This window comes from Staphylococcus sp. AS1337, from assembly GCF_051408735.1.
In the GTDB taxonomy this organism is placed as follows: domain Bacteria; phylum Bacillota; class Bacilli; order Staphylococcales; family Staphylococcaceae; genus Staphylococcus; species Staphylococcus xylosus_B.
Genome location: NZ_JBOIHZ010000002.1, coordinates 288,358 through 346,028 on the forward strand (window position 1 = coordinate 288,358; position 57,671 = coordinate 346,028).

The following is a 57,671-nucleotide window of genomic DNA, read 5'->3' on the forward strand; positions in this document are numbered from 1 at the left end:
TAATTCTAGGTTCTGTTGCTTTTAGTATGTTAGGGCAAAGTGCGATTGTTTTAGGTCTAATTGTACTGTTTTTTATACCGTTAACAGTAGTATTTAAAGTGCAAGAAGGCGTTGTAACCAGTTGTGTCATTTTATTACACGTTTTCAATGCGTCAGTCATTGATTTACAATTGTTTTACAATGAGATTCTTCTTTTAATAGTAGGCCTGGGTATTGCATTCTTAATGAACGTTATTATGCCTAGTTTAGATAGTAATTTAAAACATTATAAACAAGAAATCGAACAACAATTCACTTATATTTTTGAACAGTTTAGCAATACATGTATAAAGCCAAATAATAATGTGAATATAGCTTTTGACGAATTAAAATATACAATTCGCAAAGCAAAATCTATCGCTTTTAGAGATGTTAAAAATCATTTTGTTAGAAATGAAAACTCTTATTACCATTATTTTGATATGCGTGAGGAACAATTAGAGCTTTTACGCCGTATGTCTGCAATCATTGAAAACATTGAGACCAAAGACTGTTTATTGTCTAAAATATCTAATTTGTTTGCAGAAGTAGCTACCAATGTAAATAGCAATGATTACACTGTGTTGCGTCTACACTCATTATATGAAATAAGGTTAGAATTAAACAAATTAGAATTGCCAACTTCGCATGAAGGATTTAGAACGCGTGCAAATCTATTTCAATTATTGAATGAATTAGAAGCATATTTAGCCGTTAAATCGCAATTTGGCTCATTACGTCTACACAGCGATCAAAAATCTGCAGCAACATAAAAAGCTCACACAATGTATGAGAGCGGTTTGAGTTTATATACTCAGCCTTGTACTCATACTATGTGTGAGCTTCGTTTATTTTAAGAGATTGATATACAACATTTAAACTTACATTTAATTAATGATTAATTCACTAGTGGAACGACACTTGTTAATATCAATGCAAGTACAACAGCTACTAACATTACTACGATAATAACTCTCAATACTTTATTATTGTTCAACGTATATTCCTCCAAATCATTGAAAATAGGATTAACCTGTATCTTTTCATTTATAACATTTAACCAACTAACTATATTCAAATTTAAATTAGTTTTATATTGTCATTATAGCATATGATCAGTCTGAGCACAGAGTCATATTAGTTTTACTACTACATATATTTCGTTAAACTGAACTAGGAGTCACATAAATATAAGAATGGGGAATTATAAATGATAAATAAACAACGTCTTATTGATACTTTCTTAGAATTAGTACAAATCAATTCTGAGAGTGGTAAGGAACAAGTGATACAACAATTCCTTAAATCCAAATTTGAAACTTTAGGCGTTATTGTAAAAGAAGATAACGCAAGCATTAATGAAAATTTGGGAGCTAATAATTTAGTTTGCACATTAAAAGCAACAGAAAATATGGATAATGTAGATAAAGTATATTTTACAAGTCACATGGACACAGTAACTCCAGGTGTAAATATTAAACCACAAATTAAAGATGATGGATACATATATTCTGATGGGACTACTATTCTAGGTGCTGATGATAAAGCTGGATTGGCATCTATCTTAGAACTTGTACAAACAATAAATGACAATAAATTATCACATGGTCAAATACAATTCGTTATAACAGTGGGTGAAGAATCTGGATTAGAGGGAGCAAAAGCTTTAGATCATACATTATTAGATGCTGATTACGGTTATGCAATTGATGCAAGTGTTGATGTGGGCAAGACAGTTACCCATGCTCCTACACAAATGAAAGTTAATGCAACAATATATGGTAAAACAGCACATGCAAGCACACCTAATAAGGGGATAAGTGCAATTAATATTGCAGCAAAAGCCGTAAGTGAAATGAAGTTAGGTCAAATTGATGAGTTTACAACTGCTAATATCGGCCGCTTTGAAGGGGGATCTGCTACAAATATCGTTGCAGATAAAGTTACTCTTAAAGCTGAAGTGCGATCACATTCTGAGTCAAGTATACAGGCTCAAGTGGAACATATGCAGTCTGTTTTTGAAGAAACAGCTCAAAAATACGGCTGTACTGCTGATGTTGAAATAATAAAAAGTTATCCTGGCTTTGAAATTGCAAATGATGCGCTAGTTACCAAAGTAGCTAAGTCAAGTGCTGTCGCTTTAGGATTAGCTCCTGAGGCTGTGATTGCTAGCGGTGGATCGGATGGAAACATCATCAATCAATTAGGTATACCAACTGTAATTTTAGGTGTAGGCTATGAAAATATCCATACTACTGATGAACGTATGCCTGTTAGTTCATTAAACCTGTTAGCAGAACAGTTAATTAAGATTGTTGAAATAATTAGTCAGAAATCTTAAAACTGATTAAGTGAATATTCTTACGTCTTTATGATACAATATACTAGAAAACTTTAATAAGAGAGGTTAGTAATATGACACAACAAATTGGTGTAGTAGGTTTAGCCGTAATGGGTAAAAACCTAGCTTGGAATATTGAATCACGTGGATACAGCGTTTCTGTTTTTAATCGCTCATCTGCAAAAACGGATGAAATGGTTACAGAATCTGAAGGTAAAAACATACATCCAACGTACTCTATAGAGGAATTTGTTAATTCTCTAGAAAAGCCCCGCAAAATTTTATTAATGGTTAAAGCTGGACCTGCAACAGATGCAACAATTGATAGCTTATTACCATTATTAGATAACGATGATATCTTAATTGATGGTGGTAATACGAACTATCAAGATACTATTAGACGTAATAAAGCACTTGCTGAGAGCGGTGTTAACTTTATCGGAATGGGCGTATCTGGTGGTGAAGTTGGTGCATTAACTGGTCCTTCATTAATGCCAGGCGGTCAAGAAGAAGCATTCGATAAAGTAAGTCATATTTTAGAATCAATCTCAGCCAAAGCTGATGACGGTGCTGCTTGTGTCGCTTATATTGGCCCTAACGGTGCTGGTCACTACGTAAAAATGGTACACAACGGCATTGAATATGCAGATATGCAATTAATTGCAGAAAGTTATGCAATGATGAAAGATTTACTAGGTATGTCTCATGAAGAAATTTCAAAAACTTTTAAAGATTGGAATGCTGGCGAATTATCAAGTTATCTAATCGAAATTACTGGTGATATCTTTACTAAATTAGATGAAGGTAAAGACGAAGCTTTAGTTGAACAAATTCTAGATACTGCCGGCCAAAAAGGCACAGGTAAATGGACATCAATCAACGCTTTAGAATTAGGTATTCCACTGACAATTATTACTGAGTCAGTATTTGCTCGTTTTATTTCTTCAATAAAAGAAGAGCGTGTTAATGCTTCTAAACAATTAAATGGTCCAAGTGCTAAATTCGAAGGAAGTAAAGATGAGTTCCTTGAAAAAATTCGTAAAGCATTATATATGAGTAAAATTTGTTCATATGCACAAGGTTTCGCTCAAATGAGAAAAGCTAGTGAAGATAACGAATGGAATTTAAAACTTGGCGAATTAGCTATGATTTGGCGTGAAGGTTGTATTATTCGTGCGCAATTCCTACAAAAAATCAAAGAAGCATATGATAATGATACTGAATTACAAAACTTATTATTAGACCCATACTTCAAAGATATTGTAACGAATTATCAAGATGCATTACGTGATGTAGTTGCAACTGGTGTTCAAAACGGTGTACCAACACCTGGTTTTTCTGCAAGTATTAACTATTATGATAGTTATCGCTCAGAAAACTTACCAGCTAACTTAATCCAAGCTCAACGTGATTATTTTGGCGCACATACTTATGAGCGTAAAGATCGTGATGGAGTATTCCATACACAATGGATTGAAGATTAAGATTAACTGTTGATTTAATTTTATAAAAATGAACTACCCGTAACTAGAGACATATGTCTTTAGTTATGGGTAGTTTTTGTATCTTGTAAAACTTGATAAATTAACATGTGCAAACGATTGCACATATTCTTTGACATGCTAAATAGCTTTAATTATTATAAGAGTTAGTAACATAAAGTTTGATTTTGAAACTAAATAAAGGATGACATTTATGGTAACAATTAAAGATATTGCACAAGCTGCAAATGTTTCAGCTTCAACTGTTTCAAGAGTCATTCGTGGTAATCCAAGAATTAGTATGCATACACGTGAAAAAGTAAAGGCAACTATGAAAGCTTTCAATTATAAACCAAATCAAGCGGCGAGAACGTTAGCAACAAAACAATCAAATACAATTGGTATTATACAAAAGTCTGCTTCTATTGAAGATAGTCAAAACCCATTTGTTATAGATGTACTTTCAGGTATTTTTAGTGAATGTAAAAACCATGGTTATTCCACAATTTCAACGACAAATAATGAGACTATAGGGATAGAACTAGAAGTGCAGGAAATGATTCATTATCATTCTGTTGATGGATTTATAGTACTTTATTCTAAAAAGGATGATCCTATAATTGATATATTAAAGGCACATGCTATGCCGTATGTGATTATTGGTAAGTCTTTAACAAATGATGGCATCATACATATAGACAATGACAATGTTAGTGCGTCACAATCATTAACACGTCTATTAATTGATAAAGGTCATAATAAATTTTTATTTGTAGCAGAAACTGGCGACTATGAAGTTGTAAAAGATAGGATAGCAGGCCATCTAAAAGCTATAGAACAAGCTGGCTCAGTTACGGAAATTGTATATTTTGATAAAAATCGCCAGCATATTAGGTCATTTTTTCAAGAGCTCATTAAATATCGTACATTACCTACTATCGTAATTACATCCGACACGTTACTGAATCACCTGATATTGAGTGTTTTTTATGAATTGAAATTGCATATTCCTACAGACATTCAAACAGCAACATTTAACGATTCTTATCTAAATGTATTTGCATCTCCACCACAAACAACGGTGAATATCTATCCAAAATCACTTGGTGAAGTAGCAGCTGAATCGGCTATAAACGTAATCCAAGGGCACGATATAGTAGATTTTAATAAATTAATACAAACAACAATTATTGAACGTGATTCAACAACAACAATTCAGGGGGTATAGTATGAACAAACAATGGTGGAAAGAAGCAGTAGCTTACCAAGTTTATCCGAGAAGTTTTAATGATTCTAATAATGACGGTATTGGCGATTTACCTGGTGTTATTGAAAAGTTAGATTACTTAAATGAATTAGGGATAGATGTGATATGGTTAAGCCCTATGTATAAATCCCCTAACGATGATAACGGTTATGACATTAGTGATTATACTGATATTATGGATGAATTTGGAACAATGGATGATTTTAATTCATTGCTTGAAGGTGTTCATCAACGTGGCATGAAATTGATTCTTGATCTAGTTGTTAATCATACTTCTGATGAACATCCATGGTTTATAGAATCCAAATCCAGTAAAGATAATCCTAAACGTGATTGGTATATATGGCAAGAACCAAAACCTCATGGATCAGAACCTAATAATTGGGAAAGCATATTTAATGGTTCTACATGGGAATATGATGAAATAACAGGTGAATATTACTTCCACTTATTTAGTAAAAAACAGCCAGACTTAAATTGGGACAATGCAGAGGTTCGTAATGCTATTTTTGAAATGATGAATTGGTGGTTTGAAAAAGGAATCGATGGTTTTAGAGTAGATGCTATCACTCATATTAAGAAATCGTTTGAAGCAGGAGATTTACCTGTACCAGAAGGCAAAATTTATGCCCCTGCATTTGATGTGGATATGAACCAACCTGGAATTCAAAGTTGGTTACAAGAAATGAAAGAAAAATCATTGAGTCAGTACGATGTTATGACAGTCGGTGAAGCAAATGGTGTAAATCCGGAAAATGCAGTGGAATGGGTAGGGGAAAACGAAGGAAAGTTCAATATGATATTCCAATTTGAGCATTTAGGTTTATGGAATACTGGTGATTCTAAATTTGATGTCAAAGCCTATAAAGATGTTCTTAATAGATGGCAGAAACAATTAGAGAATATAGGATGGAATGCATTATTTATAGAGAACCATGACCAACCTCGTCGCGTCTCTACATGGGGTGACGACCAAAGTTATTGGTATGAATCAGCTACAAGCCATGCTATTGTTTATTTCTTACAACAAGGCACACCATTTATTTACCAAGGACAAGAAATTGGTATGACAAACTATCCTTTTGAAAGTGTAGAAACCTTCAATGATGTTGCAGTAATTAACGAATATAATATTGTTAAATCACAAAATGGAGATGTTTCTGCATTATTGGAAAAACATAAAATGGAAAACAGGGATAATTCAAGAACACCAATGCAATGGAATGAGCAAACAAATGGTGGTTTTTCAGAACATACTCCTTGGTTTCCTGTAAACCCAAATTATAAAGAAATTAATGTTGCTAGTCAGCAACAAGATCCCAACTCAATATTAAACTTTTATAAATCATTAATTATTTTAAAAAAATCTGATGATGTATACACATATGGTACATTCGACTTAGTAGATAAGAATAATGAACAAGTATTTGCTTATACTAGAACATTAAATAACAAAAAAATACTAATTGTAGGTAATTTAACAAATCAAACTGCTACGTTTAAATATGATGGCCGAGTAAACAAGAATAATATTTTACTTCATAATTATAATGATGAAGCAATAGACATTAATGCTATAAAGCCTTTTGAAGCATTTGTTGTATCTATATAATAACTAACGTTTGAGAAATGAATAGACCGACAAATGAAAGAATTCTAATAAAAAAGTATAGGCTAACGACATCTAAATTTTACTAAGATATCGTCAACCTATACCAACAATAATATTTAATTATATTAAATACTGCTTCGGAATGTATTTTGAATTTAAAGTTTTACTAACTTTGAGAAACTACCAAAATATATTCATTTTTAATCTTACTGCCAGCAAAGCGTCTGCTTTTGTTGGTAGTTTTTCATTTATGCAATTTATGATTTGCATCAATACAACAAACTTATAATCGTTCTTCGCAACGACACTATTTAAAAATCATCTGTTACATATTGTTCTTGATCGACAGGCATCCATAATTGAACTTTAGTGAATGGATCGTCAAATGAAATATCGAAAGGATAAATTTCTACATAAAGACTATTATGTTCGTACGGCAAAGTCATCTGTAAGCTAGTTTCAATATAATACCATGCTTCATTTATTACGTAATCGAGTTCTCCTTGCAAATTAAATTTTGCATATTGTCTTTCTGGTAAAAAACGACTTTCTAGATGAGCAGGGTATCTTTCACTTGGAACACCAACAAATATTTCCATACCTTCATCTAATGGACAGTTAACGACAAACAATTCATGTGGGCTAATATCATTATACCGTTGAAGCTCAGTTATTTTCCCTTCATTTAGTAAATCGTCTAAAAAGTCTGGCACTTTAAATGGATTTTCTAAATGTTCTGAATCAACAAACTGAGCATAACCCACTAATGAAATACCTTGTGTATCCTCTAAACGATAAGCATATGGCGGTTTTTCTGTTGTTGTAAGCTTGATATAAAGTCGAGCTTGCATCTTTAATTCATCACGCTTTGTATTTACTTGTATAGGTGAGACACCATGAAAATCGCTAAAGTCATTTGCAAAATCATTTGTGTTAGCATAATTATACTTTTTTGCAACATCTACTAATCGACTTGATCCACTGATAATTTCTTTTGCTGCCAAAGTCATTCTACGAGCTCTAGCATATTCAGTGGGGGATTGACCAACTATCATTTTAAAAGATTGATCAAGATGATAAGGTGAAAGACCAACGTAATCACTGAGTGATTGCAAATGAAAAGGCTCTAGCAAATGATCCTCAATATAAACAATTGCCTGTTGTATTTGCTTGATAACGTCCAAAACTTTCACTCCTAATTTTCAATTAACTACTGTTCACTTTTCAAACCATTTTAATGCTATATCTATATGTTTTGTATATTTACTAATTAAGTATATTCTACATCATTTTCGTTCCACTTACATCTAAAAAATAATTAATAGGGTAAAATGTAAATAACTGGTTTTAGCCCACTGTTTTACTTCAACAAATTAAATAATAACACAAAAAAGAGATAAGAAAAAAGAGAGCGAGACTGAAATCAAATATTTATAATTGATTTCACATCATGCTCTCTTAATATAAATCTTTTAATAATCAATAAATGAGGTAGTTAATATAGGTCACTTAAGGCATCGAACCTTAATAGCTAGATAATTGTGGTTTTATAAAGCAACTTTATATTTAAACCACGTATTTTTCACTTTATAATTAATGAATATCGTCCCACCAATGGAAACCATCTCTACTTAGTAGTAAATCACTTTCCAACGGACCATTTGAACCTGATTCATAGTTAGGGAATTCTGGTTCGTTTTGATTCCATTCTTCTTGTATAGCATCTACAAATTTCCAAGTAGATTTTAATTCTTCCCAATGAGTAAAGTTTGTAGCATCTCCATTTAAACAATCAAATAATAAGTTTTCATATGCATCTACTGTATTCATCTTATCTTGTGCACTCATAGCATAAGATAATTGAACAGGTTCAGTTTCAATACCTTGGACATTTTTCTTCGCATTTAAATGTAGTGATACGCCTTCATTAGGTTGGATATTTATAACAAGTAAATTAGAATCTAATTTTTTATCTGTTTCATAATATAAATTCATAGGAACTTCCTTGAATTCAACGACTACTTGAATTGTTTTGCTCTTCATTCGTTTACCAGTTCTAATATAGAACGGTACGCCAGCCCATCTAAAGTTATCAATAGTTAATTTCCCTGATACAAATGTAGGCGTTGTAGAATCTTCAGCTACTCTATCTTCATCTCTATATTTAGGAACTTTTTTACCATCAATTGTGCCTTCGTCGTATTGTCCACGGACAAAGTTATGGCGTACTTCTTCTGGTTCAAGTTTACGTAATGACTTTAATGCTTTTACTTTTTCGGCTCTGATGTCTTCACTATTTAAGCTGATCGGCGCTTCCATAGCAAGTAGGGCAACCATTTGTAACATATGGTTTTGTACCATATCTTTTAGCGCACCACTAGATTCGTAATAACCACCTCTGTCTTCAACACCAAGCACTTCTGAAGATGTAACTTGAATATTAGAAATATATTTATTGTTCCATAGAGGTTCAAACATTGCATTGGCAAAACGTAATACTTCAATATTTTGTACCATATCTTTACCTAAGTAATGATCGATACGATAAATCTCTTCTTCTTTAAATGAACGACGCAATTGTTCATTTAATTTTTCAGCTGATGCTAAATCTGTACCAAATGGTTTTTCAATAACAAGGCGTTTGAAGCCTGTTGTATCTGTTAATCCAGATGATTTCAAATAATCTGAAATTACACCGAAGAATTTAGGTGCCATTGCTAAATAAAACAGTCTATTGCCATTTAGCTGGAATTCACTATCAAGCTTATTACTTACTTCTAGTAATGATTGATAACTCGCTTCATCACTAACATCATGCTTATGATAAAAAACGTGTTCCATAAATTTATCTAAATGTTTTGTATCTTTAACATGTTCTTGTATTGATGACTTCACTTGATTACGGAAATCATCATTTGTTAAGTCTCTTCTACCAATACCAATTATAGCAACTTGCTCATTTAAATTTTCTTGTTGATATAAATGGAACAATGATGGGAATAATTTTCTATGACTCAAATCCCCAGTTGCACCAAAAATTGTTATTAAGCATGGAATGTCTTTATTTTTAGTATTCAAGATCAAAACCTCAATTCTTTTTATAAATCTGTATTTATTATAGAACAATAATCAAACATGTTCCTACCATTTTGCTTGAAAGAATTTATTTTTAATATATTTTTTATTCTTTTCTGTGATAAAATGTGAACAAGAAGAGGAGGCATATGCATGGAAATCACATTTTTTGGTACGAGTGCTGGTCTACCAACAAAAGAACGTAACACACAAGCTATTGCTTTAAATTTGGAACCATACTCCAATAGTATCTGGTTATTTGATGTAGGTGAAGCTACACAACACCAAATCTTACATCACTCTATAAAATTAGGTAAAGTTGATCATATTTTTATTACGCATATGCATGGTGATCATATTTTTGGCTTACCCGGTTTATTAACAAGTAGATCTTTTCAAGGCGGCGAAGGAAAACTTTTAACTGTCGTTGGGCCAAAGGGTATAAAAGCATTTATAGAAACAACTTTGCAGTTGTCAGAATCGAAATTAAATTATCCAATTACATATATAGAAATAGAAGACCATTTATCATATCAAAATAATGGTTTTAATGTAGAAGGACATATGTTAAATCATGGTATACCGTCATTCGGTTATCGTATTGAAGCTCCTTATACATCTGGAAAAATTGATGTAGCTGCCCTAAAAGAGATAGGTCTCGAGCCAGGCCCTAAATATCAAGAAGTTAAAAATAATGAAACTTTTGAATATAATGGTCAAATTTATACTTCGAAAGACTTTAAAGGAGAAGCAACCAAAGGACCTGTTATCGCAATATTTGGTGATACTATGCCATGTAACAATGAAGCAATTATTGCAGATAAAGCAAATGTTATGGTTCATGAAAGTACATATATTGAAGGTGATAAATCTTTAGCAAATAATTATCATCACAGTCACATCGAAGACGTGTTTGACTTAATAGAAGCAGCACAAGTGGAATATAGTTTAATCACACATTTAAGCAATCGATATACTCTGGATGAAATAGAGGATATTAGTTTAGCACTTAAATCTAAACCTTCAACACCACCGTTTACTTTCGTTAAAGATTTTGATTCTTGGACATTTTAATTACTCACTTAAAATAAAAAATGTGGTTGAGACATTTATTCTGTCTCAACCACATTTTTTATAAATTATTAACCAACGCCAATTAAACTAAATCTGAATTATTCATCATCTTGGTTTGATAATTCAACACTTCGGTTGACCGCTGCTCTTAAACAATCTTCAAAGACACTTTCTAAGTCATGTTGACTTAATGCATTTAAGCCAGCTTGTGTTGTGCCTCCTTTAGAAGTTATGTTCTTTCTCAACTGTTCCATACTTAATTCTGAGCGTTCAATCATTTTACTTGTCCCAATAATTAAATTACGTATAGATTCTTCGACTTGAGCTTTTTCAAGACCTAGTCTAGTTCCAGCAGTTACATACTGTTCAAAAACATGATATAAAAATGCTGGTCCGCTTCCAGTAATAGCAGTCACTTGATGTAAATTATCTTCAGAGACTTCTATCGCTGAACCGAATGCATTAATTAAACTATCAACTTCTTCTTTTGATTTTGCCCCAAAGTTACTAGAGAAACTAATACCTGTTACAGAATGACCGACGTGTGCATTCGTATTTGGCATAATACGTGCAACTGGACTGTTAAAATCTAATTTTTCACGAATATAACTAATTGGTAAACCTGCCATAATTGATATAAATTTATTATTTTCAACAATATAAGGTTTGATTCTTTCTGCTAAATCATCAAAATCATATGGTTTTGTTCCTAAGAATACATAATCTGCATTCTTTAATAAAGCTTCATCATCATAACTATAATTGACGCCTAACTCATCAGCATATTCTTTTAAAGCAACTTCATTTGAACGATTTGTTAAATATATATCGTTAGAATCAATAACGTTTGAATTAACGATACCTGTAAAAATTGCATGTGCCATATTTCCGGCACCATAAAATACTAGTTTCATGTGAACATTTCACTTCCTCTAAGTTTTTATGTATCCATACTAACATAGTTTTAACATATGGCTAATATTTATAGATGACACATATAAATCTTTTCATTTATACTGGAATTAAATTAACAAAGGGTAGGGATGTCTATATGATTGGAAAACATTATGTGTTGACTGGAGGGACAAGCGGATTAGGTCAAGCTTTATTAGAAATATTACTAAACAAACAGGTACATGTAACTGTGCTAGCACGCAATCCACAAAAAATAGCAAATAAGTATGATACTTCATTATTAACAGTCTTAAAATGTGATTTACAGTCTCAAGAAAAAATTTTAAATCTCAAAAATCAATTTAATGGAAAAATAATTGATGGTATTATTTATAGTTCGGGGTTAGGTTACTTTAAATCTATAGAACAACATTCAACAGAGGAGATGCTTGAAACTTATAACTTAAATATAGTTAATTTCAATACATTATTAACTACATTACAACCATTTTTCAGTCACTTTCCTACAATCGTTGGTATTGGTAGTCAATCTGCATTTTTAACACAAGCTTATGCAGCACATTACGGGGCTAGTAAAGCAGCATTTAATCAAGTGCTAAATGCATTACGTATTGAAAAACCTAATTATCACATATTAACAGTCAACACTGGACCAATTGCCACGCCGTTTCACGAGAAAGCAGATCCGTCGTTAGCCTTTGAACAAAAATATAAAAGTATAATGCTTGATCCTGATGCATTAGCTCATAAAATCATAAAAGGGATGCTTAGCACTAAACAAGAAATCAATGAACCTAAATGGATGCACTTATTTTTACGAATATACCAAATAGCACCACGATTCATCGAAAAACATTTCACATTTCTATTTAAAAACAAAATGTAAAGAACCACTCTCAATTTATTGAGTTAGTGGTTCTTATGCATGAGCGAAGGCTCAGGTAATCATTTAAACCACTCTCAATTTATTGAGTTATAGTGGTTCTTATGCATGAGCGAAGGCTCAGGTAATCACTTAAACCACTCTCAATTTATTGAGTTAGTGGTTCTTATGCATGAGCGTTAATTCATGTGATTGACTTCTGAAAGTACGTCAACTCAAGTCATCATTGAAAATCACTTTCCTGAACTGAAAAATCACTCTAAAAAAGAGCCTGGAACATAAATAGATGTCTCAGGCTCTTTTTCAATTCTAGTCAACCTTGCCGAGGTGGGACTACGAAATCTATATTTGAAAATTTTATTTCTGTCCCACTCCCTTGATACACGAGTTTTAGCTCATTATTTCAAATGCTGGTTATACTCTAAGTTTTTAACTCTTTCACGAGCAGCTTTTAATTGTTCCAAACTAATATCTCTTGAAAGCTGATAGTTCTTCACATTCTCATCTAATTGATCCACGCTGCTTGCGCCAACTATAATTGACCCTAGGGCGTCATGCGAAGTAAGATAATTAAATGTTAAACCTGTTAAATTACTTTCTATTTCTTTAATAGAAGCAATCGTTTCTCCTAATTCTTGATAACTATAATCAAAAATACCTTCAGCAAACTTATCATCTAAAGCTTGGTTACTATTAGAAGTTAATAATCCTTTGAACACTGGTCCACGTGCAAGTACTTTCACCTTTTGTGCATGTATATCATCCAATAATGCTTCTGGTCTATTATCAATTAAGTTAAATTGTGACATTAACGTTTCTATATCACTATGCTTCAAATAATAATCAATTACATTTGGACGTATGGAGGAAATTCCATAAGCACGTACTAAGCCTTCTTGTTTTAACTCATCAAACGCACTAATCGTTTCATCTAACGGGTCATCAATAGTACCACCGTGCAATTGATATAAATCTAAATGGTTTAATCCTAAACGTTTTAGCGAGTCTTTCACAGCTTCTTTTATATAAGTTTTTGATGGATCCCAAAAAGTAGAACCGTCTTCAGCTAAATGATTACCAACTTTTGTACCTATAACGATATCATCTCTATCTTGATATTTCTTTAATGCCTTACCTACGATATCTTCATTAATACCTTTATCATAAATATCTGCTGTATCAAAATAAGTAATGCCATGTTCTATCGCACGTTCAATAATAGGTTCTGCTTCATTATAATCAGTACCTAAACTCATACAACCTAAACCTAATTCTGAAACCTCGATACCACTTCTTAATACATTTTTTTGCATGTAGTTTCTCCTTTCGATACACTTAAATCATAGGGTGTAAAAACAATATATGCAATATTACTTAATTTGATGCGTATATTAACTGTAATAGTTGCTCCCTACATACTACCTTGTATATCTTAACAATAACTCAAATCAAATAAAAGGAACGTGATTAAAATGAACCTATACGAAAAAACAATACATAAAACATCCATTTACCAGGGATCCATTATTGATTTAGAAGTACACGATGTTGAATTACCCGATGGTAAAACATCTAAACGTGAACTTGTTTATCACAATGGAGCTGTAGCAGTCTGTGCATTAACACCTGAGAATAAAGTGTTGCTTGTTAAACAATTTCGTAAGCCAGCTGAAAAACCACTATTAGAAATCCCGGCAGGTAAACTAGAAATAAATGAAGTGCGATCAGAAGCAGCTAAACGTGAACTAGAAGAAGAAACCGGCTATATTGCTGATAATTTAGAATTAATAACTGAGATGTATGGATCTCCTGGTTTTTCAAATGAAAAAATATCAATTTATTTAGCTAAAGACTTAAAAATAGGTCAAATGAATTTAGATGATGATGAATTTATTGAATTAGAACAGTATTCTCTATCAGAAGTCAAAGTCATGCTGAAAAACAAAGAACTTGAAGACGCTAAAACTATTATTGCGTTACAACACTTACTTCTTAATTATAATGATTATAAATAAATAACGCGTATACTTGCGTATTTTATCAATTACTGGTATTTTAAATATATAAATCATTATACAAATTAAAATGATTATAATTATTAGTAGGGGAGTGAGGCTTCCGTGGAAGAACGTCTAAATCGCGTGAAGCAACAATTACAACAATCTTCATATAAATTAACGCCACAACGTGAAGCGACGTTACGTGTATTAATTGAAAATGAGAAAGATCATTTAAGTGCTGAAGATGTATATTTAAAAGTAAAAGACAAAGCACCTGAAATAGGTCTAGCTACTGTGTATCGTACACTTGAGTTATTATCAGAACTTAAAGTAGTTGATAAAATCAATTTTGGAGATGGCGTTGCTCGATTTGATTTGCGTAAAGAAGGCGCAAAACATTTCCACCATCATCTCGTTTGTATGGAATGTGGTAAAGTTGAAGAAATTGAAGAAGATTTATTACCTCAAGTAGAAGAACGCGTTGAACAAGATTTTGATTTTAGAATCTTAGACCACCGTTTAACATTTCATGGCGTATGTTCAAATTGCCAAGCTCAAGGTAAATAATCTTGTACGAACAAAAACCTTTTATGAATAGAGGTGTTAAGCTTGGATGATATAATTGAAGAATACTTGAAATTTATACAATTAGAAAAAGGGTTGAGCACAAATACTATAGGTGCATATCGTAGAGATTTAAAAAAATACAAAGCTTTTATAGAACTTCAAAAAATCAGTCACATTGACTTTGTAGATAGACAAGCTGTACAACTATGCCTTGGTCACTTACATGATGATGGAGCATCCACAAAATCATTAGCGCGTTTTATATCAACGGTTAGGAGTTTTCACCAATTTGCTTTGAGAGAAAAATACGCAGCAAAAGACCCTACTGTGCTAATTGAAACACCTAAGTATGATCGTAAGTTGCCTGACGTATTAGAAATAAATGAAGTGCTAACATTATTAGAAACACCAGACCTTTCAAAAAATAACGGTTACAGAGACCGTACAATGTTAGAACTTCTATATGCTACAGGCATGCGCGTTTCTGAATTAATTCAAATTGAGCTTGAAGATATCAATTTAATTATGGGCTTTGTTAAAGTGTTCGGTAAAGGAAACAAGGAGCGTATAATTCCATTAGGAGATGCGGTTATCGATTATTTGACTACATATATAGATACAGTAAGGCCACAATTATTAAAAAGAACTGTAACTGATGTATTATTTTTAAACATGCATGGTAAACCTTTATCTAGACAGGCGATATGGAAAATGATCAAACAAAACGGTGTCAAAGCAAATATTAACAAATCTTTAACGCCACATACCCTAAGGCATTCATTTGCAACACATTTATTAGAAAATGGTGCAGACTTGCGAGCAGTTCAAGAAATGTTAGGACATTCCGACATTTCTACAACCCAACTGTATACACATGTATCAAAATCACAAATTCGTAAAATGTATAATGAATTCCATCCACGTGCATAAACACAGACCAGTTTATTCGTAGAATAACTAGCCTGTGTTTTTATATGTCTATTATTCAAAATAGAAAGTTCATTATTACATTTTGGCATTTCTTCTTTCACGAAGTGCTTGTAAACGTGCAGCTTGAACTTCTGACCGATCTCTTTCTATATGATGATTTACTATATAACTGTCCTCAATAGTATAATCAGTCATCGTAAAGTTAGGATAATCCTTTAGTATAGCTTGTTGCATGCTTGGTGTTAACGGTAGTTGTATTGGTAGAAAATTATCGTAATTTTTAGCAGCTTCTATTAATTCTAAAAGTATCGTTTTATAAGACTCTAATTCAATGCCTAATTCTGTGTCATTAGTATAACCTTCGATCACATTTAGCGCTTTATTAAATGATTTCATAGCACCTTTATGATTAGCTCGACGAAAATGATAACATCCTGTCGCTAATAAGATTAAACTTACGACTGCATCATCTTTACGAAAGTGTTCATTGTCTTTCCATGCTTCTTCTAATATGTCATGACATAAAAAGTAGTGTTGATTGGTGTGAAAGTGAAAATAAAAATCTTTCAATGCTTTTTCCATATTAAAATCGCTCCAAATTTAAATGTTTACTATAAACATGCTATAATATTTTAGTGAATTACGCACTTAACTTGCGATATGAGGTAGATAAAATGTATGAAGTAAAGTTAGATGCCTTTAATGGTCCACTAGACTTATTATTGCATCTTATTCAAAAAATTGAAATTGATATTTATGATATTCCTATGAAGGAATTAACTGAGCAGTATATGCAATATATTCATGCAATGAATCAATTAGAAATAAATATTGCAAGTGAATACTTAGTAATGGCTTCTGAATTACTTGTGATTAAAAGTAAGTTGCTATTACCACAAACAAATGAAGAAGAAACGTTAGATGACGACCCACGTGATGATTTAGTCGGTCGTTTAATAGAATATCAAAACTATAAAGAATATACAGAAATTCTAAATGAAAAAAAATCAGAACGCGCTTACTATTTTTCAAAACATCCAACCGATTTATCACATTTAGAATCAACAGAAACATGGGATTCAGAAAACACAATAGATTTAACAGAATTAATCATTGCCTATCAGAAAGTGAAAAACAGAGTAGAATTTAATACACCTAAAACTGTTGATATACACAAAGAAACATTTACTATTCAACAAGCTACAACACAAGTTTCTGAACGTTTAAAGCAGCATGAGTCTTTCAATTTCTTTAGTTTGTTTAATTTTACTGAACCCGTAGAAATGGTTGTAACACATTTTCTAGCAATACTTGAAATGTCCAAATCTGGTATTGTTAACATTGAACAACCCAAAAGTTTTGATGATATCAATATTTTAAGAGGGGTAAACTATGGCATTGAACGTTAAAGGAATTTTAGAATCACTATTATATACAGCTGGTGATGAAGGGCTAGACAAAAAACAATTACTTGAAATTTTAGAAATAGATGAGGCTACTTTATCAGAACTTGTAAATACATATCAATCTGATGGTTTAATGATTCAACACTTTGGACAAACTTATGTGTTAACAACTAAAAAAGAAGCTTCAGAATATATCGAGAAATTAATTGAACAAAAATCAAAAATGAAGTTATCACAAGCGGCAATGGAATCTTTATCCATTATTGCTTACAATCAACCTTTATCACGAAGCGATATAGAAATGATTAGAGGTATTAATTCTGATGGTGCTGTGAAAACTTTAATTGCTAGAGGACTTGTAGAAGCAAAAGAACAAGCTGATTCAAGAAGTCAACAACTCTATACAACCGAATTATTTTTAAATGTATTTGGTATTGAGCACTTGGACGATTTACCTACGACAGATGAAGAAGATGAAGAGATAGAAGCATTCTTCAGTAATTTAGTGAACCAAAAAGGAGAAAATAATGAATAAAGAGACAGAAAGATTACAAAAACGCATAGCCAATAGTGGTTACACATCACGCCGTAAAGCAGAAACGCTTATTACAGAAGGTAAGGTTAAAGTCAACGGTTCGGTTGTTACTGAATTAGGTACAAAAGTGAAAAATTCAGATAGTATAGAGGTTGAAGGTATTAAACTAGAACAAGAAGATAAGTTATACATTTTGTTTTATAAACCAGCACAAGTAATTACAAGTGTATCTGATGATAGAGGCAGAAAAGTCGTAACTGATTACTTCAAAGAAATTAAAACTAGAATCTATCCTGTTGGCCGTTTAGACTACGATACTTCGGGCTTACTTTTATTAACAAACGATGGAGAATTCACAAATTTAATGACGCATCCTAGCTATAAAATAAAGAAAAAGTATGTTGTTAAATTAAAAGGGTACCTAATGAGAGAAGAAGTTAAAGCATTAGAACAAGGCATAAAATTAGAAGACGGCGTCACACAACCAGCAATCGTTAAAGTGAAAAATCAAGATAAAGATAAAAATAATACACTTGTTGAAATTACAATTACAGAAGGTCGCAATCGTCAAGTTCGTCGTATGTTTGAACACTTCGGACACCAAGTTTCTAAACTTCAACGAATTGAATTCGGACCATTAGACTTAAAAGGATTGAATGCGGGTGAGGGCAGAGTTTTAACGCCCCATGAAGTTAAAACAATTCGTCACCTTGCAGAGCACGGTAAATAGATAGTAATTTCTCTTCATCTATGCTTATGAGAATTTTTTCACAAACTTTAAGTCACAGTCACTTTTAAAGACCAACCTATGATATAATATTGTTGAATATGAAAGTAGCAGTGTGGGAGGTATATATGCATGTCAAACGAAATACTTATCGTAGACGATGAAGATAGAATCAGAAGATTGTTAAAGTTATATCTTGAAAGAGAATCTTTTGAAATACACGAAGCAAGTGATGGTAATGAAGCATATAAAATGGCTGTAGAACATGATTATGCTTGTATCTTATTAGATTTAATGCTACCAGAAATGGATGGAATCACAGTAGCATCTCGATTAAGAGAACATAAAGAAACGCCAATTATTATGTTAACTGCTAAAGGTGAAGAAACAAACAGAGTAGAAGGTTTTGAGTCTGGTGCTGATGATTATATCGTTAAACCATTTTCACCACGTGAGGTTGTGTTACGTGTCAAAGCATTATTAAGACGTACTCAAGTTGCATCTGCTGAACAAAGTGAACCGCATGCAAGAGATTTAATTGAATTTGATCACTTAGTTATAGATAATGATGCACACAGAGTGTTAGCTGATGGCAATCAAGTGAACTTGACACCTAAAGAATATGAGCTATTAATCTTCTTAGCCAAAACACCAAATAAAGTATTTGATAGAGAACAATTATTAAAAGAAGTCTGGCATTATGAGTTCTATGGCGACTTGCGTACAGTAGACACGCACGTTAAACGTTTAAGAGAAAAGTTAAATCGAGTATCAGAAGATGCTGCTCATATGATACAAACTGTATGGGGTGTAGGATATAAATTTGAAGTCAAATCAAATAATGAACCTACTTAATAGTGTAGTTGTAAAACTGTGGTTAACTATAATATTTATAGTAACTACAGTTTTAATTCTATTAAGTGCAGCTCTTATAACGTTTATACAGTCTTATTTCACTCAAGAAACAGAAGATTCTTTATTAAAAGACGCCAAAAGGATAAGCCAACTTGTTGAAAGTTCTGACGATAGAGCTACTGCTATCGAACATAGTCGTAAATTAATTGAAGGCCCTGTTGGTCTAATCATAATGAATAATAAGCATAAAGATAACCACGACAATGATGTTACAAAAAATGAAATGTTCAAAGAAATTAAAAATAACAAAGATTATGATCGCGTCTTTGATAATGGCAAACAAATTTCAGAACATGTAACGGTCAACTTTAATGATAAACAACGAACATATGTATTAATTGGTTATCCAACGAAAAATATTGAAGCAGCAAATAGTCCGAATAGTAAATATAGTGGCGTGTTTATCTATCAAGACTTAAAGACAATAGAAGAAACCAATAATGTTATTACAGTAATTATCTTAATCATTGCTATCATCTTTTTAGCAATAACAACCGTATTTGCATTCTTCTTATCGTCACGTATAACAAAGCCACTACGTAATCTAAGAACGCAAGCACTAAAAGTTTCCAAAGGTGATTATGCTCAAGTTGTACCAGTTAACTCTAAAGATGAAATTGGTGAATTATCACGTACATTTAATACAATGAGTTCTGAAATTCAACAGCATATTGACGCATTGTCATCCTCTAAAAATATTCGTGATAGTCTAATTAACTCCATGGTTGAAGGCGTTTTAGGATTTAATGACAAAAAAGAAATTATTATCTCTAATAAATTAGCCAATACAATTTTACAAATGTTAGATGAATATGCGTTAGAGAAATTAGATGAACAAAATGAGCTTACATTTAGTAGCAAAAAAACGCAATTTGAAGTTTATGAAATCAATACACGTTATTTTGTAATTATTACTAGCTATATAGAGCAAATACAGCCTGATGGTAGAAGTGGTATCGTAGCCATAATTCGTGATATGACAAACGAGCATAATATGGATCAAATGAAAAAAGATTTCATTGCAAATGTCTCTCACGAATTACGTACGCCTATATCCTTATTACAAGGATACACTGAATCTATTGTTGATGGTATCGTAACTGAGCCTGATGAAATTCATGAATCATTATCTATCGTTTTAGATGAAACTAAAAGATTGAATAGGTTGGTCAATGAATTATTAAATGTAGCGCGAATGGATGCTGAAGGTTTAACTGTAGATAAAGTTATACAACCAATTGATCCATTACTCAACAAAATGCAACAAAAATATCAAAAGCATGCTAAAGATTTAGAATTAAATATGCGTTTAAATCCAGATACACAAAAACGTTTATGGTATTTTGATTCGGACAGAATTGAACAAGTGTTAACTAATTTAATAGATAATGCATCTAGATATACTGAACCTGGAGATACACTCAACATAGACGTAAGGGAAACTAATTCAGAACAAATACTATATATATCCGACACCGGTTCTGGTATCGCACCCGAACATTTACAACAAGTTTTTGATCGCTTTTACAAAGTAGATACTGCACGTAAGCGTGGCAAACAAGGAACTGGGTTAGGATTATTTATATGTCGTATGATTATTGATTCTCATGGTGGTACTATTGATGTAAAAAGCAAACTAGGGAAAGGGACTACTTTTATCATTTCCTTACCTAAACCAGAAATTGAAGACGACAATAGTTAAGTATCGTCGCTAGATCAATAAACAATTAACAATGATTACAAATAAGAATTGTAATTTGAAATAATAATCATATATTCTGTATATTTTTATATGCAATTTATTTATCTATATATAGCTTAAAAACTGCCGGCAAAGTTAAATACTTTGTTGGCAATTTTTATACCAGTTTCAACCATTTTATTTACATCGTTAATATATTTTAAGCAAGTCTATTGTTTTTACCTGAGCAATAAGCTATGATAAATTTATAAAATTTAAGAAATTCATCTTCGGGGTAGGGTGCAATTCCCAACCGGCAGTAATTTAAGCCTGCGACCCATTTTTCTGATTAATAGATTAATGGCTGATCTAGTGTGAATCTAGAGCCGACAGTATAGTCTGGATGGGAGAAGATGGAGGGTTTATTTGTTGTGAAATTATATCCTCCTATTCTAAAAAGATGAATGGAAGGAGATAATTTAATATGCAACAACAAACAAAACGCCTCATCACTATTAGTATGTTGAGTGCAGTAGCATTTATTTTAATGTTTATAAAGTTTCCGATACCATTTTTACCACCATATTTAACTTTAGATTTTGGTGATGTACCAGCTTTGTTAGCGACATTCACGCTAGGTCCTGTTGCCGGACTTATTGTAGAATTTATTAAAAACTTACTCAATTTTCTATTCAACGTTGGTGATCCAGTAGGTCCTGTAGCTAACTTTTTAGCGGCATCAAGCTTTTTATTAACAGCTTATTTCATCACTAAACATAAAGGTGCCCTCAAGTCTCAAATTATAGGACTTAGTGTGGCTACGTTAGTTATGACAATTGTTCTAAGTATACTAAACTACTTTATTTTATTACCTTTATATGGCATGATTATGAATCTATCTGATGTAGTAGAAAATATTAAAATAGTTATTGTATCAGGCGTTATACCTTTTAATATTATTAAAGGTGTCGTCATCTCAATTGTCTTTATTCTTTTATATAACCGATTAAAAAACGTTTTACCACGTTAAAATTGTAATATAACTTTTTATCTGAAATGATAAACGCCTTTCGAAGTACCACTGAACAAGTGAGAAATGAAGGGCGTTTTTATTTCAAATATAAATATTAAGGTTCCTTTGGTGAATTTATAGGTGGAATTGTAAATAATTCAAAAGTGAGTAGCCAGAATCCAATCATTTTTACAATATGAATTCATTGGAGTAATACAACTTTATAGAATAACTGGATACAAAAAATCCGAGACAGTTATTTATGTCCCGGATTTAAATTCAATTACATCTAAGTCGTTAAATGATGCAATTGGAATAGTAGGTAGCCACTTGTTTACACTTAAATATAATGCATTTCTATTCAAATTTTAACGCATCACCATCAAATGATTCTTCTTCAATTTTAATAGAATCAGTAGGGCATCCGTCTATTGCATCTTCCATATCTTCATATAATTCTTCTGGTACCTCTGCAGTACCTTGGTTATCATCTAGTATTACATAAGCGATACCTTCGTCATCATAGTCATATATATCAGGGGCAGCGGCACCGCAAGCGCCACATGCTATGCATGTGTCCATATCAACAATTGTATATTTAGCCAATTTCTTCGCCTCCTTTGACAAAAATGCTACAATAATTACACAAATATTATTGTAATCACTGTTTATCATTTTTTCAAATGTTTTCGATTTATAAAAGTGAGGGAGCATCCATGTATAATTTAATTCTTTTTGCATACACGAAGTCACATAATTACAAAACCGAAAAAAGTATATTTAATATTATCACAGGTAAAAAATCGCATCAAACCTTTTTTGATGCCTGTAGTCAACAACTCTTATCATTGTATCATAGTATGCCTAAACTAAAATATCCTTTATTCGAACAATATTCTAGTAATTCTAACATCAACGAACAACAAATTCAAAATATCATTAGCCATCCACGGCATACATATGACAGCTTATTAAACACTTTCAATGCGCTACAATTATTAACACAAACGTTGTCTAATATCCAACATGACAATTATCAATTTGTACCTATTACACAACATAGAACAGTTCATCAAAAGGTTAAACACTTATATAAAAAAATTTCTGACGAACAATTAGAAAAATCGTTTATAACAGAACTCACATCACTTTTTCAATCTTTAACTAACCATAATAATGACATATACATTCATTATTATTTGCAAGGTTTCGAAGAAAGTATGTATACAAGACAACAAGTTAGTTTAATAGAAGCAATATCGCAGGAAATGCTTTTTGAATTAGAAATGAGGGATTTAGTAACTTTAATGTATGAAATAGAGAATGAAGAAAAGTATCCATTATTACATAGCTTGATTATTCTTCCAACATTATTAAACAAAACCGAAAAAACTTATTTAGGAATACAAAATGGATTAAACTTCAAACAACTTGCTGCCCAGCAAAATGTTAAACCTAATACAATCGATGATCATATTTTAGAATTATTTATCAAAGGATACTTAACCGATTACGATAGTTATTTAAATCATGTAGAATACAAACCATTTATGACTTATTATATAGCTAATCGCAGTGAAAGACTGCGTAGCTATAAGGACAATTTCTCTGAACTCAGTTACTTTGAAATTAAATTAATTATTGTTGGTGTCGAAAGAGGTGAACTAAATGTTACATGATGACTTGAAAAAATGGTTTGGATTTGAGTCATTTAAGCCTGGCCAAGAGGAAATTATTAATAATGTACTTAATAATATTGATACCTTAGGAATCTTACCTACTGGTAGTGGTAAAAGCCTATGTTACCAATTACCAACCTACATAAAACAAAAGCCAACTTTAGTTATCTCTCCGTTAATTTCACTGATGGATGACCAAGTTATGCAACTCAAGTTACAAGGAGAAAAAAATGTGTGCTGTATACATTCAGGCATGGATGAAAATGAAAAGCAACAAAACATTAACTACTTAAAGCAAAGTAAATTTATTTTTTTAAGCCCAGAGTTTATATTACAAAAACACAATTTCAAATTAATTAAAAGTTTAAATATCGGTATGATTGTCTTAGATGAAGCACACTGCTTATCAGAGTGGGGGTATGATTTTAGGCCGCACTATGCACTTGTAGGTAAAATCGTAAATCATTTCAATGGAGCCACCGTATTAGCATTGACTGCAACAGCACCGTCTTATTTAACTTTTGATTTAGAGCAAATATTAAGTAAATCATTTTCAGTCATAAAAAATAGTATGAATAGAGATAACATTTCACTAGCACATAAAAATTTTGCTGATGATGATGAAAAATTAAACTGGCTTTTACCTACATTAGAGCAATCAGGACCGACAATTATTTATGTATCATCTAAAAAAATGTGTCTATCATTAGCTCAAAGTATTTATAACTATGGTTTTTTAACTGGCATTTACCATGGTGATCTGTCATACCAAGAAAGACATACAGTACAACATCAATTTATTAATAATGAAATACCTATTATCGTTGCTACAAGTGCTTTTGGAATGGGTATTAACAAAAAAGATATTAGAACAATTATTCATTTCCATTTATCTACAAGTCCATCTAGTTATATGCAAGAAATAGGCAGAGCAGGCCGTGACGGTAATCAAAGCCAAGCAATAAGTCTTTATCAACCCGATGATAGCTTTCTTTTAGAGACTTTATTATTTACAGACATAATTAACATTGAGGATGTAAATGCGTATGAATTATCTCAATTTCTACCACCTGAAAAGTCAGACATACTTGATGTACTCAGTACACAGTATACTTTTGAACAATTACGCAATATCTTTGATATGGCTTATAAACGTAAAAAATTAGGTTATATACGTATGCTAGGTTATAAAAATCTTGATCAATGCAGAAGATCTTATTTAGTTGAATTTTTTGATGAAATTTTGATAGAAAAGCCAAAATTATGTTGCGATAATGATTGTGAATTAAATTTAATAAATAGAATAAATAGAAAAAAAGTAAAAAGAAAAATGGAATTTAATGAAAAAATACAAAATTTGTTTAAAAAATAGACAATTACTTTACTTCATATTTTCAATCAAGCTATAATACGACATATACGCTTATTTAACAGTATTTTTTCTTAAAAAATTATACATATTTACGTTCTGTTAGGGTAAAACAGTATATACTTAAATAAAAAAGGAAGGATGATGACTTTGTCTAAAAACAATTTTAAAGATGATTTTGAAAAAAATCGTCAATCCATTGATCCAAAAGAACATCAAGATAATGCAAAGGATTCAGTTAACAATTCAGTTGACAATGTGAAAGAGGAAGTTTCTGATAAAACAGACGAACAATTCCCTCCAAGAAATGCTCAACGAAGACAACGTAGAAGAGATACTGCTACAAATCAAGGTGAAGATGAACAGACTAATCAAACAGATCAACAAGAACATAGCGAGGATGAAGCATTTGATAGTGAACAGTACAACGAAGACAATTCAACATCTGACTTAACATCAGAACGCAATACTGATGATCCTTCGCAAAATAACAATTTAAGTCATGAGCCTACTAATGATAAAACAAATGCTAATGATCATAAGTACAGCGAAGACAATGATGGTTTAGAGGACGATAACAGTTCTAAGAAAAAAGGCGCTGCTGTAGCAGGCGGAGCGGCAGCTACTGGTGCTGGCGCTTATGCTGCTAGTAAACATAAGGATAAAGATAATTCAGATGCAAATCAAGACGAGTCAAAAAATGACAATCAACATCATGCAGATGAACAAGATGTTGATGAAAATCAACCAGATAACCAATCAAATCAAGACCAAAACGAATCACAGCAAGATGACTCTAAAAGTGGCTCTAAGAAAAAAGGCGCTGCTGTAGCCGGTGGAGCCGCGGCTGCTGGAGCTGGTGCATATGCAGCGGGTAAACATAAAGGTGAAAATGATAAAAACGCTAGTCATGATGATGATACATCAGAAAATGAAAAAAATGACAAAAACGACAACAAGGATCAACAAAATAACGCGAAAAGCAGTAACAAGAAAAAAGGTGCTGCTGTAGCAGGTGGAGCGGCAGCTGCTGGAACTGGTGCTGCTGCTAGCCATTCAAAATCAAGCGGTGGTAATGGTGGTAACGGTAACGGCAGTAATGGTGGTAATAACAATAATGACGATGACGACAACAAGAAGAAAAAAGGTGGTTTATTAGGTAAATTACTACCTATTCTTGCTGCTATCTTAATCTTAGCTGCTATTGCTATATTCGCCGGTATGGCACTAACTGGAAACAACGACGATAGTAACAACAACGATGATAAAAAAGTCGCTGATAATAAAGATAAAGATGCTGATAAAGACTCTGACAAAGATAAAAAATCAAATGACGATAAAGCTAACAAAGATGATGACAAAAATGCTTCTTCTGACTCAGATGACAACAGTAATGCTTCTTCTGACTCAGATGACAACAGTAATGCTTCAGATGGTGCTAATAGCGATTCAGACCAATCAGATTCTGACTCTCAAGACCAAGCAAATAGTGATCAAAATCAAAATAATCAAGATCAAGCTAATCAAAGCGATCAATCACAACAAAATCAACAAGATAGTCAATCAGAACAAAATGATCAAGCCAATACACAAAATGGTTCAACTGAACAATCTCAAAGTTCATCAAATAATAACCAACAGAATGACCAAGCTACAACTAATAATTCTGGACAACAAACACATGTTGTAAATGGCCAAAATCTTTATAGAATTGCCATCCAATATTACGGCGAAGGTTCTCCAGAAAATGTAGAAAAAATTAGAGAGGCGAATAACTTACAAGGTAATGACATCCATAATGGGCAACGTTTAGTTATTCCTCAATAAAGAAAATAAGTATTTAATTCATAATTCAAAATGGATTCTAGCAATAATCCATTCATAAAAAAGATCTCACTATGAGTTTGTATTTATAGTGAGATCTTTTTTATTTTCTCAATATATTTATAGACACAAACAATTTTGTAATAAAATTTTCAATTTCTTTCATTTGGTTTTTTTAAAACTATTGGTATAATATATGGGTGGTAAAAGGAGGACGAAGGAAGAATGCAAACAGTTGAAAGTATAATTATAGGTGGCGGCCCTTGTGGACTTAGCGCTGCTATTGAACAAAAAAGAAAAGGTATAGATACATTAGTTATAGAAAAAGGGAACGTTGTAGATGCAATTTATAATTACCCAACACATCAAACGTTTTTTTCTTCAAGTGATAAATTAAGTATAGGGGACGTTCCGTTTATAGTGGAAGAAAGTAAACCACATCGTAATCAAGCGTTGGTTTACTATAGAGCTGTTGTAAAACATCACCAACTTCGTATTAATGCTTTTGAAGAAGTCCTCACAGTAAAAAAAATAAATAACCGTTTTACAATAACAACTACTAAAGACGTATATCAATGTAGATTTCTTACTGTAGCTACAGGTTATTACGGACATCATAATCAACTTGAAGTTGAAGGGGCTGAACTTCCTAAAGTTATGCATTACTTTAAAGAAGCGCATCCTTATTTTGATCAAAATGTAGTGATTATTGGCGGTAAAAATTCTGCTGTTGATGCGGCATTAGAATTAGAAAAAGCAGGTGCAAACGTTACAGTAATTTATCGAGGTAGCGATTATCCTAAAGCGATTAAACCTTGGATATTACCGAATTTTGAATCTCTCGTCCGTCACGAAAAAATTAATATGGCGTTTGAATCAAATGTGACTAAAATAACAGAAGATAGTGTTATTTATGAACAAAATGGGCAAACATTTGAAATAGCTAATGACTATGTTTTCGCGATGATAGGATACCACCCAGATTATGAATTTTTACAATCTATAGGCATTGAAATTAACGAGAATGAATATGGCACCGCACCAATCTATAATAAAGAAACATATGAGACAAATGTAGAAAATTGTTATATCGCAGGTGTTATTGCTGCAGGTAATGATGCAAACACAATATTTATTGAGAATGGTAAATATCATGGTGGTATTATAACTCAAAGTATTTTATCTAAAAAACAAACTCCACTTGAATCTTAAAATGATAATGTTTTAATCACATTCTTAGCAAGTATTTATAATTATTCTTTAATAATCAAAATCAAAAATCACAACCACTTATACTAGGTTATAAATGGTTGTGCTTTTTATTTACATATATTTTCATTATAACTGTGATTCAAAATATTGTTTCAACTGTTCTGATGACAATTGATTACTTAACCCTACAAGAAGTTTTAAACGCGCTTTAGGGCCATTTAAACCATTTGAGAAAATAACACCTTGCTCGGCTAAAGTTGCGCCGCCACCTTCATAAGCGTAAATTGGCCCAACAATACCATTGAATGACCTAGAAACTAGAACTATTGGTATATGTTTACGTAAACAATCATCCAAACCTTCCAAACTAGTTGGCGGTAAATTACCTTGACCAAGTCCTTCAATAATAATACCATCTACATTGTTTTGGCTATAAAAAGTCAAGACATCACTGTTCATTCCCATATAAGCCTTAACTAAAGGAATGTTTAAATTGTTATCTATTTCATCAAGGATTAGATGCTCAAAAGGTTTATGATGAAATTGAACACTGTTTTTAGTTACTACACCTAAAGGTCCATGGTTTGGACTTTGAAATGTATTTGTATTAGAAGTATGTGTTTTTGTTACATTGCGAGCAGTATGTATCTCATCATTGAAGACAACCATAACACCCATATCTATAGCTTCATCACTTGTTGCAACTCTAATAGCTGATATGAAATTATACAAACCATCCGAGCCAATTTCATTTGAGGAACGCATTGCACCTGTAATTGCTATAGGTTTAGAAATAGCCATTGTTAAATCTAGCAAGTATGCAGTTTCTTCCAATGTATCTGTACCATGTGTGATAACAAATGCATCATAGCTTTCATTTTGAGCTGCATTTTCAATTAATTCTTTTAATTTTTCAACATATTTAATGTCCATATGTGGTGAGGGAACATTAAATGGTGTAATTTCAGTTACATCAGCATATCTTTCTATTACTTCCTTGTGATTAGATATAGGGTTATCTGTATTTGTAACTACTTTATTAGCTTCATCTTGTGACATGCTAATGGTGCCACCGGTATGAATAACAAGAACTTTTTTCATGCGGGCATTCCTCCTATTTATAAAGTACATATTTATGATAAAATATTATTCATAAAACAACAAGGAAGGGTTACTAAAATGAAATTATTAAATATCGCACTTGACGGACCTGCAGCAGCAGGAAAAAGTACAATTGCTAAGCTTGTTGCTGGTGAATTATCTATGATCTATGTAGATACTGGTGCAATGTATCGTGCAATTACTTATAAATACTTACAACAAAATAAAACTGAAGACTTTAATGAATTAATCGATACGACAGAATTATCACTCACATATGATGAAGTTAAAGGCCAAAGAGTCATTTTAGATAATCAAGATGTCACTGACTACTTAAGAGAAAATAATGTAACTAGTCATGTATCATATGTGGCTTCAAAAGAACCCGTTCGTACATTTGCAGTAAAAAAACAACAAGAATTAGCAGCTAAAAAGGGTATTGTTATGGACGGTAGAGACATCGGAACTGTCGTATTACCAAATGCTGATTTAAAAGTCTATATGGTAGCTTCAGTGGAAGAACGTGCGTTACGTAGACAGAAAGATAATGAAGAAAGAGGTATTGAATCAAATATAGAGCAATTAAAAAAGGAGATTGCAGACAGAGATCATTATGATATGAACCGTGAAATTTCTCCTTTAATGAAGGCTGACGATGCAATTACTGTAGACACAACTGGTAAGAGCATAGAAACTGTAACATCAGAAATATTAACTTTAGTAAAATCATTAGATTAACCATAGATGCCTCAAATTTAATATGAATATTTTCATATAGTGTAAAAAGGTTATACACTGAAAAAAGTGGGTATATAATACACGTGTATTATTATACTAATCAGAATTAATATACTATATAAAAATGTAAAGTTTAGGTAATGTTTTTGTTCTTTTTGTTAGATCAAAAAAACCTGTTTTACAAAACATTAACAATTTAAAATTGATTTTCTCGAATAAAGGGGAATTTCTTGACAATTCTGTCAGTTTATAAGATGTTATAATTATGTAGTGTAATAAGGAGGCAGACAAGATGACTGAAGAGTTCAACGAATCAATGATTAACGAGATTAAAGAAGGGGATAAGGTTACTGGTGAAGTTCAAGAAATTGAAGAGAAACAAGTAATCATCCATGTCAATGGCGGTAAATTTAATGGCATCATCCCTATTAGTCAACTTTCAACGCATCATATTGACAACCCAAGTGATGCAGTAAAAGTTGGTGATGAAATCGGTGCATATGTTACGAAAGTAGAATATGACGAAGAAAATGAAACGGGTGCATATATCCTTTCAAAACGCCAACTAGAAACTGAAAAATCATATGAATTTTTACAAGAACAGTTAGATAATAACCAAACTATCGAAGCTAAAGTCACAGAAGTAGTTAAAGGTGGTTTAGTTGTAGATGTTGGCCAAAGAGGATTTGTACCAGCCTCATTAATTTCTACAGATTTCATTGAAGATTTCTCTGGTTTTGAAGGACAAATTTTAAAACTTAAAGTTGAAGAATTAGATCCTGCAAATAATCGTGTCATTCTTAGTCGAAAAGCAGTAGAGGCACTAGAAAACGCAGAGAAAAAAGATAAATTACTGGAGTCACTTAACGAAGGTGACGTTATCGAAGGTAAAGTAGCGCGTTTAACTAATTTCGGTGCTTTTGTTGATATTGGAGGCGTGGACGGTCTTGTACACGTTTCGGAATTATCACACGAACATGTTAAATCACCTGAAGATATTGTAGCTATTGGAGATAGCGTGAAAGTTAAAATCAAATCAGTAGACAAAGATTCTGAACGTATTTCACTGTCTATCAAAGATACATTACCAAGTCCTTTTGAAGCAATTAAAGGTGAAATCAATGAAGGCGAAGTTATAGAAGGAACTGTTGTTAGATTGACTAACTTTGGTGCTTTCGTAGAGATTCAACCTGGGGTACAAGGATTAGTTCATATTTCAGAAATTAGTCACTCACACATCGGCACACCTGGCGAGGTATTACAACCAGGCGAAAAAGTGAGTGTAAAAGTACTAAGTGTGGACCCAGAAAACGAACGTATTTCATTATCAATAAAAGCAACATTACCAGATGAAAATGTCATTGAAAGCGATAGGGAAACTACCCAATCTTATTTAAATAATAATTCAGAAGATGAAGATAATCCAACGCTTGGTGATGTATTTGGAGATAAATTAAAAGACTTCAAATTTTAACAATGTAAGTAATAGCAACTTTAAATCTTGTCCTAGTATATGTTAGGGCAAGATTTCTTTTTTGTTATTCAAAATTTGTATGATTATTCTATAACAAAAATATTGATTTAATATTTCTTTTGATTTCATTACCCCTTATGATAGAATTATAGAGATTAAAGAAGAGAGGAAGTTAGTTTATGACTAAACCTATAGTAGCAATTGTAGGCAGGCCAAATGTAGGCAAATCTACAATTTTTAACAGAGTCGTAGGTGAACGCGTTTCAATCGTAGAAGATACACCCGGTGTGACTCGCGATAGAATTTATTCATCAGGTGAATGGTTAACTCACGATTTTAACATTATTGATACTGGTGGTATTGAAATTGGGGATGCCCCGTTCCAAACACAAATTAGAGCACAAGCTGAAGTTGCCATCGATGAAGCCGATGTAATTATCTTTATGGTAAACGTAAGAGAAGGCCTAACTCAAAGTGATGAAATGGTTGCTCAAATGTTATATAAATCAAAAAAACCGGTAGTACTAGCAGTTAACAAAGTTGATAATCCAGAAATGAGAAATGAAATTTATGATTTCTACTCACTTGGTTTCGGGGACCCGTATCCAATTTCTGGTTCCCATGGACTAGGTTTGGGAGATTTATTAGACGAAGTTGTTAAGCATTTTAAAGAGGAAGAACCAGACCCATATGACGATGATACAATACGCTTATCAATCATTGGACGTCCAAACGTTGGTAAATCAAGTTTAGTAAATGCAATACTTGGCGAAGATCGTGTAATCGTATCAAACGTAGCTGGCACTACTAGAGATGCTGTTGATACCGAATATAGCTATGATGATCAAGATTATGTGTTGATAGATACTGCTGGAATGCGTAAAAAAGGTAAAGTCTATGAAAATACAGAGAAATATTCAGTGCTACGTGCTTTAAAAGCCATTGAACGCTCTAATGTAATTTTAATCGTTATTGATGCGGATCAAGGTATCATCGAACAAGACAAGCGTGTTGCTGGCTATGCACACGAAGAAGGTAAAGCAATTGTAATTGTCGTGAATAAATGGGATACAGTAGACAAAGAAACTAATACTATGAAAAAATTTAAAGATGAAGTTCGTAAAGAATTCCAATTTTTAGATTATGCAGAGGTTGCGTTTGTTTCCGCAAAAGAGAAGCAACGTCTCAGAACATTATTCCCATATATTAAAGAAGCTAGTGAGAATCATAAAAAACGTGTTCAAAGTTCAACACTAAATGAAGTGATTACGGATGCAATTTCCATGAATCCTACACCTACAGATAAAGGTCGACGTTTAAACGTATTCTATGCTACACAAGTTGCTATTGAACCGCCGACATTTATCGTATTTGTAAATGATGTTGAGCTATTGCATTTTTCATACAAACGTTATTTAGAAAATCAAATTAGAGCTGCATTCGGCTTTGAAGGTACACCAGTACACATTATAGCAAGGAAAAGAAATTAAATACCGGGGGGATTCCATGTCTAAAGTAACTGTCTTTGGTACGGGAAGTTTTGGTACGGCATTAGCAAATGTCTTAGCAGAAAACGGACACCAAGTTTTAATGTGGGGGAAAAATGAGCAAACAATCAATGAGATTAATTCACAACACATTAATAGCAAATACTTAAAAAAAGCACAACTTAATAACACAATAGAAGCAACATTAGATATTAATAGCGCTGTATCATTCTCAGATGTCTATTTAATGGCGTTACCGACAAAAGCAATGAGAGAAGTAGCGAAATCAATCGATTCACTATTAACCTCTAAAAAGACCTTTATTCACGTAGCTAAAGGTATTGAAAATGAAACATATAAGCGTGTTTCTGAAATGTTGGAAGATTCAATTTCACCAGAGCATAATGCAGGTATAGGTGTGCTTTCAGGACCAAGCCATGCTGAAGAAGTTGTAATAAAACAACCAACTACTGTAGCAGCTTCATCTAAAACTCCAGAAGTCAGTCAACTAACACAAGACCTTTTCATGAATGATTATTTACGTGTATATACAAATGATGACTTAGTAGGTGTTGAACTAGGTGGTGCATTAAAAAATATTATTGCAGTAGCTAGTGGTGTTATATCAGGAATGGGATTCGGTGATAATGCTAAAGCAGCGCTTATGACTAGAGGTTTAGCTGAAATTAGCCGCTTAGGTGAAAAACTAGGTGCAGACCCAATCACATTTCTAGGCCTAGGAGGCATAGGAGACTTAATTGTAACTTGTACCTCAACCCATTCTAGAAACTATACACTTGGTTATAAATTAGGTGAAGGTAAATCATTAGACATAGCTTTAAATGAAATGAACATGGTCGTTGAAGGTATATATACAACAAAATCTGTTTATCACTTAGCTAAAGAGGTCGATGTAGATATGCCAATCACTGCCGCACTTTATAGTGTATTGTTTGAAAATAGACCAGTGGATGAAAGCGTTAAAGACTTGATGGGACGTGGAAAGAAAGCAGAATAGCGAGGTATTATTACACTTTTTAGTTAATTTATATCAATTAACTGTCAAAATCCTATTATTTCAACGTTTTTTACGCATAAATCATTGCAGTAGCAGTAATCGTTGTGTTAAAGTCATAGCATAATGATATTAAGTTATCATTATTAACCCTAGGGGAGGTGAATTCATAATGAACAAGACAGATTTAATCAATGCTGTTGCAGAACAAGCTGACTTAACTAAAAAAGAAGCTGGCTTAGCTGTAGATGCAGTATTCGAATCAATTCAATCATCACTTTCTAAAGGTGAAAAAGTACAATTAATTGGATTCGGTAACTTCGAAGTACGCGAACGCGCTGCTCGTAAAGGCCGTAACCCTCAAACTGGTAAAGAAATTGATATCCCTGCAAGCAAAGTTCCAGCATTTAAAGCTGGTAAAGCTTTAAAAGACGCAGTAAAATAATTCTTTACTCAAAGTAAAGCCCTTTTCAAGGGGCTTTTTCTTTTTTTATAGAGAATTTTTTATAAAGCTTTAAATCATATATCTTTTAACTTTATAATTGTGATATCATTCGAAGTAGCGATTTTAAATAAATGTAGTAAAACAACTACTGAAAATTAATGAGTTTATTAAACAAATTTACATATAACTATTACTCGATTACACAAATACATGAGTATTTTTAATATATATTACATAAATATCCTTTACTTTGATTTACGTTGATTTTATTTTTCTCTATATAATGTTAATATGTATATGGATAATAACGTGAGGTGTGAACATGGAAACGACATTTAGCATATTAGAAACTCAAATTGCACAGCGACTCAGCAGTGTAAATCATTATGAACCAATTTATATCAATCAAGGATTAGCAGAAATACTTGATTCTTATGATATACCTCAAGAAGCTAAATTAGCTTGCCTCACAATAGATACTGCGATGCGTCATCTAGACGAAGTTTCAACTACGTTATCGTCTAAGAAATCTATTTTAATTGGCGACTTATTAAGCGCTCATTTTTATACATTATTAGCAAAACTCAATGATCCAATTTATCAAAAAGAAATTAGTACAGCAATTGTTGAAGTAAATGAAATGAAATCTTCAATTCATCATGTCGCAATTGATAACAACGACATTAGTGACTATATTTTAAAAGTTGAAAATACTTTCCCGTTTATTACAATTAAAAGATATGTCCCTGAAGTTAATATTAATTTTATCAATGACAAAATGATAGCGAGTTTAGCTGAACATCATCCTTCTTACTTAGGCGAATTTTCTAAAGAAAAACTAGATGGTTTTATAGATAAATTAAAAGCTGAAATACATTCAAAAAGAGGTAATTAACATGGCAGATAATAAAGCAAAAAAAGAACAAGTACACAATGTTTTTCAAAACATTTCTGGTAAATATGATCGACTCAACAATATCATTAGCTTTGAACAACACAAGACATGGAGAAAACGTGTTATGAAAGAAATGAACGTTAAAGCTGGAAGTAAAGCACTAGATGTATGTTGTGGTACTGCTGATTGGACTATCTCATTAAGCAAAGCAGTAGGGCCAGCTGGCGAAGTAATTGGTGTTGATTTTAGCGAAAACATGCTTGAAGTCGGTAAAAGCAAGACCTCAGACATGCATAATTTAAAGCTTGTACATGGCGATGCAATGAATTTACCATTTGAAGACAACGAGTTTGATTACGTTACTATTGGATTTGGTTTAAGAAATGTTCCTGATTATTTAGCAACTTTAAAAGAACTAAACCGCGTTTTAAAACCTGGTGGAATGGTTGTTTGTTTAGAAACTAGCCAACCAACGACACCTGTTTTCAAACAATGCTATAAACTTTATTTTAAATTTGTAATGCCAATATTTGGTAAAATATTTGCGAAATCCAAAGACGAATACGAATGGTTACAACAATCTACATTCGATTTTCCAGATAAAGAAAAATTGAAACGTTTGTTTACACAAGCTGGTTTCAGCAACATAAAAGTCCGTAGCTTTACAGGTGGCGTTGCAGCAATGCACCTTGGCTATAAATAAAATGAATCAACCAAAGGTGATTAGCGTGGCAAAGTTAAACATGAACAGCGAAATAAAAAAAATTGAAAAACAATTAGAGCAGTCTATAAAAAGTAATGACAAGATTCTTGAATCAGCATCATATCATTTATTTTCATCTGGCGGCAAACGCGTTAGACCCGCCTTTGTAATCTTAAGCAGCCAATTTGGTAGAGAAAGAAACGACGAAGTCTATCGTGTTGCCGTAGCACTTGAACTTATTCATATGGCAACGCTGGTACACGATGATGTTATAGATAAAAGTGATAAACGAAGGGGTAGCTTAACTATAGCTAAAAAATGGGATCAGAATACAGCTATACTCACAGGAAACTTCTTATTAGCTCGCGGACTTGAGCACATATCTAACATCGAAGATAGTCGTGTACATAACGTCATTTCTAGTGCAATTGTAGAAGTTTGTATGGGCGAGTTATATCAATTCCAAGACCAATTCAATGGTAATCAAACAATCACCAACTATTTACGGAGAATTAATCGTAAAACAGCATTACTTATTCAATTATCTACTGAAGTGGGCGCAATTGCTTCGGGAGCAGACGCTAAAACAATTCGCAATTTAAAAATGATAGGCCACTATATTGGTATGAGTTTTCAAATTGTCGACGATATCTTAGATTTCACGAGCACTGAAAAAAAATTAGGTAAACCAGTTGGTAGTGATTTAATGAACGGCCACCTAACGCTTCCGGTGCTGTTAGAGATGAGAAAAAATGAAGAATTCAAAGGAATTATACAACAATTAAACGTAAATAGTAATCAAGAAACGTTCGAATACTGTATTAATCATGTGAAGACTTCTGATGTCGTACAGCAGTCTCAGGCAATCAGCGACAAGTATTTGGATAAGGCACTTTACTTAATTGATCAATTAGAAAATGAAGATTCAAAACCATTATTTAAGAAACTAATTAAAAAAGTTGGAAAAAGAAATGTGTAACTTGTGTGAAAACCATTGAAAGCGCTTTAATTACCTGTTAATATATTAATGTGCTTCAAAACATACTTTTATTTTGATACATATACAATTTTATATATTGTTGAAAAATTAAAGGACATTGATACATAACAAACAGGGGGATAAACACACAATGGAAAGAACATTTTTAATGATTAAACCAGATGCGGTGCAAAGAAATCTAGTAGGAGAAATTATTTCTCGTATTGAAAGAAAAGGACTAAAACTTGTAGGTGGTAAGTTAATGACTGTGCCACAAGCACTTGCTGAGGAACATTATGCAGAACATACAGATAAACCTTTCTATAAACATTTAATTAGCTTTATTACATCAGCACCAGTATTTGCAATGGTTGTTGAAGGGGAAGACGCTGTAAACGTTGCCCGTCACATCATCGGCAAAACAAATCCGTCTGATGCAACTCCAGGCACAATTCGTGGAGACTTAGGTTTAACAGTAGGTAGAAATATCATTCATGGTTCAGATTCAGTAGAGTCAGCTAATAAAGAAATTAACCTTTGGTTTAAAGCAGAAGAATTAAGTGATTATACAGAAGCACGTGAAGCATGGTTATATGAATAATTTAAATACTTATAGAACAAAATTTGAGACTAAATTGTCTTAAGCAATAAATAAACGATGATTTTTACTTTATACCTGTAAAAATCATCGTTTTTTATATTTTATAAGGTTGTATTACAATGTTCTGTTAAATAAATACAATAGACAATAAAGTTGTTTAAAATTTTTAATTCTCCCCTAGAGTCTTTGAAAATAAAAAATATAGTGAAGTTTTATATTATTTTATAGCTTTATGTATGACGAATCATTTAAAATTATGGTGTTACAACCATAAAAAAGTAAAATTCAATATTAATAAAAATGTTTAAATGTTACACTGAAAAATAACATTCTAACCGTAAAAATTTAAGAAGATTTATCATTTGTGAATTTTTCTGTTAATTTGAACAATTGAATATGATAAGATATAGAACATATATCAATTTAAAGTACTAAAGAACGGAGTGGGTAAAGTATGAGATATTTAACTTCTGGTGAGTCACACGGACCACAGTTAACTGTAATTATTGAAGGTGTTCCAGCAAATTTAGAAATCAATGTTGCTGACATTAACGAAGAAATGTTTAAAAGACAAGGCGGTTACGGCCGTGGAAGACGTATGCAAATTGAAAAAGATGCTGTTGAAATCGTATCTGGCGTGAGAAATGGTTATACTTTAGGAAGTCCTATTACGCTTATAGTTACTAATGATGACTTTACTCATTGGAAAAAAATTATGGGTGCAGATCCAATCAGCGAAGAAGACCAAGACAATATGAAGCGTGTAATCACTAAACCTCGTCCAGGACACGCAGATTTAATCGGTGGCATGAAATATAACCACAGAGATTTAAGAAATGTTTTAGAACGTTCTTCAGCAAGAGAAACAGCTGCACGAGTTGCTGTTGGTGCAGTTTCTAAAATATTACTCAAACAATTAGATATTAATTTTTATAGTAGAGTAGTAGAAATCGGTGGCATTAAAGATGATATTGAATATGATATCGATACAATTAAATCAAATATTGATAAAAATGATGTGCGCGTCGTTAATGATGAAATTGCACAAGCTATGCGCGATAAAATTGATGCAGCTAAAAAAGCTGGCGATACAATTGGTGGAGTAGTTCAAACTATAATTGAAGGCGTACCTGTTGGAATAGGTAGTTATGTACATTACGATCGCAAACTTGATGGCAGAATTGCTCAGGGTGTAGTGAGTATCAACGCTTTTAAAGGTGTAAGTTTTGGTGAAGGTTTCAAAGCTGCAGAGAAGCCAGGTAGCGAAATACAAGACGAAATATTATATGATACGACAAATGGTTATTATAGAGGTTCAAATCACTTAGGTGGTTTTGAAGGTGGTATGTCTAATGGTATGCCTATCGTAGTTAACGGTGTAATGAAACCAATCCCTACACTTTATAAACCTTTAAACTCTGTAGATATCAATACAAAAGAATCATTCAAAGCGTCAATTGAGCGCTCTGATAGCTGCGCTGTACCTGCTGCAAGTGTTGTTGTTGAAAACGTAGTGGCTTTTGAATTAGCAAAAGCATTACTTGAAGAGTTCCAATGTAATCATATTGAGCAATTACAATCGCAAATCAAGGAACGTCGCTTATTAAATATTGAATACTAATCAATAAATTAAAATTTATGAAATAATTAGGTGATTACATGAAATTAGAAACCACTTATAAATCTAATAACTATCCAATTATTATTGAACATCATGCCCTCGATCAATTACATGATTATATTAAAAATTATCAAGATATTGTTCTTGTCATTGATCAAAAAGTTGAAAACGAATGGAGTCATATCACTGACTTCATCGCTAGTGAATATGAAGCTCATAAACTTATCGTACCTTCTGGCGAAACAACGAAGACGCTATCTTTTTACGAAGAAACGATTGAATCGTTGTTGAGTAAACAACTAACAAGAAATACTTGTTTAATTGCTATCGGAGGAGGTGCCACTGGTGACTTCACTGGTTTCCTTGCCGCTACTTTATTAAGAGGTGTCGATTTCATTCAAATACCAACTACCATCTTAGCTCATGATTCGAGTGTAGGTGGTAAGGTTGGAATTAATTCTAAACACGGTAAAAACCTTATTGGTGCTTTTTATAGACCTAAAGCAGTCATTTATGATTTGAACTTTTTAAGTACATTACCATATTCAGAAATTTTAAGTGGATACGCAGAAGTTTATAAACACGCTTTGTTAAATGATATTGAATCGGTAAATCATATCGAGGCACAGTACTCAGATGAACAAGCGCTTAAATCACTTGATGAAATTGAATATTATTTATACAAAGGTGTTCAAACAAAATTGAATATTATTGTAGCAGATGAGAAGGAATCAAACGTCCGTAAATTTCTTAACTTAGGCCATACATTTGGTCATGCCGTTGAATATAAATTTAAAATTCCACACGGACACGCTGTTATGATAGGTATCGTTTTTCAATTTATAGTTACGAATATAATGCTAAATAAATCATTTAATATTGCACATTATGTAAATTATCTAAGGGATTTAAACTATCCGTTAGATATTGTTAATGATTTAGAATTTGAATCTTTATATAAATTAATGCTAAACGACAAAAAAAATGATGAACAGGGTATGCAAATGGTACTCCTAAAAGATATTGGAGACCCAATTGTGAGACACGTTGATTACAAAACACTTTCTAAAGCTTTCGCAGAATTTAAATCATATTTTAATAAGTAGGTGACTGATTTGGCAAACAGTAAAACAATAGACATTAACGGACCGTTAGTCGGTGAAATCGAAGTACCTGGAGATAAATCTATGACACATAGAGCTATTATGCTCGGTTCTCTAGCCTCAGGAAAATCAACAATATATAAACCATTACTTGGTGAAGATTGTTTACGTACTGTTGAAATATTTAAGTTATTAGGTGCTGACATTAAAGTATCTGAAGATAAAATAGAGATTGATTCACCAGGATTTAAGCATTTTAAAACACCCCATCAAGTTTTATATACTGGCAATTCAGGTACGACCACACGTTTAGTTGCTGGTTTATTAAGCGGTCTAGGTATAGAAACTGTTCTTTCTGGTGATGAATCAATAGGCAAACGACCAATGGACAGAATTATGAAACCTTTAAAATTAATGCAAGCCAATATTACAGGCATCGATAATAACTATACACCTTTAATTATCAAACCTGCTAAAATCAAAGGTATTGCATATGAAATGGAAGTTGCCAGTGCACAAGTTAAAAGCGCAATACTATTCGCAAGTTTATTCGCTGAAGAGCCAACGACAATTAAGGAATTTGATACTTCTAGAAACCATACCGAAACGATGTTCCAACAATATCACATCCCTGTTTCTACAAAAGACAAATTGATAGATATGCCTGCCCATGGCATTGACCATATCAGACCTGTAGATTTTCACGTTCCAGGCGATATATCTTCAGCTGCGTATTTTATTGTAGCTGGCTTGATAACACCTGGAAGTGATATTACAATACACAATGTTGGCATTAACCCAACTCGTTCAGGTATTATTGATATCGTGACACAAATGGAAGGGAATATTACTTTATTCCATCAAACTGATGGACCAGAACCAACTGCATCCATACGAGTGCAATACTCTCCTGACATGAAGCCCATTCATATTGATGGTGACTTAGTGCCTAGAGCAATAGATGAAATTCCTATCGTTGCTTTGCTTTGCACACAAGCTAATGGTACAAGTGTGGTTAAAGAAGCTGAAGAATTAAAAGTAAAAGAAACTAATAGAATTGATACAACTGCTAATATGTTAAATTTACTTGGTTTTATGTTACAACCAACTAATGATGGTATGATTATTCATCCATCAGCTTTAGAACAAACTGCAACTGTAGATAGCTTTACAGACCATCGTATAGGTATGATGTTAGCAGTTGCCTCACTTTTAACTAATGAAGCAATTACCATTAATCAATTTGACGCAGTTAATGTTTCTTTCCCAGGATTCTTACCAAAGTTAAAACAATTAGAAAAAGAGGGATAAAAGTATGGAAGATATCTATAAATTAATAGATGATATCAACTTACAAAAATTAGAGAACCTAGACACACGTGTTAATGATGCATTAAGTTCTCCTAAGGACGATGCTTTATTTATTCTAGGTGAAACATTATATAATTATGGATTGATGCCACAAGGTTTAGAAGTATTCCGTACGCTTTACCATAAATATCCTGATGAAAGTGAATTATTAATATACTTTATCGAAGGATTAATGGCTGAAAACCACACAGATGAAGCGTTAGAATATTTAAGTGAAGTTGAAATATCAACAGAACGCTTAATGTTAGAGGCAGATTTATATCAACAATTAAATATGCTTGAAGTTGCAATTAGTAAACTAGATGAAGCAATTGATATTGAGCCAAATGATCCAATCATACATTACGCACTTGCTGAGATATTATACTTTGATGGTCAATATTTACGAGCAACTTCAGAATACGAAACCGTGCTTGAAACGGGAGAATATGAAGTGAACGGTGTAAATCTATTTTCTCGTTTAGCCGATTGTAGCTTGCAAAGCGGTAACTACAGTGATGCAATTAAAATGTTTGATGAAATCAATGAAGATGAAATGGATTCAGAAGATTATTTCAAAAAAGCCATCGCTTATGAAAAAAATGACCTCTCACAAGAAGCTATTAAATTAGTTCAAACACTATTATCTAAAGACCCTGACTTTCTACAAGCATATTTCTATTTACAACAGTTATATGAAAACGAACATAATCACGCCGACGCAATCGAAATCGGTAAAGAAGGATTAAGATTAACGCAATTCTATAAAGAATTGATGGTTTCCACTGGTAGCATCCAAATAGAACACGGAGACGCTAATGAAGGCGTTCAATTATTAATTCAAGCACTTGAAGTTGATAATGCGTACCAAGAACCATTATTGTTATTAAGTGATTTATATAGACAAGAAGAAGATTATGAGTCACTTATTGGATTATTGAAATATGTAGATGAAGAAGACTTAGATCCAGTATTTATGTGGCACCTCGCTTATGCATTGGGGCAAGAAGAACGCGATAAAGAAGCACAGCATTTCTTTGAATTAGCATACGACACGTTACAAACACAATCTGCATTTTTAAGTGACTATTATTTTTATGTAATAGAAATTGGTCAAATTGAGTTAGCTAAAAAGCTATTAGACCAATTAGTTGAATTAGAACCATCTAATGAGACATGGCATGATGAAGCGGAAAGACTGGCGTCTTTCTAGTATAGGAAGGTGAGTTAAATGTTTGATACCCTACAACAATCAAAAGCAACTTTCATAGAGTATTTACTCTTTCAATATGAATTCAAGTCTAGGATTAGTGTATGGGTATTGAACTTACTCAAATCTTCGCCAGAATTACTACAAAACGTACATTTCGTAGATGAACGTATCGATACACATAATACGCTTGAAATTTCTATGTTACACACTGAGCAATATGGTATTAAATTTAATTATAAAGACCAACAAATGATTAATAGTAATGAGATTTTCGAGCACATCGCTCTCAATCAATTATCTTTTGACATTAAGCTGAATTTTAATGCTGAACAAGATAGGGAAGCAAGATTAGATGACTTACTCATTAAACAATTATTACATTCACCATATTATGCGTTATATATTCAAGACATCTATCGAATTCCGCTTTCAAAACAAAGTGAATCTTCTATCATCACACATTTGCAAGATAATATTGATTTAAGCTTACAATTACATGATAGCGATTTGTTTTATCAATTATCACAAATCCTTAATACTTTTAAATTAAGAAATGTAAATATAACAACGAAGGATTGACAGTATGAATATAAAATCACTTTGGGAATTAATGTTGTATCACAAAGGCATACTTTACTTTTTACTTTTGTGTAATTTATTAGGTACAATCTATGGTTACATATGGTACGGTGAGCAATTAAGTATGACTGAAACTCAATTTAAAATATTTGTACCAGATAGTCCGACCGCTTCACTATTTTTATGTTTCGTACTTATTACATTCATATTAGGTAAGAATATCCCAGTATTTGAAGCCCTTGCTTTCGTCTCACTTATTAAATACGGAGTTTGGGCAGTTATAATGAATATAATCATGTTTATTCAATATGACACGGTTACAATCACAGGATGTATGCTCATACTCTCACATGGCATTATGGCGATTGAAGCATTTATATTTTATCCAAGATTCAAAATTTCAATTATTGGTTTTGTTATTGCTATGATATGGGTGTTTCATAATGACATTATAGATTATGTATTTATGCAATATCCTTATTATGATTTTATTGCAAGTCATTTAGAAGGTGTTGCCTACTTAGCATTTTGGTTAAGCGTAATTCCATTAATACTTTATTTATATTTAACTCGATTTAAAAAAGATAAAATATTTGACCACCATTGATGTTCACAGTAAAATGTTTATAAAGGAGTGAGATTTTTGTCTTTTATCTATATGATTATATACTTTGTTATTTTAATGGTGTTGCCTCTATGGGCACAGCATAAAGTTAAATCTAATTACGAAAAATATTCACAAGTTAGATCAACAAGTGGAAAGACTGGTCAAGAAGTTGCTTTAGAAATTTTACAGGCAAATGGTATCTATGATGTTGACGTGGTTGAAGGAAAAGGTTTCTTAACTGACCACTACGACCCAAGAAAAAAGGTGCTTGTACTATCACCAGCCAACTTTAGTAGACCTTCTGTTGCTGGTACAGCTATTGCTGCTCACGAAGTTGGCCATGCAATTCAACATGCGCAAGGTTATTTCTTCCTAAGATTCAGAACATCGTTAGTACCACTGGCTAACCTTGGTAGCTCAATTGGTTATTTAGCCGTTTTTGCAGGTATTATTTTAACGAGTTTACAAAGTACTTTAGGTTCAACTGCACTATGGATTGGAATTGCATTTATGTCATTTGCTGTCCTTTTCTCTATCGTTACACTGCCGGTTGAATTCAATGCAAGTAGTAGAGCTATGAAGCAAATTCAAAGCTTAAACATTGTTAACGAAAAGGAATATCGTCATGCTAAAAAAGTATTGACAGCTGCAGCAATGACTTATGTTGCATCAACTGCAGTAGCTTTAGCGGAACTTGCAAGATTTATCCTTATCGCTAGATCTAGTGAATAATAATATAAATTGAAGTGATGCAGAAGCCTTATTTTGAAATAAGTTTTCGTTACTTCAGCTTAGATGACTAACATTTAAACAGCTTATTATAAGGCTCAATTTTTACGTTAGATTATAATTACTAAACTAATATTTTGAGGCTGGGACATTCGAAAAATGTCTTAGCCTCCTTTTTTATGCTTAATTTAATAGATTGTTTTGTTTAATTCAGGTCCAATATGTTATAGCATTTTTGACATCGCATAAAATATCACAAAATGCTTATGAAATTACAAAAATCACACTAGACAATCAATTAGTTTAAATATGTACGACATAAGCCTTAACTGTTGCAGGAATAATGCATGAAACATAAAATTAGTCTATACTATATAAGAAACCTAAAGGAATGTGAGGCGTTTAAAATGAAATCTATGAAAGATATGCAAACAGAAGTTGATGACTACATTGGTCAATTCAAAACTGGATACTTTTCTCCTTTGGCAAACCTTGCACGTCTAACTGAAGAAGTAGGTGAATTGTCGAGAGAAATTAACCATTATTATGGTGAGAAAAAGAAAAAATCGTCAGAAGCCGAAAATACAATTAAAGCAGAACTCGGTGACAATTTATTCGTATTAATGTGTATTGCGAATTCTTTAGATATAGATTTAACTGAAAGTTTTGATGAAACAATGGAAAAATTTAATACTCGAGATAAAAATAGATTTGAACGTAGATAATATAATCAAATAAGAAAGGATGTCCCGCCTTATGAAAATAGGCATCACTTGTTATCCATCTATGGGTGGTTCAGGCATTATAGCTACAGAGTTAGGCATAAAACTTGCTGAACGTGGACATGATATTCATTTCATCACTTCCAATATTCCTTTTAGAATACGTAAACCATTACCAAATATTACATTTCACCAAGTAGAAGTGAATCAATATGCAGTTTTTCAATACCCACCCTATGACATTACATTAAGTACAAAGATAGCAGAAGTTATTAATGAATATGATTTAGATTTATTACATATGCATTATGCCGTTCCTCACGCAGTATGTGGTATTTTAGCAAAACATATGTCTAATAAAGATATAAAAATTATGACTACACTTCATGGTACAGATATCACCGTTTTAGGTTATGATCATTCATTAAAAAATGCTATTAAATTTGGTATAGAAGGTAGTGATATCGTTACAAGCGTGAGTCAATCACTTGCAGAACAAACATACGATATCATTGAAACAGATAAACGTATTGTGCCTATATATAATTTCGTTAGAGAGAAAGAATTTCCTGTTAAACCAAATCAAGCCACTCCGGACGATGAACGTTTGAAAGCTTGTTACGGTATAAAGCCGGGTGAAAAGGTATTAATACATGTATCTAACTTTAGAGCAGTTAAACGAATTGATACAATAATAGATACCTTTGCAAAAGTTCATCAAGCGATACCTTCAAAGTTAATATTATTAGGTGATGGTCCAGAATTGATGGATATGAAGCAGAAAGCACGTGATTTAGGCATTGAAGATGCAGTTTTATTTTTAGGTAAACAAAATTGGGTAAGCGAGTTCTATCAAATATCAGACTTGGTATTACTTTTAAGCGAAAAGGAAAGTTTCGGGCTGACTTTATTAGAAGCGATGAAATCTGGCGTCGTACCTATTGGTTCTACAGCAGGAGGTATAAAGGAAGTCATTAAACACGATGAAACTGGCTTTATAGTAGATGTAGGAGATAGTAAACTAGCGAGTGAATATGCAATTAAATTATTAACTGATACAAAACTTTATAAAAACATCCAAGAAAATATGTTACAAGATGTATCGGCTCGTTTCTCCTCTGATTTAATTGCTGATCAATATGAATATTACTACAAAAAAATGTTAGAGGGTAACAATGACTAATAATTTATTCGAAAAAGCTAAACCTATTTTAGAAAGACTACAATCACACGATTTCCAAGCTTACTTTGTAGGTGGTTCTGTTAGAGACTATATCATGAATAAGTCAATTCACGACATTGATATCACAACAAGTGCCACTCCGGACGAAATCGAGTCGGTATTTGAAAAAACCATCCCAATAGGCAGGGAACATGGCACTATTAATGTTGTTTACCAAGGTGAACAATATGAAGTGACAACTTTTCGCGCTGAAGGTGAATACATCGATCACCGTCGACCTAATGAAGTCTATTTTGTAAGAAATCTATTTGAAGATGTGAGACGCAGAGATTTCACAATGAATGCGATTGCTATGGATATGCAATATCAGATCCATGATTATTTTAATGGGCAACAAGACATTGTTGATAAAATAATCAGAACAGTAGGTAATCCCTCAGAGCGCTTTAATGAAGATGCACTACGTATCATTAGAGGATTACGCTTTCAGTCTCAATTAGATTTTGAATTAGATCCTGATACCTTTAAAGCGATGGAGCAACTTATTTCAGATATTAGTCATTTATCAATTGAACGAATTGTTGTTGAGCTTAAGAAGTTAATGCTTGGAAACGCAATTAAGCAAACTTTTAATAATCTAAAGCAATTTAAAGCATTTTCTTATATGCCTTTCTTTAAATATTTTGATTTATCGAAAGTTATCATAGAACAACCGATGCCTCTTACAGTATTTATTGCATTATTAAAAGTCCAACAACCTGACATAACTTCAAATATTTCAGATTTAAAAATGAGTAACCAAGAGAAAAAATATATAAATAAAATCATTCAGATAATAGAAACTATTCCTAAAGTACAAACAAAAAGGCAACTTAAATTATTTGTTTATGATTATGGTAAAGAAGATATATTAGAAGTATTGAGTTATGCAGATACTTTTAAAGAAAATCAAATAGTAACAAACTCTCCATTTATCATAAATGGCAGAGCAATTTTAGAAATGGCACAAGTATTGCCAATACACTCGAGAAAAGAAATGGATATCAACGGCAAAGATATTTTAACATTAGTTGATAAACCCAGTGGACCATGGCTCAAATCAACATTACGAGAAATTGAGTGTGCTATTATAACAGGTGAAGTGAACAACTTTAAACCTGAACTAATAAAGTGGGTGAAAACACATGTCTAAATATAGTAAAGATGTGATACACATGTTGTATCAATATCAACCTGAATATATTTCAGGTCAATTTATTGCTGAACAGTTATCTATTTCCAGAACTGCAGTTAAAAAAGTTATAGATCAACTAAAATTAGAAGGTTGTCAAATTGAATCAATAAATCATAAAGGTCATCGGCTAATACAACTTCCTGATAAATGGTATAGTGGAATTGTTATACCTAGTATAAAAACACAGCAACTATTTAAGCATATTGAAGTGTTCGAAAATGTAGATTCCACACAGTTACTAGCAAAACAAAAATTAGTAGGTAATACTGATACTTATTTAATACTTAGTGACGAGCAGACAAAAGGCAAAGGTCGCTTCAATCGACCATGGTTATCTACACGGGGGAAAGGATTGTGGATGTCGGTTGTATTACGCCCTAATGTCCCATTCGATATGATTACAAAATTCAATTTATTTATGACATTAGGGATTCGTGATGCTATACAAGCTTTTAGCAAAACTCCAGTTTCTGTTAAATGGCCAAATGATATTTATATTAATAGTAAAAAAGTATGTGGTTTTTTAACAGAAATGGTGGCGAACAGTGATGGTATAGAAGCGGTTATTTGTGGTATTGGTATTAATATGAACCAAACACAAACAGATTTCGACGGTGAACTTTCACAAAAAGCGACAAGTATGCGTATACAAGGAAATGAAAAAGTAAATCGCTACGAATTTTTAAAATTACTTATACAACAAATAGAATATCGTTACGCACAATTTTTAAAAGAACCGTTTTCCACAATTCGTCAAGAATATATAGAGGTCTCAAATATTTGGAACAAGCAATTAAAATTTACTGAAAACGGTAATCAGTTCCAAGGCGAAGCAATAGACATTGACAAAAACGGCTATTTAATTGTTAATGATGAAGATAATCAAAAACATCAATTAATGAGTGCAGATATCGAAATATAAACAAAACAACGATGAAAGGAGGAATCGAAATGACAAAACCGTGTTATGCTGTTGTCGACTTAGAAACAACAGGTAATCAATTAGATTATGATGAAATTATTCAAATAGGTATTACATTTGTTCGCGAAAACAAAATTATTGGCACATATCATTCAATGATAAAAACAGATTTAGAAATTCCTCCTTTTATTCAAGCTCTAACGTCGATAGAAGAAGACATGTTAAATCAAGCGCCATATTTTCATGAAGTTGCCGAAGATATATACAAGCAAATAAAAGATTGTATATTTGTCGCTCACAATGTCGCTTTTGATTTGAATTTCATAAAGAAATCATTTAAAAATTGCAATATTAAATATCGTCCAAAAAAAGTTATGGATACCTTAGAATTATTTAAAGTTGCGTTTCCAACAGATAAAAGCTATCAATTAAGTGAATTAGCAGAGACTCACGGCATCGTTTTAACAAATGCGCACAGGGCAGATGAAGATGCTGCAACAACAGCAAAATTAATGATTATGGCTTTTGCTAAATTCGAATCGCTACCGTTAGATACACTTAAACAACTATACTATCTCAGCAAAAACTTAAAATATGATTTACATGATATTTTATTCGAAATGGTGCGTAATCATAGTGTACAGCCACTAGACAATCAATATGAGCAATTTGAACAAATTATATATAAAAAACAAATCGACTTTAAAGCACCGACTGTTAATTTTAACGGAACATTAAAAGAACTATACACACACGTAACAAAAGAACTAGGATTAACATACCGACCACAACAGTTATATCTGTCTGAAATTATATTAGAACAACTCATGCACAGTGAAAAGGCAATGATTGAGGCACCTTTAGGAAGCGGGAAATCATTTGCTTATTTGCTAGCTTCGCTTATGTATAATATTGAAACTGGCAAGCATGTAATGATTTCTACTAATACGAAGTTATTACAAAATCAGTTATTAGAAAAAGATATTCCAGCATTAAAACGTGCATTAGATTTCAAGATTAACGCAACTTTAATTAAAAGTAAGAGAGATTATATTTCATTAGGGTTAATTAGCCAAATATTAAAAGAAGATTCTAACAACTACGAAGTTAGTATTCTAAAAATGCAATTGCTTATATGGATAACAGAAACAGCTACAGGTGACATACAAGAATTAGATTTAAAAGGCGGACAGAAGATGTATTTCGAACAAAAACTAGAAACATATGTACCTGTTCGTAATGATATCAATTATTTCAATTTCATTAAGCGCAACGCACAAAATATACAAATAGGTATCACAAATCATGCACATTTAATACATGCAACACATGATAATTCAATTTATCAATTATTTGATGACTGTATTATAGATGAGGCTCACAGATTACCAGATTATGCTTTGAATCAAGTTACAAACGAGCTTAGTTATTCAGATATTAAATACCAACTAGGCTTAATAGGTAAGACAGAAAATGAAAAACTACTTAAATCTATTGATAATCTAGAACAGCAAAGAATATTAGAAAAGTTAGATATACCACCAATAGATGTATTTGGTTTAAAAACTACAGTTAATGAAATTCACGATTTGAACGAAAAATTATTCTCAACAATGTATGAAATCATTCGTGCTTCAGAAATCCAAGATGACGAAGTTCACAAATTACATTTCGTGTATCATTTTGATGTCACGCCAATTTTAAATGATTTACATGCTATTATTCATAAGTTAAATATGACGTTGGAGTTTTTCAATGGAATGAGTCATAAATCAATTAAATCTGTACGCAAGCAATTTTTATATATTAATGATCGTTTTAAAGAAATAGAACAAAGTCTCAAAAACAACCATACAAGTTATCTTTCAATCAAAAACTTAAACCAAAAATCAACGATTAAATTAAATGTGAAAGATTATGGTGTGAAAGAAATACTAACAAAACAAGTGTTAGATAAATTTAATTCCCTTACTTTCATATCAGGTACGTTAACTTTCAACCATACATTTGATAATTTCAGACATTGGTTCAACAAAGATATAGACTTTAATACTTATGAAATAGACTCTACAGTGATGTCTCCAAATCAAACTACAGTATTCATACCAAATGACGTAACGTCTTATAATTATAAAAATATTAATGATTATGTAAGTTCAATCGTCAATTATGTGATTGAATATGTGAATATCGTTGAATCTAAATGTTTGATACTATTCACAAGTTATAAAATGATGCACATGGTACAAGAGCTATTAAATGAATTACCTGAATTTGAAGATTATGTTGTATTAACACAACAACAAAATCAAAATTATAAAATAGTTCAGCAATTTAATAGTTTTAATAAAGCGATATTACTTGGTACGGGAACCTTTTTCGAAGGATTTGATTTTGAATCAAACGGAATTAAATGTGTCATGATTGCTAAATTACCATTTATGAATCAAAATAATACTAAATATTGGCTTATGGAATCAGAGTTTACTTCAACTTTTAAAGAATACGTTTTACCAGATGCTGTAACACGTTTTAGACAAGGTCTTGGTAGATTGATACGTAGTGAAAACGACAAAGGAATTATTGTATCTTTTGATGATCGTTTAATCAGAAGTAACTACAAACAATTTTTCGAGCAATCTTTAGAAAATTATCGCCAAAACAAAGGAGATATTAAACAATTTTCTGGCATCCTTAAAAAATTAAAAAAAGATGAGAATAACTCATAAACATAGCGTTCACAACTAGAACTTATATATGGATTTTGTTAAAATATATAAGGATAAAGCATAGAAAACTACAATATAATAGGAGACTGGTTATGAATATAACGATAAAAGAAGCAAAACAGTATATCGACCAAGAAGTTACAATAGGCGCTTGGTTAACAAACAAACGCTCAAGTGGTAAAATCGCATTCTTGCAATTAAGAGATGGGACTGGATTTATGCAAGGTGTTGTTGCCAAAGCTGCAGTTGATGAAGACACTTTCCAAAAAGCTAAAGAAATTACTCAAGAAAGCTCACTTTATATCACAGGTGTCATCAGTGAAGATAATCGTTCAGATATCGGTTATGAAATGCAAGTTACATCTATTGAAGTGATTTCAGAAGCGCATGATTATCCAATCACACCAAAAAATCACGGTACAGAATTCTTAATGGACCACCGTCATTTATGGTTACGTTCTAAAAAACAACACGCAGTTATGAAAATAAGAAATGAAATTATTCGTGCAACTTATGAATTCTTTAATGATAATGGTTTCACAAAAATTGATCCACCAATCTTAACAGCAAGTGCACCTGAAGGTACAAGCGAGTTGTTCCATACAAAATATTTTGATCAAGATGCATTTTTATCTCAAAGTGGTCAGCTTTATATGGAAGCGGCAGCTATGGCGCACGGCAGAGTATTTTCATTCGGACCAACATTCCGTGCTGAAAAATCAAAAACACGTCGCCATCTTATTGAATTTTGGATGATTGAACCAGAAATGGCATTTTGTGAACATTTCCAAAGCTTAGAAATACAGGAACAATATGTTACACACGTTGTTACATCTGTTTTAAATAACTGTAAGTTAGAATTAAATGCATTAGAACGTGATACTTCAAAATTAGAAAAAGTATCAACACCGTTTCCACGTATCACATATGATGATGCCGTCGTATTCTTAAAAGAACAAGGTTTTGATGATATTGAATGGGGCGAAGATTTTGGTGCGCCACATGAAACTGCAATTGCCAATCATTATGATTTACCTGTATTCATCACAAATTATCCAACAAAAATCAAACCATTCTATATGCAACCAAACCCTGAAAATGAAGACACTGTCTTGTGTGCTGATTTAATCGCACCAGAAGGCTATGGTGAAATCATCGGAGGTTCAGAACGTATTAACGATCTCGAACTACTTGAACAACGCTTAAGTGAATTTGAATTAGACGCTGAAAGTTACAGCTATTATTTAGATTTACGTCGTTACGGTAGTGTGCCTCACAGCGGATTCGGTTTAGGCTTAGAAAGAACTGTAGCTTGGTTATCGGGCGTAGAGCACGTTCGTGAAACTGCTCCATTCCCACGTCTATTAAATCGTTTATATCCATAAGCATTATATATATATCAACATTCGTCCAGTCTAATATCTATGGCTGGACGTTTTTATAACGCAATTAATGAAAGGAGGGTGCATGTTTGAATAGCGAACAACTTAAAGTTAGACCAGTAATTATTAGACAAGAACTATTAAATAATTATAATCAATTAGGTATAAATGAAACGGAATTAGTAATTTTAATTAAACTTATACATGCTTCAGAAACATCTAACAAACAGCCTTCCATTGAATCATTACAACAAGGGTCATCTCTAGATTCCAAGGCAATTACTTCTGTCATTCAAAGTTTAATTCAAAGCGATTTGCTAGAACTGAAAGTAAATAAAGACGAAGAAGGAAAATTCACAGAATATATGAACCTGAGTCCATTTTATAATAAATTAAGTGAAATCATGGAAGAAATGGAAGTCCAACATGACGAAGAAAAATCTGAAGTAGATTTTAATACGTTATTTCAACAAATCGAACAAGCTTTTGCACGACCGTTATCTCCATTTGAAATGGAAACTTTAAATCAATGGTTAGACGTAGATAAACACGATTTAAGCGTGATTCAAGCTGCCCTTGATGAAGCAACAAGTCAAAACAAATTAAGTTTTAAATACATGGATCGTATTCTGCTCAATTGGAAGAAAAATAATGTCAAAACGATTGAAGACTCGAAAAAGATTAGTCGTCAATTTAATCAACCTAAAATGAAGCATACCGTAACAAAAGTACCCAAATTTGATTGGTTGAATGGAGAGAATCCAAATGATAAGTAACAAAAAAGCATTAGAAATGGTGGATGTTATTGCTGAGATGTTTCCAAATGCTGAATGTGAACTAAAACATGATAATCCCTTTGAATTAACCATTGCAGTATTATTATCTGCTCAAACTACAGATATTTCAGTAAATAAATTAACAGATAAACTATTCAAAAAATACAAAACGCCTGAGGATTATTTAAGCGTAGATATTTCAGAATTAGAAAATGATATACGCACAATCGGTCTATATAGAAATAAAGCTAAAAATATTCAAAAATTATGTAAGTCGCTTTTAGATAAATTTGATGGTGAAATTCCACATACACATGGTGAACTAGAAAGTTTAGCAGGTGTTGGTAGAAAAACAGCAAATGTGGTCATGAGTGTTGCTTTTGGCGAACCGTCCCTAGCTGTTGATACACATGTTGAACGCATTTCTAAACGCTTAGGTATTTGCAGATGGAAAGACAACGTTAGGCAGGTAGAAGATAAATTATGTAAAGTAGTTCCTAGAGAGCGTTGGAATAAAACACATCATCAACTCATCTTTTTTGGGCGTTATCATTGTTTAGCAAGAAGTCCTAAATGTGATGTTTGTCCATTATTTGAAGAATGTAGAGAAGGACAAAAACGCTATAAAGCCAATGTGAAAGAGGCATAAATATAATGATTACAAAAGAACATTTTACAATTTTAGAAGATCAACTTGATTATTTTGCAAAAGCAAAGCAACTAAAATCAACTGAAGCGAAAGCATTGCTAGATGATTACTTTGATTTAATTGAACAATATTTTAAACAAATAAATAATATTGATAACCTTGAGTTTCAAGAGCTGGATAATTATCCTGTTGTACCAATGAATTTTGAAGAACGCTACAATTATATGATAGCAAGAAAATATCACTTTATGGGTTATAGTCAAATGAAAACATTAAAGTCAGAACTTATTAAAATGAATGCATCTTATCAAATTCGTCGTAAAAATAAAAAATAATTAATATGCACGGTGTTCATTGGAAATGTTTAATTCTTTTGAATATACCGTGCTTTTTTTATCTAGGAAAAAAATATCGTTATGAATAATCAAAATAAAAAACACACTCAGCGCTATACTTAGCGTCGAGTGTGTTTAAAATCTTAGACATGGGGATATTAATCATTTTTAAATTAATAATATTAATTTACCTTCGTCTAAGGCTCACTGTATTTAATTAAGTACTATCTTGCGGCACTTTGACCGTTTGTACTATTTGATGAACTACTAGAACTATCACTGCTATTTGAACTTGATGAAGAACTGCTGCCTCCACCTTGTCCTTGAGGTTTATTCGATGTTGTATTGTCATCTGGACTACCTTTAACAGATAATGAATCTTTCGAATCTCCACTTACTGAATCAGGTTTATTGAAGTCTTTACCATCTCGTGGTGAAATGTTATCCATAACATCTTCTAACAGATATTGTGGGTATTCTTGTTCTTCATGGCCAACAAAGGAGTTTGTACCACCTTGTTTAACTTCACTGAATCCCATCCATACAGACATACTGTATTTTGGTGTAAATCCGTTAATCCAAACATCTTTAGCAGCATTATCTGGTAAGTTGTATTGTTGATAAGTTTCACCACCATAAGTACCTGTACCAGTTTTTGCAGCTATGTTAACGCCAGAAATATTATGGCCATAAGCTGAACCGTATGCTTCAAATGTACCTTTTAATACTTCAGCTAACATGTAAGAAGTTGAATCTTTCATTGCTTTTTTACTTGTATGGTCATATTCAATAGTTTCGCCGTTTTGTTTTTCGACTTTTTTAATTGAATGGGCGTTATTGTATTCGCCACCATTTGCAATTGCTGCAAAGGCAGAAGCTAATTGGGTAGGTGAGAATTCGGATGCTGAACCACCTAGCACTTCAGATGGACCAATATCTCCTTCATAGTCAAGACCTACATTTTTAGCAAAGTCTTTAGGTGCATCATTACCAGCGTTTTCTTTAGTGGACTGCCATGCTTTAAGTGCTGGAATGTTGAAACTTTGACGAAGTGCGTCATAAAGTTTAACTTTACCATGGCTTTCTGTATCATAGTTTCTGAAAGTAACGCCATCTACTTGATATGCTTCCTCATCTTGAATTGCATGGTTTGTCGCCCATGACATATTCTCAATTGCTGGACCATATGCTAAGAATGGTTTAAGTGATGAACCGGTAGGGTGTGCGTCAGTCGCTAAGTTTCTATCTACGATATCTTTATAATTTCTACCGCCTGATATAGCAACTAGGCCTCCATTTTCACTATCTACAATAGAAGATCCTACTTGTTGATCATCATTTTTGTAATAGCTACCGTTATTAATACGGTCTTGTAATGTTTGTTGAACATTTTTATCCATATTAGTATAAATCTTAATACCACTATTTAATACAGATCCTAAATCTTGGTCTTTAAACTCTTTGTTGTTCATAAGTTCAGATTTTACAAAGTTAATATATGAATCATATTCTGGATTTGAGTTATCTTCACTTACTTCACGTTCTTCAGAAGAACGTTGAACTAGGTTATCTTCAACAGAAGTATTTTGAGCTTTTTCTTTCTGTTCTTTTGTAATTCTATTATGATATTCCATTAAATAAAGAACAGTGTTTTTTCGTGATTCTGCTTCTTTTGGATGTTCGTAGATGTTATAAGTATTTGGCACCTGTGGTAAACCAGCAAGATAAGCGGATTCAGCTAAATTTAAATCTTTCAAATCTTTGTTGAAATAGTATTTAGCAGCGGCTTTAACACCATAAACACCGTCAGAATAGTAGATTTTGTTTAAGTACATTTCGAATATTTCATCTTTACTGTACTCTTGCTCTAATCTATAAGACAAATATGCTTCTTGTGCTTTACGTGCTATTGATTTTTGATCGGTTAAAAATGAACGTTTAACAACTTGTTGTGTCAACGTCGAAGCACCTTCAGCTCCAAAACCACCGGTTACGTTTTTAGCAACTGCACCGAACAGCCGTTTATAGTCTAACGCGCCATGATCATAGAAACGATTATCTTCAGTAGCTAATACCGCTTCTTTCATCGTTTTCGGAACCTCATCTAAATTAACGTGTTCGCGTCGCTGTCCATTATCTAACGTCTTAACCAAGTCGCCATCTTTATCATAAATCTTTGCTGGAATAGGGTCTTGTAATTTTGATTCCGTAAATGCTGGTGCTTTCCAAGCATAATACGCAAATAACAAGATACCAATTAATGCTAAAACGATAAATGCAATAATTAGAAAACCAATTATCTTAATTATCGTTCGTTTTATATTCCTATTCTGTTTTTGCTCAGACTTTCCATTCTTACTGTTAGACTGGGAAGTCTTCTTTTTCTCCGTCATACGCGGTCCTCACTTTCATCTAATATCAACTTATCAACTGTTTTGAGATAATTCAATCGTGGTTGATACTGATAAGGAATATAGTAACCATTTTTTCTTATTTCTTCAACCGTTATCGACTTTTTAATTTCGTTAATGTGTCTTTCCCAAAACATTTTGAAATTAGAATATGGAAGCAAATAA

General features: G+C 32.3%; 55 protein-coding genes and 1 riboswitch (2 of these 56 only partly in view). Of the genes, 45 read left to right on the forward strand and 10 right to left on the reverse strand.

Annotated elements, in window-relative coordinates; translation table 11 throughout:
- Positions 1 to 791, forward strand: the 3' portion of a protein-coding gene (locus ACSUE0_RS04130; RefSeq protein WP_119613883.1) for an aromatic acid exporter family protein. Its footprint begins 202 nt before the window's first position; only the last 791 of its 993 coding nucleotides appear in the window; the start codon falls outside the window, past its left edge; it ends in the stop codon at positions 789 to 791.
- A 125-nt stretch (positions 792 to 916) separates the two neighbouring features.
- On the opposite strand, the gene prli42 is transcribed toward ACSUE0_RS04130, so the two are convergent.
- The gene (gene prli42 / locus ACSUE0_RS04135; RefSeq protein WP_017724546.1) at positions 917 to 1,015 is read right to left on the reverse strand and encodes a stressosome-associated protein Prli42; all 99 of its coding nucleotides are present in this window, start codon (positions 1,013 to 1,015) and stop codon (positions 917 to 919) included.
- 213 nt (positions 1,016 to 1,228) lie between these two features.
- Between prli42 and ACSUE0_RS04140 the strand changes: the two genes are divergently transcribed.
- The 4 genes from ACSUE0_RS04140 to ACSUE0_RS04155 all read left to right on the forward strand — a co-directional run bounded on the left by ACSUE0_RS04140 (position 1,229) and on the right by ACSUE0_RS04155 (position 6,719).
- Positions 1,229 to 2,359: a M20/M25/M40 family metallo-hydrolase gene (locus tag ACSUE0_RS04140; protein WP_436956210.1), complete on the forward strand. Its 1,131-nt coding sequence runs from the start codon at positions 1,229 to 1,231 to the stop codon at positions 2,357 to 2,359.
- A 74-nt stretch (positions 2,360 to 2,433) separates the two neighbouring features.
- The gene (gene gndA, locus ACSUE0_RS04145) at positions 2,434 to 3,843 is read left to right on the forward strand and encodes an NADP-dependent phosphogluconate dehydrogenase (RefSeq protein WP_119613885.1); all 1,410 of its coding nucleotides are present in this window, start codon (positions 2,434 to 2,436) and stop codon (positions 3,841 to 3,843) included.
- A 211-nt stretch (positions 3,844 to 4,054) separates the two neighbouring features.
- Entirely contained in the window at positions 4,055 to 5,068 is a 1,014-nt protein-coding gene (locus tag ACSUE0_RS04150; RefSeq protein ID WP_119613886.1) for a LacI family DNA-binding transcriptional regulator, read from the forward strand.
- A 1-nt stretch (position 5,069) separates the two neighbouring features.
- On the forward strand, positions 5,070 to 6,719 hold the full coding sequence (locus ACSUE0_RS04155) for a glycoside hydrolase family 13 protein (protein ID WP_436956212.1): 1,650 nt from the start codon (positions 5,070 to 5,072) through the stop codon (positions 6,717 to 6,719).
- A 311-nt stretch (positions 6,720 to 7,030) separates the two neighbouring features.
- On the opposite strand, the gene ACSUE0_RS04160 is transcribed toward ACSUE0_RS04155, so the two are convergent.
- The gene (locus ACSUE0_RS04160) at positions 7,031 to 7,903 is read right to left on the reverse strand and encodes an AraC family transcriptional regulator (RefSeq protein ID WP_119613888.1); all 873 of its coding nucleotides are present in this window, start codon (positions 7,901 to 7,903) and stop codon (positions 7,031 to 7,033) included.
- Between the two features lie 409 nt (positions 7,904 to 8,312).
- The gene (gene zwf / locus ACSUE0_RS04165; protein WP_119613889.1) at positions 8,313 to 9,797 is read right to left on the reverse strand and encodes a glucose-6-phosphate dehydrogenase; all 1,485 of its coding nucleotides are present in this window, start codon (positions 9,795 to 9,797) and stop codon (positions 8,313 to 8,315) included.
- A gap of 150 nt (positions 9,798 to 9,947) precedes the next feature.
- On the opposite strand from zwf, the gene rnz reads away from it, so the two are divergent.
- Positions 9,948 to 10,868 carry a ribonuclease Z gene (gene rnz, locus ACSUE0_RS04170; protein ID WP_436956215.1) on the forward strand — a complete coding sequence of 307 codons (921 nt, stop codon included), beginning with the start codon at positions 9,948 to 9,950 and terminating at the stop codon, positions 10,866 to 10,868.
- A 98-nt stretch (positions 10,869 to 10,966) separates the two neighbouring features.
- Here rnz and proC read toward each other — a convergent pair whose 3' ends face one another.
- Positions 10,967 to 11,782, reverse strand: coding sequence for a pyrroline-5-carboxylate reductase (gene proC, locus ACSUE0_RS04175; RefSeq protein ID WP_107551973.1), 816 nt, complete (start codon positions 11,780 to 11,782; stop codon positions 10,967 to 10,969).
- 137 nt (positions 11,783 to 11,919) lie between these two features.
- On the opposite strand from proC, the gene ACSUE0_RS04180 reads away from it, so the two are divergent.
- The gene (locus ACSUE0_RS04180; protein WP_436956218.1) at positions 11,920 to 12,669 is read left to right on the forward strand and encodes an SDR family NAD(P)-dependent oxidoreductase; all 750 of its coding nucleotides are present in this window, start codon (positions 11,920 to 11,922) and stop codon (positions 12,667 to 12,669) included.
- A 395-nt stretch (positions 12,670 to 13,064) separates the two neighbouring features.
- On the opposite strand, the gene ACSUE0_RS04185 is transcribed toward ACSUE0_RS04180, so the two are convergent.
- Positions 13,065 to 13,979 (reverse strand): aldo/keto reductase, encoded by a 915-nt coding sequence (locus ACSUE0_RS04185; RefSeq protein WP_119613892.1) that lies wholly within the window; start codon positions 13,977 to 13,979, stop codon positions 13,065 to 13,067.
- A gap of 159 nt (positions 13,980 to 14,138) precedes the next feature.
- Between ACSUE0_RS04185 and ACSUE0_RS04190 the strand changes: the two genes are divergently transcribed.
- From ACSUE0_RS04190 to xerD, 3 genes are all read left to right on the forward strand, one after another.
- Positions 14,139 to 14,681: an NUDIX hydrolase gene (locus ACSUE0_RS04190; protein ID WP_017724535.1), complete on the forward strand. Its 543-nt coding sequence runs from the start codon at positions 14,139 to 14,141 to the stop codon at positions 14,679 to 14,681.
- Positions 14,682 to 14,786: 105 nt separating this feature from the next.
- A complete protein-coding gene (locus ACSUE0_RS04195) occupies positions 14,787 to 15,233 on the forward strand; it encodes a Fur family transcriptional regulator (RefSeq protein WP_017724534.1) in 447 nt (148 codons plus the stop codon).
- 42 nt (positions 15,234 to 15,275) lie between these two features.
- Complete coding sequence (gene xerD, locus ACSUE0_RS04200; protein WP_119613893.1) at positions 15,276 to 16,163, forward strand: site-specific tyrosine recombinase XerD; 888 nt, start codon at positions 15,276 to 15,278, stop codon at positions 16,161 to 16,163.
- 75 nt (positions 16,164 to 16,238) lie between these two features.
- On the opposite strand, the gene ACSUE0_RS04205 is transcribed toward xerD, so the two are convergent.
- Positions 16,239 to 16,745: a DUF309 domain-containing protein gene (locus ACSUE0_RS04205; RefSeq protein ID WP_436956222.1), complete on the reverse strand. Its 507-nt coding sequence runs from the start codon at positions 16,743 to 16,745 to the stop codon at positions 16,239 to 16,241.
- A 92-nt stretch (positions 16,746 to 16,837) separates the two neighbouring features.
- On the opposite strand from ACSUE0_RS04205, the gene ACSUE0_RS04210 reads away from it, so the two are divergent.
- From ACSUE0_RS04210 to ACSUE0_RS04235, 6 genes are all read left to right on the forward strand, one after another.
- Positions 16,838 to 17,572, forward strand: a complete 735-nt coding sequence (locus tag ACSUE0_RS04210) for a segregation and condensation protein A (RefSeq protein WP_119613895.1) — start codon at positions 16,838 to 16,840, stop codon at positions 17,570 to 17,572.
- Positions 17,562 to 18,104 (forward strand): SMC-Scp complex subunit ScpB, encoded by a 543-nt coding sequence (gene scpB, locus ACSUE0_RS04215; protein ID WP_119613897.1) that lies wholly within the window; start codon positions 17,562 to 17,564, stop codon positions 18,102 to 18,104. Before ACSUE0_RS04210 ends, scpB begins: the two co-directional genes overlap by 11 nt.
- Complete coding sequence (locus tag ACSUE0_RS04220; protein WP_017724529.1) at positions 18,097 to 18,834, forward strand: pseudouridine synthase; 738 nt, start codon at positions 18,097 to 18,099, stop codon at positions 18,832 to 18,834. The genes scpB and ACSUE0_RS04220 overlap by 8 nt, the downstream gene beginning before the upstream one ends.
- Before the next feature lie 129 nt (positions 18,835 to 18,963).
- Positions 18,964 to 19,686, forward strand: coding sequence for a response regulator (locus tag ACSUE0_RS04225; RefSeq protein ID WP_017724528.1), 723 nt, complete (start codon positions 18,964 to 18,966; stop codon positions 19,684 to 19,686).
- Positions 19,673 to 21,448, forward strand: coding sequence for an ATP-binding protein (locus tag ACSUE0_RS04230; RefSeq protein ID WP_275540004.1), 1,776 nt, complete (start codon positions 19,673 to 19,675; stop codon positions 21,446 to 21,448). The genes ACSUE0_RS04225 and ACSUE0_RS04230 overlap by 14 nt, the downstream gene beginning before the upstream one ends.
- 261 nt (positions 21,449 to 21,709) lie before the next feature.
- A riboswitch (FMN riboswitch) is annotated at positions 21,710 to 21,846 on the forward strand.
- A 65-nt stretch (positions 21,847 to 21,911) separates the two neighbouring features.
- Positions 21,912 to 22,457: an ECF transporter S component gene (locus ACSUE0_RS04235; RefSeq protein ID WP_119613896.1), complete on the forward strand. Its 546-nt coding sequence runs from the start codon at positions 21,912 to 21,914 to the stop codon at positions 22,455 to 22,457.
- Between the two features lie 339 nt (positions 22,458 to 22,796).
- Here the strand turns inward: ACSUE0_RS04235 and ACSUE0_RS04240 are convergent, their stop codons facing one another.
- The gene (locus tag ACSUE0_RS04240) at positions 22,797 to 23,045 is read right to left on the reverse strand and encodes a ferredoxin (RefSeq protein ID WP_119614770.1); all 249 of its coding nucleotides are present in this window, start codon (positions 23,043 to 23,045) and stop codon (positions 22,797 to 22,799) included.
- Positions 23,046 to 23,155: 110 nt separating this feature from the next.
- Between ACSUE0_RS04240 and ACSUE0_RS04245 the strand changes: the two genes are divergently transcribed.
- The 4 genes from ACSUE0_RS04245 to ypdA all read left to right on the forward strand — a co-directional run bounded on the left by ACSUE0_RS04245 (position 23,156) and on the right by ypdA (position 28,523).
- Complete coding sequence (locus tag ACSUE0_RS04245) at positions 23,156 to 24,118, forward strand: helix-turn-helix domain-containing protein (protein ID WP_436956226.1); 963 nt, start codon at positions 23,156 to 23,158, stop codon at positions 24,116 to 24,118.
- Positions 24,108 to 25,490 (forward strand): RecQ family ATP-dependent DNA helicase, encoded by a 1,383-nt coding sequence (locus ACSUE0_RS04250; protein ID WP_119614767.1) that lies wholly within the window; start codon positions 24,108 to 24,110, stop codon positions 25,488 to 25,490. The genes ACSUE0_RS04245 and ACSUE0_RS04250 overlap by 11 nt, the downstream gene beginning before the upstream one ends.
- 141 nt (positions 25,491 to 25,631) lie before the next feature.
- Positions 25,632 to 27,314 (forward strand): elastin-binding protein EbpS, encoded by a 1,683-nt coding sequence (gene ebpS, locus ACSUE0_RS04255; RefSeq protein ID WP_436956228.1) that lies wholly within the window; start codon positions 25,632 to 25,634, stop codon positions 27,312 to 27,314.
- A 222-nt stretch (positions 27,315 to 27,536) separates the two neighbouring features.
- Positions 27,537 to 28,523 carry a bacillithiol disulfide reductase YpdA gene (gene ypdA / locus ACSUE0_RS04260; RefSeq protein WP_119614765.1) on the forward strand — a complete coding sequence of 329 codons (987 nt, stop codon included), beginning with the start codon at positions 27,537 to 27,539 and terminating at the stop codon, positions 28,521 to 28,523.
- 126 nt (positions 28,524 to 28,649) lie between these two features.
- On the opposite strand, the gene ACSUE0_RS04265 is transcribed toward ypdA, so the two are convergent.
- Positions 28,650 to 29,624, reverse strand: coding sequence for an asparaginase (locus ACSUE0_RS04265; protein ID WP_436956231.1), 975 nt, complete (start codon positions 29,622 to 29,624; stop codon positions 28,650 to 28,652).
- A gap of 78 nt (positions 29,625 to 29,702) precedes the next feature.
- On the opposite strand from ACSUE0_RS04265, the gene cmk reads away from it, so the two are divergent.
- From cmk to ACSUE0_RS04390, 25 genes are all read left to right on the forward strand, one after another.
- Positions 29,703 to 30,362, forward strand: a complete 660-nt coding sequence (gene cmk, locus ACSUE0_RS04270; RefSeq protein WP_119614769.1) for a (d)CMP kinase — start codon at positions 29,703 to 29,705, stop codon at positions 30,360 to 30,362.
- Between the two features lie 292 nt (positions 30,363 to 30,654).
- A complete protein-coding gene (gene rpsA / locus ACSUE0_RS04275) occupies positions 30,655 to 31,836 on the forward strand; it encodes a 30S ribosomal protein S1 (protein WP_119614763.1) in 1,182 nt (393 codons plus the stop codon).
- A gap of 179 nt (positions 31,837 to 32,015) precedes the next feature.
- Positions 32,016 to 33,326, forward strand: a complete 1,311-nt coding sequence (gene der, locus ACSUE0_RS04280; protein ID WP_017724517.1) for a ribosome biogenesis GTPase Der — start codon at positions 32,016 to 32,018, stop codon at positions 33,324 to 33,326.
- A 16-nt stretch (positions 33,327 to 33,342) separates the two neighbouring features.
- Positions 33,343 to 34,341: an NAD(P)H-dependent glycerol-3-phosphate dehydrogenase gene (locus ACSUE0_RS04285; protein WP_436956233.1), complete on the forward strand. Its 999-nt coding sequence runs from the start codon at positions 33,343 to 33,345 to the stop codon at positions 34,339 to 34,341.
- Positions 34,342 to 34,510: 169 nt separating this feature from the next.
- On the forward strand, positions 34,511 to 34,783 hold the full coding sequence (locus ACSUE0_RS04290; RefSeq protein WP_002483248.1) for an HU family DNA-binding protein: 273 nt from the start codon (positions 34,511 to 34,513) through the stop codon (positions 34,781 to 34,783).
- A gap of 322 nt (positions 34,784 to 35,105) precedes the next feature.
- Complete coding sequence (locus tag ACSUE0_RS04295; RefSeq protein ID WP_119615202.1) at positions 35,106 to 35,678, forward strand: heptaprenyl pyrophosphate synthase subunit A; 573 nt, start codon at positions 35,106 to 35,108, stop codon at positions 35,676 to 35,678.
- Between the two features lies 1 nt (position 35,679).
- Positions 35,680 to 36,381, forward strand: coding sequence for a demethylmenaquinone methyltransferase (locus tag ACSUE0_RS04300; protein ID WP_436956235.1), 702 nt, complete (start codon positions 35,680 to 35,682; stop codon positions 36,379 to 36,381).
- 25 nt (positions 36,382 to 36,406) lie between these two features.
- Positions 36,407 to 37,360 carry a polyprenyl synthetase family protein gene (locus ACSUE0_RS04305; protein ID WP_182475194.1) on the forward strand — a complete coding sequence of 318 codons (954 nt, stop codon included), beginning with the start codon at positions 36,407 to 36,409 and terminating at the stop codon, positions 37,358 to 37,360.
- A gap of 151 nt (positions 37,361 to 37,511) precedes the next feature.
- Positions 37,512 to 37,961 (forward strand): nucleoside-diphosphate kinase, encoded by a 450-nt coding sequence (gene ndk / locus ACSUE0_RS04310; RefSeq protein ID WP_119615201.1) that lies wholly within the window; start codon positions 37,512 to 37,514, stop codon positions 37,959 to 37,961.
- Positions 37,962 to 38,415: 454 nt separating this feature from the next.
- Positions 38,416 to 39,582, forward strand: a complete 1,167-nt coding sequence (gene aroC, locus ACSUE0_RS04315; protein WP_017724511.1) for a chorismate synthase — start codon at positions 38,416 to 38,418, stop codon at positions 39,580 to 39,582.
- A gap of 38 nt (positions 39,583 to 39,620) precedes the next feature.
- Positions 39,621 to 40,688 carry a 3-dehydroquinate synthase gene (aroB, locus tag ACSUE0_RS04320; protein ID WP_436956238.1) on the forward strand — a complete coding sequence of 356 codons (1,068 nt, stop codon included), beginning with the start codon at positions 39,621 to 39,623 and terminating at the stop codon, positions 40,686 to 40,688.
- Positions 40,689 to 40,697: 9 nt separating this feature from the next.
- The gene (aroA, locus tag ACSUE0_RS04325; protein ID WP_119614744.1) at positions 40,698 to 41,996 is read left to right on the forward strand and encodes a 3-phosphoshikimate 1-carboxyvinyltransferase; all 1,299 of its coding nucleotides are present in this window, start codon (positions 40,698 to 40,700) and stop codon (positions 41,994 to 41,996) included.
- Between the two features lie 4 nt (positions 41,997 to 42,000).
- Positions 42,001 to 43,248 (forward strand): tetratricopeptide repeat protein, encoded by a 1,248-nt coding sequence (locus ACSUE0_RS04330; RefSeq protein WP_119614745.1) that lies wholly within the window; start codon positions 42,001 to 42,003, stop codon positions 43,246 to 43,248.
- 18 nt (positions 43,249 to 43,266) lie between these two features.
- Complete coding sequence (locus ACSUE0_RS04335) at positions 43,267 to 43,827, forward strand: YpiB family protein (RefSeq protein ID WP_119614746.1); 561 nt, start codon at positions 43,267 to 43,269, stop codon at positions 43,825 to 43,827.
- Between the two features lie 4 nt (positions 43,828 to 43,831).
- Positions 43,832 to 44,434, forward strand: coding sequence for a DUF1405 domain-containing protein (locus ACSUE0_RS04340; RefSeq protein ID WP_119614747.1), 603 nt, complete (start codon positions 43,832 to 43,834; stop codon positions 44,432 to 44,434).
- A 36-nt stretch (positions 44,435 to 44,470) separates the two neighbouring features.
- Positions 44,471 to 45,166 carry a zinc metallopeptidase gene (locus ACSUE0_RS04345; RefSeq protein WP_119614748.1) on the forward strand — a complete coding sequence of 232 codons (696 nt, stop codon included), beginning with the start codon at positions 44,471 to 44,473 and terminating at the stop codon, positions 45,164 to 45,166.
- A gap of 404 nt (positions 45,167 to 45,570) precedes the next feature.
- On the forward strand, positions 45,571 to 45,888 hold the full coding sequence (locus ACSUE0_RS04350; protein WP_119614749.1) for a nucleotide pyrophosphohydrolase: 318 nt from the start codon (positions 45,571 to 45,573) through the stop codon (positions 45,886 to 45,888).
- Positions 45,889 to 45,919: 31 nt separating this feature from the next.
- The gene (bshA, locus tag ACSUE0_RS04355; RefSeq protein WP_119614750.1) at positions 45,920 to 47,068 is read left to right on the forward strand and encodes an N-acetyl-alpha-D-glucosaminyl L-malate synthase BshA; all 1,149 of its coding nucleotides are present in this window, start codon (positions 45,920 to 45,922) and stop codon (positions 47,066 to 47,068) included.
- Positions 47,061 to 48,260, forward strand: coding sequence for a CCA tRNA nucleotidyltransferase (locus tag ACSUE0_RS04360; RefSeq protein ID WP_119614751.1), 1,200 nt, complete (start codon positions 47,061 to 47,063; stop codon positions 48,258 to 48,260). The genes bshA and ACSUE0_RS04360 overlap by 8 nt, the downstream gene beginning before the upstream one ends.
- A complete protein-coding gene (locus ACSUE0_RS04365; protein WP_436956242.1) occupies positions 48,253 to 49,224 on the forward strand; it encodes a biotin--[acetyl-CoA-carboxylase] ligase in 972 nt (323 codons plus the stop codon). Before ACSUE0_RS04360 ends, ACSUE0_RS04365 begins: the two co-directional genes overlap by 8 nt.
- 29 nt (positions 49,225 to 49,253) lie before the next feature.
- Positions 49,254 to 51,953: a helicase C-terminal domain-containing protein gene (locus ACSUE0_RS04370; RefSeq protein WP_436956244.1), complete on the forward strand. Its 2,700-nt coding sequence runs from the start codon at positions 49,254 to 49,256 to the stop codon at positions 51,951 to 51,953.
- A gap of 92 nt (positions 51,954 to 52,045) precedes the next feature.
- Positions 52,046 to 53,338, forward strand: a complete 1,293-nt coding sequence (gene asnS, locus ACSUE0_RS04375; protein ID WP_119614780.1) for an asparagine--tRNA ligase — start codon at positions 52,046 to 52,048, stop codon at positions 53,336 to 53,338.
- 86 nt (positions 53,339 to 53,424) lie between these two features.
- Positions 53,425 to 54,111: a DnaD domain-containing protein gene (locus ACSUE0_RS04380; protein WP_119614779.1), complete on the forward strand. Its 687-nt coding sequence runs from the start codon at positions 53,425 to 53,427 to the stop codon at positions 54,109 to 54,111.
- Positions 54,101 to 54,760: an endonuclease III gene (nth, locus tag ACSUE0_RS04385; protein WP_119614778.1), complete on the forward strand. Its 660-nt coding sequence runs from the start codon at positions 54,101 to 54,103 to the stop codon at positions 54,758 to 54,760. Before ACSUE0_RS04380 ends, nth begins: the two co-directional genes overlap by 11 nt.
- Positions 54,761 to 54,765: 5 nt before the next feature.
- The gene (locus tag ACSUE0_RS04390) at positions 54,766 to 55,095 is read left to right on the forward strand and encodes a YpoC family protein (RefSeq protein ID WP_119614777.1); all 330 of its coding nucleotides are present in this window, start codon (positions 54,766 to 54,768) and stop codon (positions 55,093 to 55,095) included.
- A 224-nt stretch (positions 55,096 to 55,319) separates the two neighbouring features.
- On the opposite strand, the gene ACSUE0_RS04395 is transcribed toward ACSUE0_RS04390, so the two are convergent.
- Positions 55,320 to 57,488 (reverse strand): transglycosylase domain-containing protein, encoded by a 2,169-nt coding sequence (locus ACSUE0_RS04395; protein WP_119614776.1) that lies wholly within the window; start codon positions 57,486 to 57,488, stop codon positions 55,320 to 55,322.
- Positions 57,485 to 57,671, reverse strand: the 3' portion of a protein-coding gene (recU, locus tag ACSUE0_RS04400) for a Holliday junction resolvase RecU (protein WP_436956247.1). It continues 440 nt past the right edge of the window; only the last 187 of its 627 coding nucleotides appear in the window; its start codon lies off the right edge, out of view; it ends in the stop codon at positions 57,485 to 57,487. Before recU ends, ACSUE0_RS04395 begins: the two co-directional genes overlap by 4 nt.

What these genes read in the sequence shown, in the direction of transcription:
- ACSUE0_RS04340 (WP_119614747.1), top strand. Translation starts at nt 43,832, where the DNA reads ATGAATATAAAATCACTTTGGGAATTAATGTTGTATCACAAAGGCATA.
- ACSUE0_RS04220 (WP_017724529.1), top strand. Translation starts at nt 18,097, where the DNA reads ATGAATAAAGAGACAGAAAGATTACAAAAACGCATAGCCAATAGTGGT.
- nth (WP_119614778.1), top strand. Translation starts at nt 54,101, where the DNA reads ATGATAAGTAACAAAAAAGCATTAGAAATGGTGGATGTTATTGCTGAG.
- ACSUE0_RS04155 (WP_436956212.1), top strand. Translation starts at nt 5,070, where the DNA reads ATGAACAAACAATGGTGGAAAGAAGCAGTAGCTTACCAAGTTTATCCG.
- ACSUE0_RS04395 (WP_119614776.1), bottom strand. Translation starts at nt 57,488, where the DNA reads ATGACGGAGAAAAAGAAGACTTCCCAGTCTAACAGTAAGAATGGAAAG.
- cmk (WP_119614769.1), top strand. Translation starts at nt 29,703, where the DNA reads ATGAAATTATTAAATATCGCACTTGACGGACCTGCAGCAGCAGGAAAA.
- ACSUE0_RS04295 (WP_119615202.1), top strand. Translation starts at nt 35,106, where the DNA reads ATGGAAACGACATTTAGCATATTAGAAACTCAAATTGCACAGCGACTC.
- ndk (WP_119615201.1), top strand. Translation starts at nt 37,512, where the DNA reads ATGGAAAGAACATTTTTAATGATTAAACCAGATGCGGTGCAAAGAAAT.
- ACSUE0_RS04335 (WP_119614746.1), top strand. Translation starts at nt 43,267, where the DNA reads ATGTTTGATACCCTACAACAATCAAAAGCAACTTTCATAGAGTATTTA.
- ACSUE0_RS04250 (WP_119614767.1), top strand. Translation starts at nt 24,108, where the DNA reads ATGTTACATGATGACTTGAAAAAATGGTTTGGATTTGAGTCATTTAAG.
- ACSUE0_RS04350 (WP_119614749.1), top strand. Translation starts at nt 45,571, where the DNA reads ATGAAATCTATGAAAGATATGCAAACAGAAGTTGATGACTACATTGGT.
- ACSUE0_RS04300 (WP_436956235.1), top strand. Translation starts at nt 35,680, where the DNA reads ATGGCAGATAATAAAGCAAAAAAAGAACAAGTACACAATGTTTTTCAA.
- ebpS (WP_436956228.1), top strand. Translation starts at nt 25,632, where the DNA reads ATGACTTTGTCTAAAAACAATTTTAAAGATGATTTTGAAAAAAATCGT.
- rpsA (WP_119614763.1), top strand. Translation starts at nt 30,655, where the DNA reads ATGACTGAAGAGTTCAACGAATCAATGATTAACGAGATTAAAGAAGGG.
- ACSUE0_RS04265 (WP_436956231.1), bottom strand. Translation starts at nt 29,624, where the DNA reads ATGAAAAAAGTTCTTGTTATTCATACCGGTGGCACCATTAGCATGTCA.
- ACSUE0_RS04360 (WP_119614751.1), top strand. Translation starts at nt 47,061, where the DNA reads ATGACTAATAATTTATTCGAAAAAGCTAAACCTATTTTAGAAAGACTA.
- ACSUE0_RS04330 (WP_119614745.1), top strand. Translation starts at nt 42,001, where the DNA reads ATGGAAGATATCTATAAATTAATAGATGATATCAACTTACAAAAATTA.
- ACSUE0_RS04190 (WP_017724535.1), top strand. Translation starts at nt 14,139, where the DNA reads ATGAACCTATACGAAAAAACAATACATAAAACATCCATTTACCAGGGA.
- ypdA (WP_119614765.1), top strand. Translation starts at nt 27,537, where the DNA reads ATGCAAACAGTTGAAAGTATAATTATAGGTGGCGGCCCTTGTGGACTT.
- ACSUE0_RS04290 (WP_002483248.1), top strand. Translation starts at nt 34,511, where the DNA reads ATGAACAAGACAGATTTAATCAATGCTGTTGCAGAACAAGCTGACTTA.
- aroC (WP_017724511.1), top strand. Translation starts at nt 38,416, where the DNA reads ATGAGATATTTAACTTCTGGTGAGTCACACGGACCACAGTTAACTGTA.
- ACSUE0_RS04235 (WP_119613896.1), top strand. Translation starts at nt 21,912, where the DNA reads ATGCAACAACAAACAAAACGCCTCATCACTATTAGTATGTTGAGTGCA.
- ACSUE0_RS04370 (WP_436956244.1), top strand. Translation starts at nt 49,254, where the DNA reads ATGACAAAACCGTGTTATGCTGTTGTCGACTTAGAAACAACAGGTAAT.
- ACSUE0_RS04180 (WP_436956218.1), top strand. Translation starts at nt 11,920, where the DNA reads ATGATTGGAAAACATTATGTGTTGACTGGAGGGACAAGCGGATTAGGT.
- ACSUE0_RS04285 (WP_436956233.1), top strand. Translation starts at nt 33,343, where the DNA reads ATGTCTAAAGTAACTGTCTTTGGTACGGGAAGTTTTGGTACGGCATTA.
- ACSUE0_RS04390 (WP_119614777.1), top strand. Translation starts at nt 54,766, where the DNA reads ATGATTACAAAAGAACATTTTACAATTTTAGAAGATCAACTTGATTAT.
- ACSUE0_RS04245 (WP_436956226.1), top strand. Translation starts at nt 23,156, where the DNA reads ATGTATAATTTAATTCTTTTTGCATACACGAAGTCACATAATTACAAA.
- ACSUE0_RS04150 (WP_119613886.1), top strand. Translation starts at nt 4,055, where the DNA reads ATGGTAACAATTAAAGATATTGCACAAGCTGCAAATGTTTCAGCTTCA.
- der (WP_017724517.1), top strand. Translation starts at nt 32,016, where the DNA reads ATGACTAAACCTATAGTAGCAATTGTAGGCAGGCCAAATGTAGGCAAA.
- ACSUE0_RS04140 (WP_436956210.1), top strand. Translation starts at nt 1,229, where the DNA reads ATGATAAATAAACAACGTCTTATTGATACTTTCTTAGAATTAGTACAA.
- ACSUE0_RS04225 (WP_017724528.1), top strand. Translation starts at nt 18,964, where the DNA reads ATGTCAAACGAAATACTTATCGTAGACGATGAAGATAGAATCAGAAGA.
- ACSUE0_RS04365 (WP_436956242.1), top strand. Translation starts at nt 48,253, where the DNA reads ATGTCTAAATATAGTAAAGATGTGATACACATGTTGTATCAATATCAA.
- gndA (WP_119613885.1), top strand. Translation starts at nt 2,434, where the DNA reads ATGACACAACAAATTGGTGTAGTAGGTTTAGCCGTAATGGGTAAAAAC.
- ACSUE0_RS04230 (WP_275540004.1), top strand. Translation starts at nt 19,673, where the DNA reads ATGAACCTACTTAATAGTGTAGTTGTAAAACTGTGGTTAACTATAATA.
- asnS (WP_119614780.1), top strand. Translation starts at nt 52,046, where the DNA reads ATGAATATAACGATAAAAGAAGCAAAACAGTATATCGACCAAGAAGTT.
- rnz (WP_436956215.1), top strand. Translation starts at nt 9,948, where the DNA reads ATGGAAATCACATTTTTTGGTACGAGTGCTGGTCTACCAACAAAAGAA.
- aroB (WP_436956238.1), top strand. Translation starts at nt 39,621, where the DNA reads ATGAAATTAGAAACCACTTATAAATCTAATAACTATCCAATTATTATT.
- bshA (WP_119614750.1), top strand. Translation starts at nt 45,920, where the DNA reads ATGAAAATAGGCATCACTTGTTATCCATCTATGGGTGGTTCAGGCATT.
- ACSUE0_RS04210 (WP_119613895.1), top strand. Translation starts at nt 16,838, where the DNA reads ATGTATGAAGTAAAGTTAGATGCCTTTAATGGTCCACTAGACTTATTA.
- ACSUE0_RS04205 (WP_436956222.1), bottom strand. Translation starts at nt 16,745, where the DNA reads ATGGAAAAAGCATTGAAAGATTTTTATTTTCACTTTCACACCAATCAA.
- proC (WP_107551973.1), bottom strand. Translation starts at nt 11,782, where the DNA reads ATGAAACTAGTATTTTATGGTGCCGGAAATATGGCACATGCAATTTTT.
- ACSUE0_RS04185 (WP_119613892.1), bottom strand. Translation starts at nt 13,979, where the DNA reads ATGCAAAAAAATGTATTAAGAAGTGGTATCGAGGTTTCAGAATTAGGT.